This window comes from Streptomyces sp. NPDC021012 (genome assembly GCF_044333355.1).
In the GTDB taxonomy this organism is placed as follows: domain Bacteria; phylum Actinomycetota; class Actinomycetes; order Streptomycetales; family Streptomycetaceae; genus Streptomyces.
In genome coordinates, this window is record NZ_JBIRQU010000004.1 from 1 (window position 1) to 56,812 (window position 56,812).

47 protein-coding genes (1 of these 47 cut by a window edge) are annotated in these 56,812 nt (G+C 72.8%); 30 read left to right on the top strand and 17 right to left on the bottom strand.

The features are described from left to right. Window positions 1-293: 293 nt before the first annotated feature. The gene (locus ACH4TP_RS14215; RefSeq protein ID WP_398437861.1) at window positions 294-2,129 is read right to left on the bottom strand and encodes a glycoside hydrolase family 3 protein; all 1,836 of its coding nucleotides are present in this window, start codon (window positions 2,127-2,129) and stop codon (window positions 294-296) included. A gap of 109 nt (window positions 2,130-2,238) precedes the next feature. Next, complete coding sequence (locus tag ACH4TP_RS14220) at window positions 2,239-3,150, bottom strand: LysR substrate-binding domain-containing protein (RefSeq protein WP_398437862.1); 912 nt, start codon at window positions 3,148-3,150, stop codon at window positions 2,239-2,241. Between the two features lie 100 nt (window positions 3,151-3,250). Here ACH4TP_RS14220 and ACH4TP_RS14225 point away from each other — a divergent pair, with 100 nt between their 5' ends. Both ACH4TP_RS14225 and ACH4TP_RS14230 read left to right on the top strand, forming a co-directional pair. Beyond that, window positions 3,251-4,213, top strand: coding sequence for an EamA family transporter (locus ACH4TP_RS14225; protein ID WP_398437864.1), 963 nt, complete (start codon window positions 3,251-3,253; stop codon window positions 4,211-4,213). Continuing rightward, window positions 4,210-4,803, top strand: a complete 594-nt coding sequence (locus ACH4TP_RS14230; protein ID WP_389222138.1) for an AAA family ATPase — start codon at window positions 4,210-4,212, stop codon at window positions 4,801-4,803. The genes ACH4TP_RS14225 and ACH4TP_RS14230 overlap by 4 nt, the downstream gene beginning before the upstream one ends. Here the strand turns inward: ACH4TP_RS14230 and ACH4TP_RS14235 are convergent. Together ACH4TP_RS14235 and ACH4TP_RS14240 are read right to left on the bottom strand one after the other, a co-directional pair. After that, a complete protein-coding gene (locus ACH4TP_RS14235; RefSeq protein WP_398437866.1) occupies window positions 4,764-5,732 on the bottom strand; it encodes a linear amide C-N hydrolase in 969 nt (322 codons plus the stop codon). The two genes, ACH4TP_RS14230 and ACH4TP_RS14235, sit on opposite strands and share 40 nt — an antisense overlap. 88 nt (window positions 5,733-5,820) lie before the next feature. Beyond that, a complete protein-coding gene (locus ACH4TP_RS14240) occupies window positions 5,821-6,867 on the bottom strand; it encodes a LacI family DNA-binding transcriptional regulator (protein WP_398437868.1) in 1,047 nt (348 codons plus the stop codon). A 165-nt stretch (window positions 6,868-7,032) separates the two neighbouring features. Between ACH4TP_RS14240 and ACH4TP_RS14245 the strand changes: the two genes are divergently transcribed. Genes ACH4TP_RS14245 through ACH4TP_RS14255 form a run of 3 tightly spaced genes read left to right on the top strand, consistent with a single transcriptional unit; the run spans window position 7,033 to window position 10,135 of the window. Next, complete coding sequence (locus tag ACH4TP_RS14245) at window positions 7,033-8,184, top strand: Gfo/Idh/MocA family protein (protein ID WP_398437870.1); 1,152 nt, start codon at window positions 7,033-7,035, stop codon at window positions 8,182-8,184. Beyond that, window positions 8,181-9,335: a dihydrodipicolinate synthase family protein gene (locus ACH4TP_RS14250; protein WP_398437872.1), complete on the top strand. Its 1,155-nt coding sequence runs from the start codon at window positions 8,181-8,183 to the stop codon at window positions 9,333-9,335. Before ACH4TP_RS14245 ends, ACH4TP_RS14250 begins: the two co-directional genes overlap by 4 nt. Before the next feature lie 26 nt (window positions 9,336-9,361). Further along, window positions 9,362-10,135 carry a sugar phosphate isomerase/epimerase family protein gene (locus ACH4TP_RS14255; RefSeq protein ID WP_398438447.1) on the top strand — a complete coding sequence of 258 codons (774 nt, stop codon included), beginning with the start codon at window positions 9,362-9,364 and terminating at the stop codon, window positions 10,133-10,135. A gap of 57 nt (window positions 10,136-10,192) precedes the next feature. Here the strand turns inward: ACH4TP_RS14255 and ACH4TP_RS14260 are convergent, their stop codons facing one another. Then, window positions 10,193-10,666: a hypothetical protein gene (locus ACH4TP_RS14260; RefSeq protein ID WP_398437874.1), complete on the bottom strand. Its 474-nt coding sequence runs from the start codon at window positions 10,664-10,666 to the stop codon at window positions 10,193-10,195. A 282-nt stretch (window positions 10,667-10,948) separates the two neighbouring features. Here ACH4TP_RS14260 and ACH4TP_RS14265 point away from each other — a divergent pair, with 282 nt between their 5' ends. Continuing rightward, entirely contained in the window at window positions 10,949-13,180 is a 2,232-nt protein-coding gene (locus tag ACH4TP_RS14265; protein ID WP_398437876.1) for an ATP-dependent RecD-like DNA helicase, read from the top strand. Window positions 13,181-13,359: 179 nt separating this feature from the next. Further along, the gene (locus tag ACH4TP_RS14270) at window positions 13,360-14,649 is read left to right on the top strand and encodes a citrate synthase (RefSeq protein ID WP_093876000.1); all 1,290 of its coding nucleotides are present in this window, start codon (window positions 13,360-13,362) and stop codon (window positions 14,647-14,649) included. A 354-nt stretch (window positions 14,650-15,003) separates the two neighbouring features. Here ACH4TP_RS14270 and ACH4TP_RS14275 read toward each other — a convergent pair whose 3' ends face one another. Together ACH4TP_RS14275 and ACH4TP_RS14280 are read right to left on the bottom strand one after the other, a co-directional pair. Beyond that, window positions 15,004-17,214 carry a heavy metal translocating P-type ATPase gene (locus tag ACH4TP_RS14275; RefSeq protein WP_398437878.1) on the bottom strand — a complete coding sequence of 737 codons (2,211 nt, stop codon included), beginning with the start codon at window positions 17,212-17,214 and terminating at the stop codon, window positions 15,004-15,006. A gap of 70 nt (window positions 17,215-17,284) precedes the next feature. Continuing rightward, window positions 17,285-17,509 (bottom strand): heavy-metal-associated domain-containing protein, encoded by a 225-nt coding sequence (locus ACH4TP_RS14280; protein ID WP_389222120.1) that lies wholly within the window; start codon window positions 17,507-17,509, stop codon window positions 17,285-17,287. Between the two features lie 128 nt (window positions 17,510-17,637). Here ACH4TP_RS14280 and ACH4TP_RS14285 point away from each other — a divergent pair, with 128 nt between their 5' ends. Next, window positions 17,638-18,852, top strand: coding sequence for a cation:proton antiporter (locus ACH4TP_RS14285; RefSeq protein ID WP_398437880.1), 1,215 nt, complete (start codon window positions 17,638-17,640; stop codon window positions 18,850-18,852). Here the strand turns inward: ACH4TP_RS14285 and ACH4TP_RS14290 are convergent. Beyond that, entirely contained in the window at window positions 18,830-19,471 is a 642-nt protein-coding gene (locus tag ACH4TP_RS14290) for a TetR/AcrR family transcriptional regulator (protein WP_389222116.1), read from the bottom strand. The two genes, ACH4TP_RS14285 and ACH4TP_RS14290, sit on opposite strands and share 23 nt — an antisense overlap. A 167-nt stretch (window positions 19,472-19,638) precedes the next feature. On the opposite strand from ACH4TP_RS14290, the gene ACH4TP_RS14295 reads away from it, so the two are divergent. Beyond that, window positions 19,639-21,912: an MMPL family transporter gene (locus ACH4TP_RS14295; protein ID WP_398437883.1), complete on the top strand. Its 2,274-nt coding sequence runs from the start codon at window positions 19,639-19,641 to the stop codon at window positions 21,910-21,912. Window positions 21,913-21,933: 21 nt separating this feature from the next. Further along, on the top strand, window positions 21,934-23,244 hold the full coding sequence (locus ACH4TP_RS14300) for a tachylectin-related carbohydrate-binding protein (protein ID WP_398437885.1): 1,311 nt from the start codon (window positions 21,934-21,936) through the stop codon (window positions 23,242-23,244). Between the two features lie 81 nt (window positions 23,245-23,325). Here the strand turns inward: ACH4TP_RS14300 and ACH4TP_RS14305 are convergent, their stop codons facing one another. Both ACH4TP_RS14305 and ACH4TP_RS14310 read right to left on the bottom strand, forming a co-directional pair. Next, window positions 23,326-23,523: a helix-turn-helix transcriptional regulator gene (locus ACH4TP_RS14305; protein WP_389222108.1), complete on the bottom strand. Its 198-nt coding sequence runs from the start codon at window positions 23,521-23,523 to the stop codon at window positions 23,326-23,328. A 235-nt stretch (window positions 23,524-23,758) separates the two neighbouring features. Then, on the bottom strand, window positions 23,759-24,682 hold the full coding sequence (locus ACH4TP_RS14310) for a sugar phosphate isomerase/epimerase family protein (protein ID WP_398437887.1): 924 nt from the start codon (window positions 24,680-24,682) through the stop codon (window positions 23,759-23,761). 49 nt (window positions 24,683-24,731) lie between these two features. On the opposite strand from ACH4TP_RS14310, the gene iolC reads away from it, so the two are divergent. From iolC to ACH4TP_RS14340, 6 genes are all read left to right on the top strand, one after another. Next, a complete protein-coding gene (gene iolC, locus ACH4TP_RS14315; protein ID WP_398437889.1) occupies window positions 24,732-25,931 on the top strand; it encodes a 5-dehydro-2-deoxygluconokinase in 1,200 nt (399 codons plus the stop codon). A gap of 9 nt (window positions 25,932-25,940) precedes the next feature. Continuing rightward, window positions 25,941-26,753, top strand: a complete 813-nt coding sequence (iolB, locus tag ACH4TP_RS14320; protein WP_398188914.1) for a 5-deoxy-glucuronate isomerase — start codon at window positions 25,941-25,943, stop codon at window positions 26,751-26,753. Next, a complete protein-coding gene (gene iolD / locus ACH4TP_RS14325; RefSeq protein WP_398437891.1) occupies window positions 26,750-28,600 on the top strand; it encodes a 3D-(3,5/4)-trihydroxycyclohexane-1,2-dione acylhydrolase (decyclizing) in 1,851 nt (616 codons plus the stop codon). The genes iolB and iolD overlap by 4 nt, the downstream gene beginning before the upstream one ends. 14 nt (window positions 28,601-28,614) lie before the next feature. Continuing rightward, window positions 28,615-30,117 (top strand): CoA-acylating methylmalonate-semialdehyde dehydrogenase, encoded by a 1,503-nt coding sequence (gene mmsA, locus ACH4TP_RS14330; protein ID WP_398188920.1) that lies wholly within the window; start codon window positions 28,615-28,617, stop codon window positions 30,115-30,117. A 173-nt stretch (window positions 30,118-30,290) separates the two neighbouring features. After that, complete coding sequence (locus ACH4TP_RS14335) at window positions 30,291-32,927, top strand: alpha/beta fold hydrolase (RefSeq protein WP_398437893.1); 2,637 nt, start codon at window positions 30,291-30,293, stop codon at window positions 32,925-32,927. Then, window positions 32,924-33,787, top strand: a complete 864-nt coding sequence (locus ACH4TP_RS14340; protein ID WP_398188926.1) for an ABC transporter permease — start codon at window positions 32,924-32,926, stop codon at window positions 33,785-33,787. Before ACH4TP_RS14335 ends, ACH4TP_RS14340 begins: the two co-directional genes overlap by 4 nt. Window positions 33,788-33,793: 6 nt before the next feature. Here ACH4TP_RS14340 and ACH4TP_RS14345 read toward each other — a convergent pair whose 3' ends face one another. Then, a complete protein-coding gene (locus ACH4TP_RS14345; protein WP_398437895.1) occupies window positions 33,794-34,507 on the bottom strand; it encodes a DNA-binding response regulator in 714 nt (237 codons plus the stop codon). 183 nt (window positions 34,508-34,690) lie between these two features. On the opposite strand from ACH4TP_RS14345, the gene ACH4TP_RS14350 reads away from it, so the two are divergent. The 3 genes from ACH4TP_RS14350 to ACH4TP_RS14360 all read left to right on the top strand — a co-directional run bounded on the left by ACH4TP_RS14350 (window position 34,691) and on the right by ACH4TP_RS14360 (window position 38,644). Next, on the top strand, window positions 34,691-35,149 hold the full coding sequence (locus ACH4TP_RS14350; RefSeq protein ID WP_398437897.1) for a DUF1772 domain-containing protein: 459 nt from the start codon (window positions 34,691-34,693) through the stop codon (window positions 35,147-35,149). A 373-nt stretch (window positions 35,150-35,522) separates the two neighbouring features. Further along, window positions 35,523-36,449, top strand: a complete 927-nt coding sequence (locus ACH4TP_RS14355; RefSeq protein WP_389222089.1) for a BTAD domain-containing putative transcriptional regulator — start codon at window positions 35,523-35,525, stop codon at window positions 36,447-36,449. Window positions 36,450-36,616: 167 nt separating this feature from the next. Further along, the gene (locus ACH4TP_RS14360; RefSeq protein WP_398188932.1) at window positions 36,617-38,644 is read left to right on the top strand and encodes a helix-turn-helix domain-containing protein; all 2,028 of its coding nucleotides are present in this window, start codon (window positions 36,617-36,619) and stop codon (window positions 38,642-38,644) included. A gap of 14 nt (window positions 38,645-38,658) precedes the next feature. On the opposite strand, the gene ACH4TP_RS14365 is transcribed toward ACH4TP_RS14360, so the two are convergent. Continuing rightward, window positions 38,659-39,921: an IS701 family transposase gene (locus ACH4TP_RS14365; protein WP_389222085.1), complete on the bottom strand. Its 1,263-nt coding sequence runs from the start codon at window positions 39,919-39,921 to the stop codon at window positions 38,659-38,661. Between the two features lie 399 nt (window positions 39,922-40,320). Between ACH4TP_RS14365 and ACH4TP_RS14370 the strand changes: the two genes are divergently transcribed. Then, on the top strand, window positions 40,321-40,737 hold the full coding sequence (locus ACH4TP_RS14370; RefSeq protein ID WP_398188935.1) for a fluoride efflux transporter FluC: 417 nt from the start codon (window positions 40,321-40,323) through the stop codon (window positions 40,735-40,737). Then, the gene (gene crcB / locus ACH4TP_RS14375) at window positions 40,734-41,090 is read left to right on the top strand and encodes a fluoride efflux transporter CrcB (protein WP_398437900.1); all 357 of its coding nucleotides are present in this window, start codon (window positions 40,734-40,736) and stop codon (window positions 41,088-41,090) included. The genes ACH4TP_RS14370 and crcB overlap by 4 nt, the downstream gene beginning before the upstream one ends. A gap of 9 nt (window positions 41,091-41,099) precedes the next feature. Here the strand turns inward: crcB and pucL are convergent, their stop codons facing one another. Next, on the bottom strand, window positions 41,100-42,017 hold the full coding sequence (pucL, locus tag ACH4TP_RS14380) for a factor-independent urate hydroxylase (RefSeq protein ID WP_389222079.1): 918 nt from the start codon (window positions 42,015-42,017) through the stop codon (window positions 41,100-41,102). 274 nt (window positions 42,018-42,291) lie between these two features. Here pucL and ACH4TP_RS14385 point away from each other — a divergent pair, with 274 nt between their 5' ends. The 5 genes from ACH4TP_RS14385 to ACH4TP_RS14405 are packed head-to-tail and all read left to right on the top strand — an operon-like array spanning window position 42,292 to window position 46,973. Further along, on the top strand, window positions 42,292-42,447 hold the full coding sequence (locus ACH4TP_RS14385) for a hypothetical protein (RefSeq protein WP_389222077.1): 156 nt from the start codon (window positions 42,292-42,294) through the stop codon (window positions 42,445-42,447). Beyond that, a complete protein-coding gene (gene kdpF, locus ACH4TP_RS14390) occupies window positions 42,444-42,533 on the top strand; it encodes a K(+)-transporting ATPase subunit F (RefSeq protein WP_398437902.1) in 90 nt (29 codons plus the stop codon). The genes ACH4TP_RS14385 and kdpF overlap by 4 nt, the downstream gene beginning before the upstream one ends. Window positions 42,534-42,541: 8 nt before the next feature. After that, complete coding sequence (gene kdpA / locus ACH4TP_RS14395; protein ID WP_398437904.1) at window positions 42,542-44,206, top strand: potassium-transporting ATPase subunit KdpA; 1,665 nt, start codon at window positions 42,542-42,544, stop codon at window positions 44,204-44,206. Continuing rightward, window positions 44,203-46,317: a potassium-transporting ATPase subunit KdpB gene (gene kdpB, locus ACH4TP_RS14400; RefSeq protein ID WP_398437906.1), complete on the top strand. Its 2,115-nt coding sequence runs from the start codon at window positions 44,203-44,205 to the stop codon at window positions 46,315-46,317. Before kdpA ends, kdpB begins: the two co-directional genes overlap by 4 nt. A gap of 5 nt (window positions 46,318-46,322) precedes the next feature. Beyond that, window positions 46,323-46,973, top strand: coding sequence for a potassium-transporting ATPase subunit C (locus ACH4TP_RS14405; protein WP_398437908.1), 651 nt, complete (start codon window positions 46,323-46,325; stop codon window positions 46,971-46,973). Here ACH4TP_RS14405 and ACH4TP_RS14410 read toward each other — a convergent pair. Continuing rightward, window positions 46,967-48,112: a winged helix DNA-binding domain-containing protein gene (locus tag ACH4TP_RS14410; RefSeq protein ID WP_398437910.1), complete on the bottom strand. Its 1,146-nt coding sequence runs from the start codon at window positions 48,110-48,112 to the stop codon at window positions 46,967-46,969. The two genes, ACH4TP_RS14405 and ACH4TP_RS14410, sit on opposite strands and share 7 nt — an antisense overlap. Before the next feature lie 52 nt (window positions 48,113-48,164). On the opposite strand from ACH4TP_RS14410, the gene ACH4TP_RS14415 reads away from it, so the two are divergent. The 3 genes from ACH4TP_RS14415 to ACH4TP_RS14425 all read left to right on the top strand — a co-directional run bounded on the left by ACH4TP_RS14415 (window position 48,165) and on the right by ACH4TP_RS14425 (window position 52,238). Beyond that, window positions 48,165-49,772 carry a DUF2079 domain-containing protein gene (locus ACH4TP_RS14415; protein ID WP_398437911.1) on the top strand — a complete coding sequence of 536 codons (1,608 nt, stop codon included), beginning with the start codon at window positions 48,165-48,167 and terminating at the stop codon, window positions 49,770-49,772. Window positions 49,773-49,878: 106 nt separating this feature from the next. After that, on the top strand, window positions 49,879-50,745 hold the full coding sequence (locus ACH4TP_RS14420) for a hypothetical protein (RefSeq protein ID WP_398437913.1): 867 nt from the start codon (window positions 49,879-49,881) through the stop codon (window positions 50,743-50,745). 143 nt (window positions 50,746-50,888) lie between these two features. After that, the gene (locus ACH4TP_RS14425) at window positions 50,889-52,238 is read left to right on the top strand and encodes an esterase-like activity of phytase family protein (protein WP_389222061.1); all 1,350 of its coding nucleotides are present in this window, start codon (window positions 50,889-50,891) and stop codon (window positions 52,236-52,238) included. Window positions 52,239-52,247: 9 nt separating this feature from the next. On the opposite strand, the gene ACH4TP_RS14430 is transcribed toward ACH4TP_RS14425, so the two are convergent. Continuing rightward, a complete protein-coding gene (locus ACH4TP_RS14430; RefSeq protein WP_398437915.1) occupies window positions 52,248-53,921 on the bottom strand; it encodes an IucA/IucC family protein in 1,674 nt (557 codons plus the stop codon). Here ACH4TP_RS14430 and ACH4TP_RS14435 point away from each other — a divergent pair. Further along, window positions 53,920-55,644: an IucA/IucC family protein gene (locus ACH4TP_RS14435; protein ID WP_398437917.1), complete on the top strand. Its 1,725-nt coding sequence runs from the start codon at window positions 53,920-53,922 to the stop codon at window positions 55,642-55,644. The two genes, ACH4TP_RS14430 and ACH4TP_RS14435, sit on opposite strands and share 2 nt — an antisense overlap. Here ACH4TP_RS14435 and ACH4TP_RS14440 read toward each other — a convergent pair. Together ACH4TP_RS14440 and ACH4TP_RS14445 are read right to left on the bottom strand one after the other, a co-directional pair. Continuing rightward, window positions 55,610-56,557: a PhzF family phenazine biosynthesis protein gene (locus ACH4TP_RS14440; protein ID WP_398437919.1), complete on the bottom strand. Its 948-nt coding sequence runs from the start codon at window positions 56,555-56,557 to the stop codon at window positions 55,610-55,612. The two genes, ACH4TP_RS14435 and ACH4TP_RS14440, sit on opposite strands and share 35 nt — an antisense overlap. Beyond that, on the bottom strand, window positions 56,557-56,812 hold the final stretch of the coding sequence (locus tag ACH4TP_RS14445; protein ID WP_398188970.1) for a DUF4097 family beta strand repeat-containing protein. It continues 416 nt past the right edge of the window; 256 of the gene's 672 nt are visible here — the last part of the coding sequence; its start codon lies off the right edge, out of view; its stop codon occupies window positions 56,557-56,559. Before ACH4TP_RS14445 ends, ACH4TP_RS14440 begins: the two co-directional genes overlap by 1 nt.

A 56,812-nucleotide genomic window follows, 5' to 3' on the forward strand; every position in this document is an offset into this window, starting at 1 on the left:
CGTTGTGGGCAATCGTCCCGCAGGGCGGAACGGGTGGGCACAACGGACCCGCGCCCTGCCGGCGCCAGAGGCTTACGCGCCTGAACCCGCACCCCGTGCGAGCTGTGCACCGGGTGCGGGTTCAGGCGCGGAACGCGGAGGCGCCGCTAGAGGGCGCCGTCCCGTGTGCCCACCCGTTCCGCCCTGCGGGACGATTGCCCACACGGCGGGTGGCGGAGGGCACTGCCCCGCGGGGGGCGTGGGCGAAGCCCCGGGCGAAGCGCACCGCCCCGCGCGGGCGCGGGCCCCGTTCCTCAGGGCCCGTACGACAGCCCGTACCCCACCGGATAGAGGACCTTCGTGGGGTCGGCCGCGTCCTGGACCGGCACAGGGAGCCGTCCCCGGGGTCGCGCGAGGCCCGCCAGGACCCGCACCGCCGCCCGCAGTTCGACGTCCGTCCAGGAGTAGGCCGCGAGGGTCGCCCGCTGGCCGTCGAGGCGGGCGATGTCGTACGGGTTGCGGATCGAGACCGTCACCACGGGCACCCCGGTCGCGACGAGCCGCGCCACGAGCGTGCGCTGGGGGCTGGTCGCGGAGACGTTGTAGGTGCCGACGAGGACGACGTCCTTGCCGGCCGCCGCCGCCACCGCCTCCTCGATCTTCGCGGCCGTCGGGGTGATCCCGGTGGAGAGGGCCGTCGCGCGGAAGCCCAGCTCCGAGAGCGCCGTCGCGAGCGTGGTCGTCGGCGGGCCCGTCGTACCGGACGGAGAGGCGGGGTCCGCGCCGACGACGAGGACCGAGCCGTGGGAGTCGGGGCTCAGCGGCAGGAAGCCGTCCTCGTTCACCAGCAGCGTCGTCGTCGCCTCGGCGATGCGGTCGGCGTGGGCGAGGTGGGACTCGGTGCCGACGACCCGCTCGACGCCCGCCCGCGTGGCGTACGCCTGCCGGAAGAGCCCCAGCTTCGCCTTGAGCCGCAGGATCCGCAGGATCGATTCGTCGAGCCGGGCCTCCGTCAGTTCGCCCGCCCTGACCGCCGCCAGGACCGCGTTCCAGGCGACGTCGAGCTTCGGCGGGTTGAGCAGCTGGTCGACCCCGGCCTTGAGGGCGAGGACCGGGACGCGCTCGTCCCCGTACTTGGTGCGCACGCCCTCCATGCCGAGGGAGTCGGTGACCACCACGCCGTCGTAGCCGAGCTGCTCGCGCAGGATGCCGGTGACGATGGGCCGGGAGAGCGTCGCCGGGTCCTCGCCGGGGTCGAGCGCGGGGACCACGATGTGCGCGGTCATGATCGAGTCGATCCCGGCGTCGATCGCGGACCGGAACGGCGGCGCGTCGAGCTCCGCCCACTGCTCCCGGGTGTGGGTGATCGTCGGCAGGCCGAAGTGGCTGTCGACGGCGGTGTCGCCGTGGCCCGGGAAGTGCTTGGAGGTGGCCGCGACCCCGGCCTGCTGGTACCCCTTGACCTGGGCGGCGACGAGACCGGCGACGGCCTGCGGGTCGGAGCCGAAGGAGCGGACCCCGATGACGGGGTTGGCCGGGTTGACGTTCACGTCGGCGACCGGGGCGTAGTTCTGCCGGATGCCGACGGCGGCGAGCTCCTCGCCCGCGATCTGCGCGGCCTTGCGGGCGTCCGCGTGCGAACCCCCGGCGCCGAGGGCCATCGCCCCGGGCAGCAGGGTGGCGGGCTTGCCGACCCGGCAGACGATGCCGTGCTCCTGGTCGGTGGAGATGAGCACCGGGACCGGGGTGGACCGCGCGAGTGCGGCCTGCTGGATGCCGTTGGAGAGCTCGGCGATCTGCTGCGGGTCGCGGGTGTTGTGGGCCCAGGTGAAGTAGATGATCCCGCCGACGTGGTAGCGCTCGATGAGCTCGGCGGCGGTACGGACGCCGATCTCCTTGAGGTTGGCGTCGATGTCGGCCTGGTCGGGGGCGGTGGCGGAGTGGCCGTAGACCCGCATCACGAAGAGCTGGCCGACCTTCTCCTCCAGCGACATCCGGTCGATGATCCGCCGGAGCTTCAGGTCGTCGGCCCGGAGGTCGGTCTCCGCGTGGGCGGCGGGGGCGAGGGCGCCGGTGACGGCCGCCGCGGCGGCTGCGGCGGTCACCGTGAGGAGGGTGCGTCGGGAGGGGGCGGGGGCGCGGTGGTGCACTGATGCTCCTTCCGGCCGTGCAGGGTTGAAGGAAACTTCCAAGGTGTCACGGATAGCCCGAAAGTAACTGCCAGGTCAAGGACCCGCGCAGGAATCGCCCGCGGACGTCTCAGCCGGCCGAGGCGATCGAGGGCCAGAGCTCCTGGAGCGTACGGACCGTCTCCCGGATCGCCGGGCGCCGCGCCGCACCCGTCCGCCACATGGCGTGCAGCCGGCGCGTCGGCACCGGGTCGAGCCGTACCGCCACCACCTCCGGCGGCAGCGCCCCGCGCCCCAGGCGCGGGACGAGCGCGATCCCCAGACCGGCCGCCACCAGCGCCACCTGCGTGTGGTTCTCCTCGGCCTGATGGACGATCAGCGGCTCGTACCCCGTCGCCCGCAGCGTCCGCGTCAGCCAGTCGTGGCAGACCGTCCCGGGCGGCTGCGAGATCCACCGCTCCGCCGCCAGCTCCTCCCGGCGCACCGACTCCCGCGCCGCCAGCGGGTGGTCCCGGTGGACGAGGACGTCGCACCGGTCGTCGCCGATGACCGCCTGCTCGACCCCCGGCGGCGCGGGCAGCGGCGCGATGTCCCAGTCGTGCGCCACCGCCAGGTCGATCACGCCCCGCGCCACCAGGTCGACCGAGAGGTGCGGGTCCACCTCCGAGAGGCGGGCGTCGAGCTCCGGGTGGAGCCGGGCCAGCTCGGCGAGCACCCGGGGCATCAGACCGCGCGCCGCGCTCGCGAAGCAGGCGATCGTGAGCCGCCCGGCGGGCCGGCCGCGCCGCTCTTCGAGCCGCACCTCCGCCTCCTCGACGAGCGCCAGCAACTGGCGGGCGGTGGCGGCCAGTTGGTGGGCGTCGTCGGTGAGCCGGATGCCGCGCCCGCTGCGTTCGAGCAGGGTCGTGCGGGTCTCCCGCTCCAGCTTCGCGATCTGCTGCGAGACCGCCGACGGGGTGTAGCCGAGGGCGGTGGCGGCGGCGCCGACACTGCCGTGGACGGCGACGGCGTGCAGGGCGCGCAGACGGCCGAGGTCCAGCACGGGGCAGCTCCCGAAGGGTCGTGGATGTAGGGATTCTTCATCCCATCATGAAGAGACCTGTGCTGGTGCTACACGGTCGACGGCGGCCATCCTCGACGACATGAGCCCCGCCCACCCCGCCCCCGCTCCCGCACGCCTCGCCCCCTCCCACCTCGCCCTCGCCGTCCTGGTCGCCGCCGTCTGGGGAGTCAACTTCGTCGTCATCGAGATCGGTCTCGACCACTTCCCGCCGCTGCTCTTCTCCGCCCTCCGCTTCCTCGCCGCCGCCCTGCCGGCGGTGTTCCTCGTCGGCCCTCCGAAGGTCGCCTGGAAGTGGGTCGTGGGCGTCGGACTCGTCCTCGGCGTGGCCAAGTTCGGCCTGCTCTTCACCGGCATGGACCTCGGCGCCCCGGCCGGGCTCTCCTCCCTCGTCCTCCAGGTCCAGACCGTCTTCACCGCCCTCTTCGCCTTCGTCGCCCTCGGCGAACGCCCCCGCCGGCTCCAGGTGCTCGGGATGGCGGTCGCCCTCGCGGGCATCGGCGTCGCCGCCGTCGACGAGGGCGGCTCGGGCCCGCTCGCCGGCTTCGCCCTGGTGATCGCCGCGGCGGTCTGCTGGGGCGCCTCCAACGTCCTGACCCGCAAGGCCGCCCCGCCCGACGCCCTCAACTTCATGGTCTGGGCCAGTACGGTCCCGGTCCTGCCGCTGCTCGTCCTCTCGCTCCTCCTGGAGGGCCCCGAGCGGGACCTCGCGGCCCTGCGCGGGCTCGACGGGACGGGGATCGCCGTGATCGTCTACGTCGCCTGGATCACGACCGTCTTCGGCTTCGGCGCCTGGGGCTGGCTGCTCCGCCGCCACCCCGCCTCCTCCGTCGCCCCCTTCTCCCTCCTCGTCCCCGTCTTCGGCATGTCCTCGGCGGCCCTGTTCCTGGGCGAGTCGGTGAGCCCGCTCCGCTGGTGCGCGGCGGCGCTGCTCGTCGGGGGAGTGGCACTGACCTCGCTCGCGCCGCGCCGGAATCCCCTGGTGTCCACGGAACCCCCGGCCGTATCGTTCCCCCGTCCCACCGGCGAGGAAAGGCCCGCATGACCTTCGAGAACGTCACCGTCGACAGCCCCGAACCCGCCCCCGGCGCCCTCCTGCTGGCGGGGATCCCCGGAAGCGGCAAGAGCACCGTGGCGGCGGCCCTCGCGGGGCGCTTCGCCCGCGCCGCGCACATCGAGGTCGACCACCTCCAGGAGCTGATCGTCCGGGGCGGCCACTGGCCGAGCCCGGACGGCGACCCCGAGGCGGACCGGCAGATCCTGCTGCGCGCCCGCAACGGCTGCCTGCTCGCGGACAGCTTCGCCGCGGCGGGCTTCCTGCCGGTCCTCGACGACGTGGTCGTACGCCGCTCCCACCTGGACTTCTACCGCGCCCGTGCCCGGGCGGTCCCGCTCCACGTGGTGATCCTGGCCCCGGGCCCGGACAAGGCCTGGGAGCGCAACAACGCCCGCCACAAGAAGCTGACGACGAACTGGGCCTTCCTCGACGAGGCCATGCGCGCCGAACTCTCCGGCGAGGGCGTCTGGATCGACAACGCGGACCAGACGGTCGAGGAGACGGTCGACGCGGTCCTCGCGGCGACGGGCCTCACCGTCTACGCCGAAGCGAACTCGAACGGCTCCGTCGGCTCGTAGCGGTCGCTGACGTCCCCGAGCAGCCCCTCCACCGAGAGGTCGAGCCGCGCCGCCCGGCCGAAGTCGAGCGCGTCGAGCCCCGTCCAGACGATGTCGGGGGAGTACGAGGACTCGAAGGCGTACACCCCGTTCGTCAGGTCCGCGAGGGTGCGCCAGATCGTCGCCGAGATGTTCGGCCGGGCCGGGTCGGGCGTCCCGAACGGCTGGGCGGCGTTCCGCATGACGCTCAGGAGCGCCGCGTAGGCACGGGCCGGGGTCTCGGCCGGCGGCAGCCGGTCCAGGTAGTAGGCGGCCCGTACGAAGCGGTCGGCGGCCTCGGTGGTCCCCGGCAGCGGCAGCTCGCCGCCGAAGCCCCGGTACTTCCGCAGATGCGCCAACTGCTCGTCGAACGGCGGGGAGTTGGTCATCACCGTGTACGAGCGGTCGTGGTGGATCCGGGGCTTGCCGTCCAGGAACTCCACGACCGCCGAGTCACCGCCCGCGTCCTCGACCGCCAGGTGCACGGTGCTGAAGGTCCCCGCGTGCGCGTCGCCCTGCGGCCGCACCTGGAAGGGTTCCGCCTCCATCGAAGCGACCGCCTCCGCGACCGTCGCGAACCGGTCCAGGACGTACTGCGTCCACATCGACACGCTCACCGCGGGCAGCCGGGTGTCCCGCTCCCCGAAGTCCGCCTCGGCCAGCCACAGCAGGTGCGCCCCGAGCCCCCGCTCGTTGACCCCGTCTGTCGTGGCGCTGTCGTACGCGGTCGCCACCACGCTCCCGTACGCCGCCGTCCACCGCAGCGGCGCCGGATCGTCCCCCCGCACCCCGACCCGCTCGGCCCCCCTCGGCAGCACCCACAGGTTGGTGCCGAGCCCCTGCTTCCAGTCCATGTTCCGACCGACGACCACCGGCTGCCCTGCGGCCCGCCACATGACACGCGTACACATGCCGCCAGGCTAAACGGGCGAAACCCTCCCGAAGCGGTACGGCGCGTTCGGCTTTCGGGGCGCGGAAGCCGTTCGGCTCGGTGCCCCGCTACTCCCGCGGCCGCCCCGTCGACCCCCGTACCACCAGCTCCCCCGGCACCGTCTCCACGCCGCCCGCCGGAGGCTCCTCCGCGCGCATGGCGAGGCGGCCCGCGCGGACGCCCGTCTCGTGCAGCGGCAGTCGTACGGTCGTGAGGGCCGGGACCGCGTCCACCGAGAACGGGAGGTCGTCGAAGCCCGCGACGGAGACGTCGCCGGGGATGGACAGGCCCCGCTCGCGCAGGGCCGCGCAGACGCCGAGCGCCACCGTGTCGTTGGCCGCGACGACGGCCGTGAGGTGCGGGTCGCGGGCGAGGAGTTCGGCGGTCGCCCCGTATCCGGAGGCGCGGTCGTACGGGCCGTGGACCGTCGGGCCCTCGGGGACGCCGGCCGCGGCGAGGGCCTCCCGGTGGCCCTCCAGGCGGTGCCGGGTGGTGGTGCGGTCGGTCGGGCCCGCCACGTAACCGATCCGCCGGTGGCCGAGGCCGAGCAGGTGCTCGGTGAGGAGCCGTCCGCCGGTCCGGTTGTCGAAGACGAGGGCCGCCGCGCTCGCGTCGCCGGGTGCGGGAGGGCGCCCGCACAGCACGACCCGGGTCCCCGCCCCCGCCAGCTTGGTCAGCTTCCCGGCCGTCGCCGCGAGGTGCTCCGGGTCCTCCAGGGAGCCGCCCATGAGGATCACGGCCGCGGCCCGCTGCCGCTGGAGCAGGGTGAGGTAGGTCAGCTCGCGCTCGGGGGAGCCGCCCGTGTTGCAGACGACGGCGAGCTTCTCGCCCCCGCCGCGCCCGGTGGCGCTCTCCCCGATCGCGCTCTGCGCCGCGCTCGCCATGATCCCGAAGAAGGGGTCGGCGATGTCGTTGACGAGGACGCCGACCAGGTCGGAGGTGGCGGCGGCGAGGGAGCTCGCGGGGCCGTTGAGGACGTAGTCGAGCTCGTCCACCGCCCGCAGGACCCGCTCGCGGGTCGACGCGGCGACCGGGTAGTTGCCGTTCAGGACGCGGGAGACGGTGGCGGGGGAGACCCGTGCGCGGGCGGCCACGTCCGCCAGGGTGACGGTCATCGCGTGCGTACCTCCAGCATCGTGTGCGTACCTCCAGGCCCTTGTCGGCGGTGATGTCGGCAGGCTAGCGTCCTCCCCGACAGAAAGCGCTTTCTATCCGGACGGCCTTCTCTCCGGACGGCCGGACGGACCCAGGGCGCGGAGCACCGCGGAGAGGAACGTTTCGTGACACGCAGGGCAGTCCGCATCGCCATGAACGGCGTCACCGGCCGCATGGGCCACCGCCAGCACCTCGTCCGCTCGATCCTCGCCCTGCGCGACCAGGGCGGCCTCGACCTCGGCAACGGCGAGACCCTCTGGCCCGAACCCGTCCTCGTCGGCCGCCGCGAGCACGCCCTGCGCGCCCTCGCCGAGCGCCACGGCCTCACCGAGTGGTCCACCGACCTCGACGCCGTCCTCGCCGACGACACCGTCGACGTCTACTTCGACGCCCAGGTCACCTCGGCCCGCGTCGACGCGCTCACCCGGGCCATCGCCGCCGGCAAGCACGTCTACACCGAGAAGCCCACCGCCGCCGACCTCGCCGGCGCCCTCGGACTCGCCCGCCTCGCCGAGGCGAAGGGCGTCAAGCACGGCGTCGTCCAGGACAAGCTGTTCCTCCCCGGCCTGCTCAAGCTCAAGCGCCTCGTCGACGGCGGCTTCTTCGGCGAGATCCTGTCCGTGCGCGGCGAGTTCGGCTACTGGGTCTTCGAGGGCGACTGGCAGGACGCCCAGCGCCCCAGCTGGAACTACCGCGCGGAGGACGGCGGCGGCATCGTCGTCGACATGTTCCCGCACTGGGAGTACGTGCTCCACGAGCTCTTCGGCCGGGTCACGAGCGTCACCGCGCACGTCGCCACGCACGTCCCGCAGCGCTGGGACGAGCAGGGCAAGCCGTACGCCGCGACCGCCGACGACGCCGCGTACGGCATCTTCCAGCTGGAGGGCGGCGCCGTCGCCCAGATCAACTCCTCCTGGGCGGTCCGCGTCCACCGCGACGAGCTCGTCGAGTTCCAGGTCGACGGCACCCACGGCTCCGCCGTCGCCGGACTGCGCGACTGCCGCGTCCAGCACCGCTCGGCCACCCCCAAGCCGGTCTGGAACCCCGACCTCCCCGCCGCCCACTCCTTCCGCGACCAGTGGCAGGAGGTCCCCGACAACGCCGGGTTCGACAACGGCTTCAAGGCCCAGTGGGAGCTGTTCCTCCGGCACGTCGCGCTCGACGAGCCGTACCACTGGGACCTCCTCGCCGGCGCCCGCGGCGTCCAGCTCGCCGAACTGGGCCTGCGCTCGGCCGCCGAGGGCCGCCGTCTGGACGTCCCGGAGGTGACCCTGTGACGATCCGCCTCCCCGCCCCGGACGGCACCACGCGCGCGTACGCGCCCCGCACCGAACCGCTCGCGCTCTCCGCGACGGGCCCGCTGACCTCCCGTACGGTCTTCTCCGCCGCACACGTCGTCGCCGACCCGTACGCCGACACCACCCCCGACTCCCCGGCCGCCGTCGACTGGGACGCCACCCTCGCCTTCCGCCGCCACCTCTGGTCCCACGGCCTCGGGGTCGCCGAGGCCATGGACACCGCGCAGCGCGGGATGGGCCTGGACTGGGCGGGCGCGGCGGAGCTGATCCGCCGCTCGGCGGCCGAGGCGCGGTCGGTCGGCGGCCGCATCGCCTGCGGCGTCGGCACGGACCAGCTGACCGGCCCGGCGACGCTCGCGGAGATCCGTACCGCCTACGAGGAACAGCTCGCGGTCGTCGAGGAGTCGGGCGCGCGGGCCGTCCTCATGGCCTCCCGTGCCCTCGCGGCCGCCGCGAAGGGACCCGAGGACTACCTCGACCTCTACGGCCACCTGCTCCGGCAGGCGGGCGATCCGGTCATCCTGCACTGGCTGGGCCCCATGTTCGACCCGGCGCTCGACGGCTACTGGGGCTCGCCCGACCTCGACGCGGCCACCGAGACCTTCCTCGACGTGATCGCGGCCCACCCCGACAAGGTCGACGGCATCAAGGTCTCCCTCCTCGACGCCCGCCGCGAGGTCGCACTGCGCCGCCGCCTCCCGGTGGGGGTCCGCTGCTACACGGGCGACGACTTCCACTACCCGGAGCTGATCGCGGGCGACGAGCAGGGCTTCAGCCACGCCCTCCTCGGCGTCTTCGACCCGCTGGGCCCGCTGGCGGCCGAGGCGGTGCGCACCCTGGACACCGGTGACACCGAGGGCTTCCGCGAGATCCTCGACCCCACCGTCGCCCTCTCCCGGCACCTCTTCCAGCCCCCCACCCGCTTCTACAAGACGGGCGTGGTGTTCCTCGCCTGGCTGGCCGGCCACCAGGACCACTTCACGATGGTCGGCGGCCTCCAGTCCGCGCGCTCGCTGCCGCACCTGGCCCGCGCGTACGAACTGGCCGACGGCCTCGGCCTGTTCCCGGACCCGGCCCGCGCGGAGTCCCGCATGCGCTCGCTCCTCACGGTGTACGGAGTCCCGCAGTGAACCTCGACCGCTTCAGCATCAACCAGATGACGGTGAAGCAGCTGCCCCTGCCCGAACTGGTCGCCCACTGCCTCCGCCTGGGCGTCCCGGGCATCGGCCTGTGGCGCGAACCGGTGCGGGAGTACGGGGTGGAGGCGGCCGCCGACCTGCTCCGGGACGCGGGCCTCACCGTCACCACCCTCTGCCGGGGCGGCTTCTTCACGTCGGACGGCTGGGAGGCGGAGAACCGCGCGGCGATCGACGAGGCGGTGACCCTCGGCACCGACACCCTCGTCCTGGTCTCCGGCGGCCTCACCCCGTCCTGCCCCGACCTCCCGTCCGCCCGGGCCCGCGTCACGGAAGCGATCGGCGCCCTGGCGCCCTACGCGGGCGAACGCGGAATCCGCCTGGCCATCGAGCCCCTCCACCCCATGTACGCCTCCGACCGCTGCGCGGTCTCGACCCTCGACCAGGCCCTGGAGATCGCCGAACGCTTCCCCGCCTCCCACGTCGGCGTCACGGTCGACACGTACCACCTCTGGTGGGACGACCGCGCCCCGGCGGCGGTGGAACGCGCGGGCGCGTCCGGCCGCATCCACTCCTTCCAGCTCGCCGACTGGACGACCCCCCTCCCGGCGGGCGTCCTCAACGGCCGCGGCCAACTGGGCACGGGCTCCATCGACCTCCCCGCCTGGGCGGCCCTGCTGGAGAAGGCCGGCTACACGGGCCCGGTCGAGGTGGAGCTCTTCAACGACGCGCTGTGGGCGCGGGACGGGGTCGAGGTCCTGGAGGAGACGCTGGAGGCCTTCGGGGCGGTCTGACGCGCGGCCGGTGCTCCGCCCCCACCGACGCGGGGGCGGAGCACCGGCCGCCAAGGCTCAGCAGGGGCGGATGTGCCACACCGGCGACCACGAGGCCGTCCCGCTCTGCGGGGCCGTGCTGGTCCACCTGAGGCTGCCGTCCTGGTTGTAGAACCTCGCGACCGTGCCCGCGGTCTGGTTGTTGTTGAAGTACCCGTCACCGACCCCGTAGAAGTCGTAGTAGCCGCAGTAGTAGTAGTCCCAGGTGCTGCCGTTGCCGTCCTGGATGCACAGGTGCCCGTAGCTACAGCTGATGGCGGCCGCCTCGGCGCTCCCCGGGGCCGAGAAGGTGACGGACCCCCCGGGCATGGTCGCCTTGTCCTCGCCGATCCGCCGTTCACCGGGATGGCCCGCCAGATAGGCCTCGACCTGCCCCCGGACCCCGTCCGCCCCACCGTCCACCGGAGCGGCCGACGCACTGCCCGCCAGCAGCTGCCCGGCGGCCAGCGTCACGGCCGCCCCCGTCATGACCAGGCTCTTGATCCACTTCATGCCCTTGCTTCCCCTCACCTCGATGACCTCACCGGCACGCCCATCGTTCCGGGGACGGAGGGGTCCTTTGAAGGGTCAATTCAGGCAATGACGTGGCAAGTCCGGCTATCTTGACGAACACCTCGCACACGCATTTTCCGGATACCGCCAGCGTATGCGCGCGCCGGCCACCACCGGCGCGACGATCAAGCACGCCACCTGGCGAAAAAACGCCACCCTGCGCGGTTCCCGGGAATCGTCCCCAGCCCCCGCGATGTCAGCGCCCTTCGCTACGGTCGAGGTATGTCCAACGAGGGTCAGCCATACCGCCCCGCCGTCGTCGAAGGGGTGCTGGAGCGGATCACGTACGCCAACGAGGAGAGCGGGTACACGGTCGCGCGGGTCGACACCGGGCGGGGGGCCGGGGATCTGCTCACGGTCGTGGGGGCGCTGCTGGGGGCGCAGCCGGGGGAGTCGCTGCGGATGGAGGGGCGGTGGGGGTCGCATCCGCAGTACGGGAAGCAGTTCACCGTCGACAACTACACGACCCTGCTGCCCGCGACGATCCAGGGCATCCGCCGCTACCTCGGCTCCGGCCTCGTGAAGGGCATCGGGCCGATCTTCGCGGACCGGATCACGCAGCACTTCGGGCTGGACACGCTCGACATCCTCGAAACGGCGCCCGCCCGGCTGATCGAGGTCCCGGGCCTGGGGCCCAAGCGGACGAAGAAGATCAGCGAGGCCTGGGAGGAGCAGAAGGCGATCAAGGAGGTGATGGTCTTCCTCCAGGGGGTGGGGGTGTCGACGTCCATCGCCGTGCGGATCTACAAGAAGTACGGGGACGCCTCCATCTCCGTCGTGCGGAATCAGCCCTACCGGCTCGCGGCCGACGTGTGGGGTATCGGTTTCCTCACGGCGGACAAGATCGCGCAGTCCGTCGGGATCCCGCACGACAGCCCCGATCGGGTGAAGGCGGGGATGCAGTACGCGCTGTCGCAGTCCAGCGACCAGGGGCACTGCTTCCTGCCCGAGGAGCGGCTCATCTCCGATGCCGTGAAGCTCCTCCAGGTCGACACGGGGCTCGTCATCGAGTGCCTGGCCGAGCTCGCGGAGGACCCCGAGGGGGTCGTGCGGGAGACCGTGCCCGGCCCCGAGGGGACGTCCCTCACCGCCGTGTACCTGATCCCCTTCCACCGGGCCGAGCTGTCGCTCGCGGGGCAGCTGCGGCGGCTGCTGCGGGCCGAGGAGGACCGGATGCCGGCCTTCCGGGACGTGCCCTGGGACAAGGCGCTGGCGTGGCTCGCGGACCGCACGGGGGCCTCGCTCGCGCCGGAGCAGGAGGAGGCGGTGCGGCTGGCCCTGACCCGGAAGGTGGCCGTGCTCACCGGCGGGCCGGGCTGCGGAAAGTCGTTCACGGTCCGCTCGATCGTGGAGCTGGCCCGGGCCAAGAAGGCGAAGGTCGTGCTCGCCGCCCCGACCGGCCGGGCCGCGAAGCGGCTCGCCGAGCTGACCGGGGCGGAGGCCTCCACGGTGCACCGGCTCCTGGAGCTGAAGCCGGGCGGGGACGCGGCCTATGACCGGGACCGGCCGCTGGACGCCGATCTGATCGTCGTCGACGAGGCCTCGATGCTCGACCTGCTGCTCGCGAACAAGCTGGTCAAGGCGGTGGCACCGGGGGCCCATCTGCTGCTGGTGGGGGATGTGGACCAGCTGCCGTCCGTGGGGGCCGGCGAGGTCCTCGGCGACCTCCTCGCCCCCGGCAGTCCCGTGCCGTCCGTGCGGCTGACGCGGATCTTCCGGCAGGCCCAGCAGTCCGGGGTGGTCACCAACGCGCACCGGATCAACGCCGGGACCCCGCCGCTCACCCAGGGGCTCCCGGACTTCTTCCTCTTCGTCGAGGAGGAGACCGAGGACGCGGCCCGGGTCGCCGTGGACGTCGCCTCCCGGCGGATTCCGGCCAAGTTCGGGCTCGACCCGCGCCGGGACGTCCAGGTCCTGGCCCCGATGCACCGGGGCCCGGCCGGCGCGGGCTCGCTGAACGGCCTGCTCCAGCAGGCGATCACCCCCGCGCGGCCCGACCTGCCGGAGAAGCGGTTCGGCGGGCGGGTCTTCCGGGTCGGTGACAAGGTGACCCAGATTCGGAACAACTATGAGAAGGGGGCCAACGGGGTCTTCAACGGTACGGTCGGCGTCGTCACGGCGCTCGACCCCGTCGAGCAGCGGCTGACCGTGCGGACGGACGAGGACGAGGAGGTGCCGTACGACTTCGACGAGCTGGACGAACTCGCGCACGCGTACGCGGTCACCATCCACCGCTCGCAGGGCAGCGAGTACCCGGCGGTGGTCATCCCGGTCACGATGAGCGCCTGGATGATGCTCCAGCGGAACCTGCTCTACACGGCCGTGACCCGGGCCCGGAAGCTGGTCGTCCTGGTCGGCTCCCGGCGGGCGATCGCCCAGGCGGTCCGTACGGTCTCGGCGGGCAGGCGCTTTACCGCACTCGCGCACCGGCTCACAGGGGAACCCCTCGTGTGAAAGATCACGGAGGGCTACCGGAACCGGGGCGAAGGGGGCAGGATATGAAGGTTGGCGGCACTGAGTGCCGCCGAATGGCCCAATGAGCGACCCCGAGTGCACTCTCCTGAGCCAAATGGGGGATGGTAGAGACAGTCAGGGCACCTCGAAGAAGAGGCACTACGTCGGTGAGGGATGACGTGAGCGACAACTCTGTAGTACTGCGGTACGCGGACGGTGAATACACCTACCCGGTGGTCGAGAGCACCGTCGGCGACCAGGGCTTCGACATCGGGAAACTCCGAGCCCAGACCGGGCTGGTCACCCTGGACAGCGGATACGGCAACACGGCCGCCTATAAATCCGCGATCACCTACCTCGACGGTGAGCAGGGCATCCTGCGGTACCGCGGCTACCCCATCGAGCAGCTGGCCGAGCGCTCCACCTTCCTTGAGGTGGCGTACCTGCTGATCAACGGTGAGCTGCCGAAGGTCGACGAGCTGTCGACCTTCAAGAACGAGATCACGCAGCACACGCTCGTCCACGAGGACGTCAAGAACTTCTTCCGCGGTTTCCCGCGGGACGCCCACCCGATGGCGATGCTGTCCTCGGTGGTCTCCGCGCTGTCCACCTTCTACCAGGACAGCCACAACCCGTTCGACGAGCAGCAGCGCCACCTCTCCACGATCCGGCTGCTCGCCAAGCTGCCGACGATCGCGGCGTACGCGTACAAGAAGTCGATCGGCCACCCGTTCGTCTACCCGCGCAACGACCTCGGGTACGTCGAGAACTTCCTGCGCATGACCTTCTCGGTCCCCGCGCAGGAGTACGACCTGGACCCGGTCGTCGTCTCCGCGCTCGACAAGCTGCTGATCCTGCACGCGGACCACGAGCAGAACTGCTCGACCTCCACCGTGCGCCTGGTCGGCTCCTCGCAGGCGAACATGTTCGCCTCGATCTCCGCCGGCATCTCGGCCCTGTGGGGCCCCCTGCACGGTGGCGCCAACCAGTCGGTCCTGGAGATGCTGGAAGGCATCCAGGCCAACGGCGGCGATGTCGACTCCTTCATCCGCAAGGTGAAGAACAAGGAGGACGGCGTCCGCCTGATGGGCTTCGGCCACCGGGTGTACAAGTCCTTCGACCCGCGCGCCAAGATCATCAAGGCGGCGGCGCACGATGTCCTCTCGGCCCTCGGCAAGTCCGACGAGCTGCTCGACATCGCGCTCAAGCTGGAGGAGCACGCGCTCTCCGACGAGTACTTCGTCTCGCGCAACCTCTACCCGAACGTGGACTTCTACACGGGTCTGATCTACCGGGCCATGGGCTTCCCGACCGAGATGTTCACGGTCCTCTTCGCCCTCGGCCGCCTTCCGGGCTGGATCGCCCAGTGGCACGAGATGATCAAGGAGCCGGGTTCCCGCATCGGCCGCCCGCGCCAGATCTACACGGGTGAGGTCCTCCGCGACTTCGTCCCGGTCGAGGCCCGCTGACGGCACTGACCCGCACGGTCACCGAAGCGAAAAGCGCCCCGCCGCCGATCCCCCCACGGGTCGACGAGCGGGGCGCTTTCCATGTCCCGGTGCGGATTCCCCCCACGGGATCCGGGCCGGGCGTCTGGTGCGCGGTCTGCCGGGGTACGTACGGGAGGGCCGCTCAAAGCTCCCCGGTGCACGTGCCCCGGCCGCGCTTGCCCAGGGACGTCCCCCAAGACATCCCAGTGAACGTCCCCCAAGACGTTCTTTGGCATCGCCCACTTAGACTCGCGAACAGCCCAGATGGTTACCCCCCAATATCTGTGATCTAGATCTCTTTGTGAAGGTCCTGTGCGTCACGCGTAAGTGAATTCACGAGAACCGCCGCAGTCGCAGGCTGTTGGATACGACGAAGACGGACGAAAAGGCCATGGCCAGGCCCGCGATCATCGGGTTGAGGAGTCCGGCCGCCGCGAGGGGGAGCGCGGCGACGTTGTAGCCGAAGGCCCAGCCCAGGTTCCCCCGGATCGTCGCCAGGGTCCGCCGGGCCAGCCGGATGGCGTCCGCCGCGACCCGCAGGTCGCCCCGGACCAGGGTCAGGTCGCTCGCCTCGATGGCCGCGTCGGTGCCCGTGCCCATCGCGAGCCCGAGGTCGGCCGTGGCGAGCGCGGCGGCGTCGTTGACCCCGTCGCCGACCATCGCGACCGTACGGCCCTCGGCCCGCAGTCGCCGGACCACCTCGGCCTTCTCCTCGGGCAGCACCTCCGCGATCACCTCGTCGATGCCCACCTCGGCCGCCACGGCCTCCGCGACCGCCCGGTGGTCCCCGGTGAGCAGCACCGGCCGAAGCCCCAGGGCGCGCAGCCGGGCGACCGCCTCGGCGCTGGTGTCCTTGACGGTGTCGGCGACGGTCAGGGTGCCCCGGGCGACCCCGTCCCAGGCGACGTGGACGGCGCCGGGCTCGGTCGTCGCGGGGGCCTCGATCCCTTCGGCTTCGAGGAGGGCGGCGCGCCCGACGAGGACGAGCCGGCCGTCGACGGAGCCGCGCACGCCGAGTCCGGGCACGTTCTCGAAGGTCTTCGGGGTGGGGAGCCCTCCGCAGCGCTCGGCGGCGCCGGCGGCGATCGCGCGGGCGACGGGGTGCTCGGAGGAGTGCTCCAGGGCGCCCGCGAGGCGCAGCAGCTCGGTCTCGTCGGCGGAGTCCGTGCCGTACCGCCCGCCGTGCACGTGGACGCCGGTCAGCCGCATGCGGCCGGTGGTGACCGTGCCGGTCTTGTCGAGGACGACGGTGTCGACGCGGCGGGTGGACTCCAGGACCTCGGGGCCCTTGATGAGGATGCCGAGCTGGGCGCCGCGCCCGGTGCCGACCATGAGGGCGGTCGGGGTGGCCAGGCCGAGGGCGCAGGGGCAGGCGATGATCAGGACGGCGACGGCGGCGGTGAAGGAGGCGGTGACGTCGTCGGTCAGGAGGAGCCAGGTGACGAGGGTGCCGAGGGCGATGAGGAGCACCACGGGGACGAAGACGGCGGAGATCCGGTCGGCGAGCCGCTGCACCTCGGCCTTGCCGCTCTGGGCGTCCTCGACGAGCTTCGCGATCCTGGCCAGCTGGGTGTCGGCGCCGACGCGGGTGGCCTCGACGAGGAGGCGTCCGGAGACGTTGACGCAGCCGCCGGTGACGGCGGAGCCGGGGGTGACGTCCAGGGGCAGCGACTCGCCGGTGAGCAGGGAGGCGTCGACGGCCGAGGAGCCTTCGGCGACGGTGCCGTCGGTGGCGATCTTCTCCCCGGGGCGTACGACGAAGAGGTCGCCGGTACGGAGCTCGCCGACCGGGACGCGTACCTCCCTGCCGTCCCTGAGCACCGCCACATCCTTGGCACCGAGCTCCATCAGGGCCCGCAGCGCGGCGCCCGCCTTCCGCTTGGCGCGGGCCTCCAGGTAGCGGCCGAGGAGGATGAAGGTGACGACGCCGGCGGCGACCTCCAGGTAGATCGCGGAGGAGGCGTGGGCGCGGTCGGCGGTGAGGTCGAAGCCGTGGCGCATGCCGGGCATGCCGGCGTCCCCGAGGAAGAGGGCCCAGAGGGACCAGCCGTAGGCGGCGAGGGTGCCGACCGAGACGAGGGTGTCCATGGTGGCGGCGCCGTGCCGGAGGTTGGTCCAGGCGGCCCGGTGGAAGGGCAGCCCGCCCCAGACGACGACGGGCGAGGCGAGGGTGAGCGAGAGCCACTGCCAGTCGTCGAACTGGAGCGAGGGGACCATGGCGAGCAGGACCACGGGCGCCGAGAGGAGCGCGGAGACGGTGAGCCGCTGCCGGAGGGAGGCGAGCTCGGGGTCCTCCTCGGCCTCCTCCGGTTCCTCCGGCTCGGGCGGCAGCGGCTCCTCGGCGGTGTAGCCGGTCTTCACGACGGTGGCGATCAGCGCGTCGACGCCGACGTCCGGCGCGTGCTCGACGCGCGCCTTCTCCGTGGCGTAGTTGACGGTGGCGGTGACGCCGTCCATCCGGTTGAGCTTCTTCTCGATGCGGGCGGCGCAGGAGGCGCAGGTCATCCCGCCGATCGTCAGCTCGGTGACGGTGGTGCTGGGCATGTGCGGTTCCAAACGGGAGCAGGGCCGTACCCGTAACGGTACGGCCCTGCGGTGAGGCTGCGGAGGCGGGTCAGACCAGCTCGTAGCCGGCCTCGTCGACGGCGGCGGCGACGGCCTCGCGGTCGAGGGGGGCGGCGGAGACGACGGTGACCTCGCCGGTCTTGGCGACGGCGGTGACCGAGGAGACGCCGGGGATCTCGGAGATCTCGCCGGAGACCGCGCCCTCGCAGTGGCCGCAGGTCATGCCCTTGACCTGGTAGACGGTGGTGAGTTCGGTCTTCGTCTCTGCGGACATGGTGTCTCTCCTCTTGGGGTTCAGCGTCCTACGATGACGAGATTATACCCCTGGGGGGTATAAGTCCAACGCCCATCGACGCGCGGTACGACCCGGCGGGCCGCCGGGGCCTATGGTAAATACCCGATATGTCGCATTCGGGGAGCACGCTCGTCCTGATCATGGCGATCGCCGTCCTGGCGCCGCTGCTGGCCTACTGGGTGGGGCGCAGACTCCCCGTCCCCCTCGTCATCTTCGAGATCCTGCTCGGCATCCTCATCGGCCCCGACGTCCTCGACTGGGCCCGCCCCGACCCGCTGATCGACGGGCTCTCGCAGCTCGGCCTCACCATGCTGATCTTCCTCGCCGGATACGAGATCGAGTTCGGCAAGGTGCGCGGCGACACCCTCAGGCGCTCCGTGTGGGCCTGGGTGATCGCCCTCGGCCTCGGACTCGGCACCGGCGTCCTGCTCGGCGGCGGCTACACCAAGGGCGTCTTCATCGGCGTCGCCCTGACCAGCACCGCGCTCGGCACCGTCCTGCCGGTGCTGCGGGACGCCGGCGACCTCCACGGGCGGTTCGGCTCGGTCGTCATGGCCTTCGGCGCGGTCGGCGAGTTCGGCCCGATCATCGCGATGGCGCTGCTGCTCAGCGGGCGGGGCGCCGCCGAGTCCACCGCCCTCCTCGCCGTCTTCGCCGCGCTCACGGCCGGGGCCGTCGTCTGGGCGCTGCGGCCCCGCCCGCCGTGGTTCTCGAAGGTCATCGCCAGGACCCTGCACAGCAGCGGCCAGTTCGCGGTCCGCTTCGTCTTCCTGCTGCTCGCCGTGATGCTCGGGGCGTCCACGGCGCTCGGGCTCGACGTGCTGCTCGGCGCCTTCGCGGCCGGGCTCATCACCCGGCTCGTGCTGACCGGGGCCGCGCCCGAATCCGGGCCGCAGATCCTGGAGAAGGTCGAGGGCGTCGGCTTCGGCTTCCTCGTCCCCGTCTTCTTCGTCGTCACCGGGATCGAGTTCGACCTCGACTCGCTCCTCGACGGGGGCAGGACCCTGCTCCTGCTGCCGGTCTTCCTGCTGCTCTTCCTGGCCGTGCGCGGCGGGCCGATCTGGTTCCTCGCCCCGCGCGACCTCGGCCGCCGGGACCGGGGCGGGCTCGTCCTGTACGGCTCCACGGCGCTGCCGCTCGTCGTCGCGATCACCACCATCGGCGTGGACGACCAGGAGCTGACGGCCGGCGAGGCGGCGGCGCTCGTCGGGGCCGGGATGCTCTCCGTACTGGTCTTCCCGCTGCTCGCCCTGAAGCTGCGGGCGCGGAAGGGGAGCACGGTGCCCTCCCCGGAGTCGGTCAGCGGAGCGGAGTCGTGGTGACCGCTCCGTCGACCAGCGGGGAGAGGTAGCGGAGCAGGACCGTCTTCAGCTCGGCGATCGTCGCGTCCCGCTCGGCGCCCTCGGGGGCGGCCAGGACGAGCCCCAGGCCGCCCTTGAAGATCGCGAAGGTCATGTCGGCGATCCGGGCGCGCTCCTCGGCCGACAGGGCGGGCGCGAAGTGCGCGATCACGTCCCGTACCGAGGTCAGCAGGTTGGCATGCAGGGCGTCGTGCTCCTCGGCGATCCGGCCGGGTATCTCGGAGCCGTGCATCAGGGCCAGGAAGACCGGGTTCTCGCAGTTGAACTCGATCATCGGGTCGACGACGACGTCGAGCAGCTCGGGCAGCGGCAGGGTGAGGTTCGCCGGGGTGAACGCCTGGCCGTGGGCCGTGCGCATCTCGTGCAGGAGGCGCTCGCCGAGCTCGATCGCGATGGCCTCCTTGTTCGGGAAGTACTGGTAGAGCGTGCCGGGCGAGACGCTCGCCTCCCGGGCGATCGCGTTGGTGCTGGTCGCCGTGTACCCGTACGCGCAGAAGACGTTCGCGGCGGCCTGGAGCAGCTGCGCGATGCGGCGCTCGCCGCGTGCCTGGCGGCGGCGCGGTTTCGTTTCTTCGGACATGGCTGTCCCCAGGTCTCCTCGACACACGTTTGACAAACACGAGAGGCCGCTCGCATTCTTGAGAAACGCGAGTGATCACTCGTGTTTGCCAGTCTATGGCAATGGGTGACCCATGCGACCTGCCGGGAAGCGTGTGCGCACGGGTCAGGTGAAGGGGACACCGGGGCATGGCCGAAGTCAAGAAATCAGCGTCCGGCGGGTCAGGCGGGGGATGGACGCGGTTCGTGACCGCCCGCCCGCGCCTCACCCTCCTGGTGGCCCTCGTGCTCACCGCGCTCGCCGTCCTCGCGGGCGGCGGCGTCGCGGACCACATGGGCAGCGGCGGCTGGGAGGACCCCGCCGCCGAGTCCACGTACGCCACCAAGGCCCTGGAGAAGCAGTTCCCCGGCTCCCAGCCGAACGTGCTGCTCCTCGTCGACGCCGGGAAGGGCGGGGGCGCCGGAGCCGGCGGCACCGCCCGCGTCGACGACCCCGCCGTCGCCGCCGAGGCCCGGCGGCTCGCCGAGCGGCTCGACGCCGAACCGGGCGTCGACGGCGTCGGCTCCTACTGGTCCACCGGCTCGCCCGCCCTGCGCTCGAAGGACGGCCGCCAGGCCGTGATCGCCGCCCGGATCGCCGGCGACGAGAAGGACGCCTCCGCCGTCCTCGACCGCATCGCCCCCGCCTACCGGGGCGTCCACGGCCCCGTCGAGGTCTCCCTCGGCGGCGGGCTCGCCGTCCGGCACGAGATGCAGACGGTCGTCCAGGAGGACCTCCTGCGGGCCGAGCTCATCGCCCTGCCCCTCACCCTGATCCTGCTCGTCGTGGTCTTCGGCAGCGCCGTCGCCGCCCTGCTGCCGCTCGGCGTCGGCATCGTCGCCATCCTCGGGACCAACGCCGTCCTGCGTGGCATCACCGAGTTCACCGACGTCTCCGTCTTCGCGCAGAACCTGACGACCGCCCTCGGGCTCGGACTCGCCATCGACTACGCCCTGTTCGTCGTCCGCCGCTACCGCGAGGAGCTCGCGGCCGGCGCCGACACGTACACCGCCGTCCGCGCCACGCTGCGCACGGCCGGGCGGACCGTGCTCTTCTCCGCCCTGACCGTCGCCGTCTCGCTCGCCGCGATGCTGGTCTTCCCGCAGTACTTCCTGCGCTCCTTCGCGTACGCCGGGATCGCCGTCGTCCTGCTCGCCGCCACCGCCGCGCTCACCCTCCTCCCGGCCGCCCTCGTGCTGCTCGGCGACCGGGTCAACGCCCTCGACCTGCGGCGCCTCCTGCGGCGCGGCCGGGCGGCCGGTGCGGGCCGGAGCGAGGCCACCGGCGCCGGCTGGGCGCGGGCCGCCGCCCTGGTGATGCGCCGGGCACCCGTCTTCGCCATCGTCACCACCGCCGGACTCGTCCTCCTCGGGACACCCTTCCTCGGTGTCAGGTTCGGCACCGCCGACGACCGCCAGCTCCCCGCCACCACCTCCTCCCGGGTCGTCCAGGACCGGCTGAGGGACGGCTTCCCGGGCAACCCCGGCGGCGCCGTCACCGTCCTCGCCGAAGGGACGACCACCCCCGCGCGGTACGCCGACTACCGCGAGCGGATCGCCGCCCTCGACGGCGTCGTCCGGGTCGAGGGACCCGTCACCGCCGGCGGCGGCACCGCCTACTTCACCGTGGTCCCCGAGGGCGAGACCGTCGGCCCCGACGCCCAGCGCGTCGTCGGGGAACTGCGCGCGACCGAAGCGCCGTTCGCGACCTCCGTCACCGGACCGGCCGCCGTCCTCGTCGACTCCAAGGACGCCATCGGCGAGCGGCTGCCCTGGGCGGCGGGCATCATCGTCCTCGTCACCCTGCTCCTCGTCTTCCTCCTCACCGGCAGCGTCCTCGTCCCGGTCCAGGCCGTCCTCCTCAACGCCCTCAGCCTCACCGCGATGTTCGGCGCCGTCGTCTGGGTCTTCCAGGAGGGCCACCTCTCCGGCCTCCTCGGCTTCACCGCCACCGGGGACATCGAGACCACCCTGCCCGTGCTCATGTTCTGCGTGGCCTTCGGACTCTCCATGGACTACGGGGTGTTCCTGCTCTCCCGCATCAGGGAGGAGTACGACGCCACCGGCGACCACGAGCACTCCGTCCGCTTCGGACTGCGCCACACCGGCGGCCTGATCACCGCCGCCGCCGTGATCCTCGCCGTCGTCATGGTCGCCATCGGCACCTCCCGCGTCACCAACACCAAGATGCTCGGACTCGGCGTCGCCCTCGCCGTCCTCATGGACGCGACGGTGGTCCGCAGCCTCCTCGTCCCCGCCGTGATGAAGCTGACCGGCCGCCTCACCTGGTGGGCACCGGCACCGCTGCGCCGCTTCCACGACCGCTTCGGCATCAGCGAGACGGACGGGCACAACCTTTCACCGACCCCGGGTGTCGAAGAGGTGTCCGGAAGGTGGAGGGAGACCACCTCGCCGCGCGGTTGAGAGGCACCCCCGGGGGGATTCGTGACACGTATACGCACGGCGCTGGTTCTGGCGGCGGCCCTGTTCGCCGGGGTCGCGCCGGCGGGGCTCGGGGGAGTGGCGGTGGCCGCTCCTCCCGCCCCGGCGGTGGCCGAGGTGGGCACGGTCGTCCAGGAGGGGGGCCGGCTGACGGTTCCGGCGGGCGGCGAGGGGCCGGTGACGCTGCGGCTCAAGGCCACGCTGCCGGCCGGGGTCACCGGTCCGGTGAACGCGGACATCGGTCTGCCCGTCGTGAACTACCCGCCCGCAGGGCCCAACCCGCGCCGGCTGGCCGTCGCGCTGCACTCCACCTGCTCGGTGAACGGCGGGGCCTTCGCGGTCTGCGAGTGGGACGCGCCGCAGGCCGACGGCATCGACTACCCGTACTCGGTACGGCTCGTGCTCCCGGTCGCCCGGGCGGCGGCCACGCTCACCTACGCGGTCACGATCGACACCTCCTCGCAGCAGAGCTGGGTCGGCTCCCTCGACGCGCCCGTCACGCTGCGGGACTCCGCGGGCGCCGTCGTCGCCCAGGGCGGGGCCGGGCTCGACTTCGTCCCCGGAGTCCTGCCGGACCCGGAGACCATGGGGGTCGTCCACGCCCGGGACAAGGCGGGCGTCCTCTGGCGGTACGAGGGCACGAGCCGCGTCGACCGGCCCTTCCGGCCGCGCAAGAAGATCGGCGGCGGCTGGAACGCGTACACCGCGATCGTCCCGCTCGGCCACGCCACCGCGGCCGGGCAGGGCGACCTCGTGGCCCGCGACAAGGCCGGGATCCTCTGGTACTACAAGGGCACCGGAAACCCCGACGCCCCCTTCGCCCCCCGCGTCCGCCTCGGCGGCGGCTGGAACGTCTACACGGCCCTCACCGTGAGCCCCCGGGGAGAACTCGTGGGCCGCGACAAGGCCGGTGTCCTCTGGTTCCACGCCTGGAACCGGGAGAGCGAGCCCTTCTCCATCGACTCGCGCCTGCGCGAAGGCGCCGGCTGGAACATCTACACCACCCTGAACCAGTTCGGCTGGGGCGCCCTCGCCCGCGACACGAGCGGCGTGCTGTGGAAGTACGACGCCGCCATCGCCGAGCCGACCCGGATCTACCAGCGGCGCGTACGAGTGGGCGCCGGCTGGAACGCGTACACCTCGATCACCACCATGCGCGACGTCGGCGGGGACCGCGAGCCGGACCTCGTCGCCCGCGACAGGACGGGCAAGCTCTGGCTCTACCAGAGCGTGATCAAGAACGGCGTCCAGGTCCCCTCGCCGACCCGCACACCGGTCGGCCTCGGCTGGAACATCTACGACCTGATGTTCTGAGCCTCCTTCAGGTCCCCCACGGCAGGACGCCGGGCCCCGGAGCGTTCCGGGGCCCGGCGTCCTCGTCCGGGGCCGGGCCCGTCAGTCGCGGCGGGCCCGGTTGCCCGGGCGGCTGGCGACCCAGGCGCGGATCGTGTCCGCGTACCAGTAGGGCTTGCCGGACTCCACGTGGTCGGGGGCCGGAAGAAGCCCGTGCTTCCGGTAGGAGCGGACCGTGTCGGGCTGCACGCGGATGTGTGCGGCGATGTCCTTGTACGTCCAGAGCCTTCTGTCCGTCATGCCTGGTACCTCCCTGCGCGCCGCGCAGCGGCGGCGGGGGTGCCGTTCGGGGGCGCTGCGGGCGGGCGGTTGATCAGCCTGTGCCCGGTGCAACGCCCCTTCCGACAGGAGGGGAGCGGCTGTTGAACGCCTGTGACGCAAAGCCCGCGTAACGGAGACAAGCGTGACGGAAACGGCACAGCCGCCCACCGGTGTGCCCGCGTGCGTCACCGCTGCTCAGGGCGGTATGCGCCGCTCACACCCCGCACGAGCGGAGGAAGTGCCGGGTGCGCAGGGCGATCGGGTACGGGACGTCCGGCTCGCACGGGTACATGTCCTGCTCGACGATCGCGAACAGGTCCGCGTCCAGCGCCGACGCGGCGGCGAGCACCGGTTCCAGCGCGGGCACCCCCGACGGCGGCTCGCACATCACGCCCCGCGCCACCGCAGGACCGAACGGCACCCCCTCGGCCACCACCCCGGCCAGGACCTCCGGGTCGACCTGCTTGAGGTGCAGGTAGCCGATCCGCTCCCCGTACGTCTCGATCAGCTTGACGCTGTCCCCGCCGGCGTACGCGTAGTGCCCGGTGTCCAGGCAGAGCGCGACCGCGTCCGGGTCGGTGGCGTCGAGGAAGCGCGTCACGCTCTCCTCGCCGTCGAGGTGGGTGTCGGCATGCGGATGGACCACGATCCGCAGCCCGTACCGCTCGCGCACCTCCCGGCCCAGACGCTCCGTCAGACCCGTCAGGTCCCGCCACTGCCCGGCGGTGAGCGTCGCGTCCTCCAGGACCTCGCCCGTCCGGTCGTCCCGCCAGAACGACGGGATGACGACGAGGTGCTCCGCGCCCATGGCCTGGGCGAGGGCGGCGTTCTCCGCGACGTGCGCCCAGGTCCGGTCCCAGACGTCCGGTCCTCGGTGGAGCCCCGTGAAGACCGTCCCCGCCGAGACCCGCAGGCCGCGCCGCGCGGTCTCCTCCGCGAGGACCCCCGGATCGGTGGGCAGATAGCCGTACGGACCGAGCTCGATCCACTCGTAGCCGGCCCCCGAGACCTCGTCGAGGAACCGCTGCCACGGCACCTGCCGGGGATCGTCGGGGAACCACACCCCCCAGGAGTCCGGGGCGGAGCCGATCCGGATGCGGGACCGCGGGGACGAGGGCTGCGGCGACGACTTCGTCATGCCTGCCACCTTGACCGGGGTCCGAGAGCAGCGTCAAGCAGTCGTCCGAATGTCCGGACATATCGTTGACACGCCTCCCGGCGGACGACTAGACCTGAGGGACGGAGCCGCCGGACAGGCCCCGACCGAGAGGTGGCGCGTGGAGACGGAGCCGTACGACCTGATCGCCATGGGGCGCCTCGGCGTGGACCTGTACCCGCTCCAGACCGGCGTCGGGCTCGACCGGGTCGAGACCTTCCGCAAGTTCCTCGGCGGCTCCCCGGCCAACGTGGCCGTCGCCGCCGCCCGCCTCGGCCGCCGCACCGCGCTGGTCTCCCGCACCGGTGCCGACCCCTTCGGCGGCTATCTGCGCCGCGAGCTCAAGGGCTTCGACGTGGACGGCCGCTGGGTGACCGAGGTCGACGCGTACCCCACCCCCGTCACCTTCTGCGCGCTCTTCCCGCCCGACGACTTCCCGCTCTACTTCTACCGCCGCCCGAAGGCCCCCGACCTGGAGATCCGGCCGGACGAGCTCGACCTCGACGCGATCCGCGCCGCCCGGGTCTTCTGGGCGACCGGCACCGGCCTGTGCGCCGAACCCAGCCGCACCGCCACCCTGGAGGCCCTGCGGGCCCGCTCCGGCCGGGAGACGACCGTCCTCGACCTGGACTGGCGGCCGATGTTCTGGGCGGACCCGGCGGCGGCCCGCCCGTACTACGCCGAGGCGCTGCGGTACGCGACCGTCGCCGTCGGCAACCTCGACGAGTGCGAGGTCGCCACCGGGGAGCGGGAGCCGGAGGCCGCCGCCCGCGCCCTCCTCGCGACCGGCGCGGTCCGGCTCGCCGTCGTCAAACAGGGCCCCGCGGGCGTCCTCGCGCTCGCCGCCGACGGCACCCGCGCCGAGGTGCCGCCGCTGCCGGTCGAGGTCGTCAACGGTCTCGGCGCGGGCGACGCGTTCGGCGGGTCCCTCGTCGACGGCCTCCTCTCCGGCCGGGACCTCACCACCGTCCTGCGCCACGCCAACGCCGCCGGCGCCATCGTCGCGGGCCGCCTCGCCTGCTCCGCCGCCATGCCGGACGCCACGGAGATCGCCACGGCCCTGGCAACGGGCAGCGGCACCCTGCCGGACGCCTCAGAGGCCGGCGGCGGTGCCTCGCCGGGAGCCCCCGAGCCGGGCGGCGGGCCTCTCCCGGAAGCCTCCGCGGCCGGCAGCGGTGCCTCGCCGGGCGCTCCCGAGCCGGGCAGCGGCACCCTGCCGGAACCGGGGTAGGGATCCGTCATGCAGACGAGCCTCCACCTTCCCGCCGGGACCGCCGCCCGCGGCCCGTACGCCGTCGACATCGACCCCGAGCGGGCCGGATGGACGTACTCCGCGCTGCGGGTCCTCGCCCTCGGACCGGGGGAGGAGCACTCCTTCGAGAGCGGGGATCGTGAATGGGTCGTGCTTCCCCTCGCCGGTGCCTGTAGCGTGCGCGTCGACGGCGAGATCCTCGAACTCCTGGGCCGCGCGAGCGTGTTCGACGGAGTGACCGACTTCGCCTATGTACCGCGCGACACCCACGCCCAGATCGCCTCCGGCGCGGGGGGCCGCTTCGCTTTGGCAGGAGCGAAGTGCGAGCGACGACTCCCCGCCCGCTACGGCCCCGCGCCGGAGGTTCCCGTCGAGACCAGGGGCAGCGGCAACCGCGCCCGCACCGTGCGGAACTTCGCCTCGGCGGACGCCTTCGACTGCGACCGGCTCATCGCCGTCGAGGTGGTCACGCCCGGCGGGAACTGGTCCTCCTACCCGCCGCACAAGCACGACGAGCACCGGCCCGGCGCCGAATCCGTCCTGGAGGAGATCTACTACTACGAGGTCCGGGGCCCCCACGGCTACGGATACCAGCGGATCTCGCCCTCCCGGCCCGGCGGCGCCGACCTCCTCGCCGAGGTGCGGGGCGGCGACGCCGTCCTCGTCCCCGACGGCTGGCACGGGCCCTCGATCGCCCAGCCGGGGCACGACCTCTACTACCTCAACGTCATGGCGGGCCCCGGCCCCGAAAGGGAGTGGAAGATCTGCTTCCACCCGGACCACACGGAGGGGTACGCATGAGGCTCACCGTCGCGCAGGCCCTCGTCCGCTTCCTCGCCGCCCAGTACACCGAGCGCGACGGCGTCCGGCAGCGGCTCATCACCGCCACCTGGGGCATCTTCGGCCACGGCAACGTCGCCGGCATCGGCCAGGCACTGGTCGAGGAGGAGGGCATGCCCTTCCACCAGGGCCGCAACGAACAGGCCATGGTGCACGCCGCCGTCGGCTACGCCCGCCAGGAGAACCGGCTCTCCGCGCACGCCGTCACCACCTCCATCGGCCCCGGCGCCACCAACCTCGTCACCGGCGCCGCCCTCGCCACGATCAACCACCTCCCGGTCCTCCTGCTGCCCGGCGACACCTTCGCCGGCCGCCCCGCCGACCCCGTCCTCCAGCAGCTCCAGGTCCCGTACGCGGGCGACGTGTCCGTCAACGACTGCCTGCGCCCGGTGTCGAAGTACTTCGACCGGGTCACCCGGCCCGAGGCCCTGATCCCGGCCGCCCTCGCCGCCGCCCGCGTCCTCGCCGACCCCGTCGAGACCGGCGCCGTGACCCTCGCCCTGCCCCAGGACGTGCAGGCCGAGGCGTACGACTGGCCGGAGGGGTTCTTCGCCGAGCGGATCTGGCCCGTCCGCCGCCCCCGCCCCGCCACGGAGGAGCTCGACGCCGCCGTCCGGGCCGTGAAGGCCGCGAAACGACCGCTGGTCATCGCGGGCGGCGGCGTGAAGCACAGCCGCGCCGAGGACGCGCTGCGCGAGCTGGCCGAGCGCACCGGCCTCCCCGTCGCCAGTACCCAGGCCGGCAAGGGCGTCCTCCCGTACGACCACCACTGCGACGTCGGCGGCATCGGCCACACCGGCACCGACATCGCGAACGTCCTCGCCCGCACCGCCGACCTGGTCATCGGCGTCGGCACCCGCTTCACCGACTTCACCACCGCGTCCGGCACCCTCTTCCGTCCCGACACGCCGTTCCTCAACCTCAACATCGCCGCGTTCGACGCCCACAAACAGGCCGCGCTGCCCCTCGTCGCCGACGCCCGCGAGGGCCTCGCCGCCCTCACCGAGGCGCTCGGCGGACACCGGCGGAGCAGGGCCGAGTGGCACCGCTCGAAGGCCGCCTGGCAGCAGCGGACCGACACCGCGTACGCCGTCCCCGACGAGGACGCCCGCCCCACCCAGACCCAGGTCCTCGGCGTACTCGACACTCTGGTCGACGGCAGCGACATCCTGATCAACGCCGCCGGCTCGCTCCCCGGCGACCTCCACAAGCTCTGGCGGACCCGCTCCCCGGACCAGTACCACGTCGAGTACGGCTACTCCTGCATGGGATACGAGATCCCCGCCGCGATCGGCGTCCTGCTCGCCGCGCCCGGCCGGCCCGTCTGGGCCCTCGTCGGCGACGGTACATACTTGATGAATCCCACCGAAATCGTCACCGCCGTCCAGGAGGGGCTGCCGCTGAAGCTGGTGATCCTGCAGAACCACGGGTACGCCTCCATCGGCGGTCTCTCCGAGGCCGTCGGCGCCGAGCGGTACGGCACCGACTACCGCCATCGCGCGGACGACGGCAGCTTCACCGGCCCCCCGCTCCCCGTCGACCTCGGCGCCAACGCCGCCTCCCTCGGGATGCGGGTCCTGCGCCCCCGCACCGTCCGTGACCTGCGGGAAGCCCTTGCGGACGCCCGGACGGCCACGGATCCCACATGTGTCTACGTCGAGACCGAAACGGCAGACAGTGTGTCGGGCCCGCCCCCGGCCCAGGCGTGGTGGGATGTGCCCGTGGCCGAGACGTCGACCCGCCCGTCGGCGGTCAAGGCCCGCGAGGAGTACGACCGGCACGTCACCGCCCGACGCCGCCATCTCTGAAGGAGTAACTCGTCATGACGAAGAGCGTCCACCACTGGATCGGTGGCAAGACCGTCGAGGGCACGTCGGGCAACTGGGGCCCGGTCACCGACCCGGCCACCGGTGCCGTCACCACCCAGGTCGCCCTCGCCTCGGTGGAGGAGGTCGACGCGGCCGTCGCCGCCGCGAAGGACGCCTTCGCCACCTGGGGCACCTCCTCGCTCGCCCAGCGCACCACGATCCTCTTCAAGTTCCGCGCGCTGCTCGACGCCAACCGCGACGCGATCGCCGAGCTGATCGTCGCCGAGCACGGCAAGGTCCACTCCGACGCCCTCGGCGAGGTCGCCCGCGGCCTGGAGATCGTCGACCTGGCCTGCGGCATCACCACCCAGCTCAAGGGCGAGCTGTCCACCCAGGTCTCCAACCGCGTGGACGTGGCCTCGATCCGTCAGCCCGTCGGCGTCGTCGCCGGCATCACGCCCTTCAACTTCCCGGCCATGGTGCCGATGTGGATGTTCCCGATCGCCATCGCGACCGGCAACACCTTCATCCTCAAGCCCAGCGAGAAGGACCCGTCCCCGTCCCTGAAGATCGCCGAGCTGCTCGCCGAGGCGGGCCTGCCGGACGGCGTCTTCAACGTCGTCCACGGCGACAAGGTGGCCGTCGACCGCCTCCTAGAGCACCCGGACGTCTCCGCGGTCTCCTTCGTCGGCTCGACCCCGATCGCCCGCTACATCCACACCACCGCCTCCGCCAACGGCAAGCGCGTCCAGGCGCTCGGCGGCGCGAAGAACCACATGCTGGTCCTCCCGGACGCCGACCTCGACGCGGCGGCCGACGCGGCCGTCTCCGCGGCCTACGGCTCGGCCGGCGAGCGCTGCATGGCGATCTCCGCGGTCGTGGCCGTCGGCTCCATCGGCGACACCCTCGTCGAGAAGATCCGCGAGCGCGCCGAGAAGATCAAGATCGGCCCCGGCACCGACCCCACCTCCGAGATGGGCCCGCTCATCACGGCCGTCCACCGCGACAAGGTCGCCTCCTACGTGAAGGGCGCGGCGGACGAGGGCTGCGAGGTCGTCCTCGACGGCACCGGCTACACGGTCGAGGGCCACGAGAACGGCCACTGGATCGGCCTGTCCCTCCTGGACCACGTCCCGACCACGGCCAAGGCCTACCAGGACGAGATCTTCGGCCCGGTCCTCTGCGTGCTGCGCGCCGACACGTACGAGGAGGGCCTCGCCCTCATCAACGCCTCGCCGTTCGGCAACGGCACCGCGATCTTCACCCGTGACGGCGGCGCCGCCCGCCGCTTCCAGCTGGAGGTCGAGGCCGGCATGGTCGGCGTGAACGTGCCGATCCCGGTGCCGGTGGGCTACCACTCCTTCGGTGGCTGGAAGGACTCGCTCTTCGGCGACCACCACATCTACGGCAACGACGGCATCCACTTCTACACCCGCGGCAAGGTCGTCACCACCCGCTGGCCCGACCCGTCCGACGCCCCCGCCGGCGTCGACCTGGGCTTCCCGCGCAACCACTGATCCACCGACGGCCGACGGCCCCCGGGGTGCTGGACAGCACGCCCCGGGGGCCGTCGGTCCTTCCCGTACCGCGCCCGCTGTACGGGAACGGTGCCGTGTACGACCTGAGAAGGCCGCCGATCTCCGTCCGTGGTCAGCCGTGCCCCGAGGTCCCGCCCCCTAGGCTCGACGCCATGCGACTCCGACTTCCCCGGTGGGCCGCGGTCACCGCGGCGCTCGCCGTTCTCGCGGGCGCCGGCACGTGGACCGCCGTCGCCCAGGACGATCCACCGCCCGTCACGCGCGCGGACCGGATGCTCGACGTCGACGGGGTACGGCTCGACACCTCGTACTTCACCGGCCCCGGCGACGGCAGACGCCCCGCCGTCCTCCTCGGCCACGGCTTCGGCGGCTCCAAGGACGACGTCCGCGCCCAGGCCGAGGGCCTCGCCCGCGACGGCTACGCCGTCCTCACCTGGTCCGCCCGCGGCTTCGGCGCCTCCACCGGGCGGATCGGCCTCAACGACCCCGACCACGAGGTCAAGGACGTCTCGAAGCTGATCGACTGGCTCGCCGCCCGTCCCGAGGTCCTCCTCGACAAGCCCGGCGACCCGCGCGTCGGCATCACCGGCGCCTCGTACGGCGGCGCGATCTCCCTGCTCGCCGCGGGACACGACCCGCGCGTCGACGCGATCGCCCCCCAGATCACCTACTGGAACCTCGCCGACGCCCTCTTCCCCAACGGCGTCTTCAAGAAGCTCTGGGCCGGGATCTTCTTCTCTGCGGGCCAGCCGGCCCCGGGCCGGGGGAGCGACTCCTGCGGCCGGTTCACCGCCGAACTCTGCTCGCTCTACCAGCGCGTCGCCGTCTCCGGGAAGCCCGACGCCGCCGCCCGCGCCCTCCTCGAAGCCCGCAGCCCCTCCGCCGTCGGCGCGCGCGTCAAGGTGCCCGCGCTCCTCGTCCAGGGCCAGTCCGACTCGCTCTTCACCCTCGCCCAGTCCGACGCCATGGCCCGTGCCCTCACGGCCAACGGCGCCCCCGTCGCCGTCGACTGGATCGCCGGCGGCCACGACGGCGGAGACCGCGAGACCGAGCGCGTCGAACGCCGCATCAGCACCTGGTTCGACCGCTGGCTGAAGCACGACGCCTCCGCCGACACCGGCCCCGCCTTCCGCGTCAGCCGCACCGGCGGCGTCGACTCCACCGACGGGCGGGCCACCCTGCGCGCCGCGACCGCCGACCGCTACCCGGGCCTCACCTCCGGCACCACGGACCTCGCCCTCGGCGGGCCGCCGCAGACCTTCACCAACCCCGCGGGCGCCGCACCGCCCGCCGTGTCGGCCGTCCCCGGCCTCGGCGGCGGACTCTCCGGACTCTCCTCCCTCGGCGTCGGCCTCTCCCTCGACTTCCCCGGCCAGTACGCCCGGTTCGAGGCGAAGCCGCAGACCCGGGCCCTGCGGATCACCGGCACGCCGACCGTCCGCGTCAGGGTCGCCTCCACCGCCGCCGACGGTTCCGCCGTCCTCTTCGCCAAGGTGTACGACGTGGGGCCCGACGGCCGGCAGCAGGTGCTGCCCGCCCAGCTCGTCGCCCCCGTCCGCGTCGACGGCGCCAAGGCCGGGAAGAGCCTCACGCTGACCCTGCCCGCGATCGACCACGAGGTGGAGGCCGGGCACCGGCTGCGGCTCGTCGTCGCCGCCACCGACCTCGGCTACGCCTCCCCGGCGGTCCCCGCCGGCTACACCGTCGCCGTCGAGGGCCCGCTCACCGTGCCCACCGCGCCCGGCCTCTCCACCCAGGCCGCCGCCCTGCCCTGGTGGGTCTGGGGCCTGCCGCTCCTCGGCCTCGCCGGAGCCGCCGCCCTCCTGCTCACCGCCCGCCGGAAGACGGCCGCCCCCGCACCCGACCCCGAACTCGCCGCCGTACCGCTCCAGATCACGGGCCTGTCGAAGAAGTACAAGGGCGGTGACCGGTACAGCGTCCGGGACCTGTCCTTCCGCGTCGAACAGGGCCAGGTCCTCGGCCTGCTCGGGCCGAACGGCGCGGGCAAGACCACCACCCTGCGCATGCTGATGGGCCTCATCACCCCCGACGAGGGCGAGATCCGGGTCTTCGGCCAGGCCATCAGGCCGGGCGCCCCGGTCCTCTCCCGCGTCGGCGCCTTCGTCGAGGGCGCCGGCTTCCTGCCGCACCTGTCGGGCCGGGAGAACCTGGACCTGTACTGGAAGGCCACCGGTCGCCCCGCCGAGGACGCCCACGTCGACGAGGCCCTGCGGATCGCGAACCTGGGCGGCGCCCTCGAACGGGCCGTCCGCACCTACTCGCAGGGCATGCGGCAGCGCCTCGCCCTCGCCCAGGCCATGCTGGGCCTGCCCGACCTGCTGATCCTCGACGAGCCGACCAACGGACTCGACCCGCCGCAGATCCGCGAGATGCGCGAGGTGATGATCCGGTACGCGGCCGGGGGCCGGACCGTCATCGTCTCCAGCCACCTCCTCGCCGAGGTCGAGCAGTCCTGCACCCATCTGGTCGTCATGGACCGGGGGCAGCTCGTGCAGGCCGGACCGGTCGCCGAGATCACCGGCAACGGCGACACCCTCCTGGTGAGCCTGGCCGGGGAGATCGACGACGCCCTCGTCGCGAAGGTCGACGCCCTGACCGGCGTCGGCGCGGCGACCCGCGCCGACGAAGGACTCCTGGTCCGGCTCGACGGCATCGACCCGACCGCCCTCATCGGCGAACTCGTCCGCCTGGACGTGCCGCTGACCGGCGTCGGCCCCCACCGGCGTCTGGAGGACGCCTTCCTGACCCTGATCGGAGGAGCCGCGTGACCACCGCGTCCGTGCCCACGAGTGCCCCCGGCTACCGGCCCGGACGCACCCTGCCCCTGCGCGTCGAGGCCCTCCGCCAGTGGAAGCGCCGGCGCACCCTGGTCATGGGCGGCATCCTCGTCGCCCTGCCCTTCGTCCTCATCGTGGCCTTCGCGATCGGCGGCCCCGGGGACGGCGACAACAACGGCCGCATCACCCTGATGGACACGGCGACGGCCTCCGGCGCCAACTTCGCCGCGACCTGCCTGTTCGTCTCGGCCGGTTTCCTCCTCGTCATCCCGGTGGCGCTGTTCTGCGGGGACACCATCGCCTCCGAGGCGAGCTGGTCCTCCCTGCGGTACCTGCTCGCCGCGCCCGTCCCGCGCTCCCGGCTCCTCGCCTCCAAGCTGGCGGTCGCCCTCGCCTACAGCGCGGCCGCGATGCTCCTCCTGCCGCTCGTGGCCCTGGTGGCGGGCACGGTCGCCTACGGCTGGGGTCCGCTCCAGCTGCCGACGGGCGGCTCCGTCCCGGCCGGGGACGCCCTGCTCAGGCTCGCCGTCGCCGTCGCCTTCGTCTTCGCCTCCCAACTGGTCACCGCGGGACTCGCCTTCTGGCTGTCCACCCGCACCGACGCCCCGCTGGGCGCGGTGGGCGGCGCCGTCGGCCTGACGATCGTCGGCAACGTCCTGGACGCCGTCACGGCGCTCGGCGACTGGCGCGACTTCCTGCCCGCGCACTGGCAGTTCGCCTGGATCGACGCGCTCCAGCCCCAGCTGGAGTGGGGCGGCATGGTGAAGGGAACGGCGATCTCCCTGACGTACGCCCTGGTCCTCTTCGCGCTCGCCTTCCGCGGCTTCGCCCGCAAGGACATCGTGTCGTAGCAGCTCCTACAACCACCCCCTCCGAGCCGCTTCCGCGCCCGCGCGGAAGCGGCTCGTCGTGCCGAGGGCCGCCATCAGATCGCCCACCCTGCGGCTGTACGTCCGCGCGGACATGCCGAGCCGGGCGGCCGCCGTCTCGTCCGTGACCCCCGACAGGAGGGCGTCGAGCACCGGGCGCAGCTGGGGCGGCAGATCGCGGGGCGGGGGCGGCGGCGCGTACGTCAGGTCCTCGGCCGCCGCCCAGCAGGCGTGATGGGCCCGGACGAGGGCCTGGACCACGACCGGGTCCCGGATCAGCAGCAGCCCGTTGTACAGCAGCTCCAGATCGAGCGGGAGGGCGGCGACCATCCGGTCGACGACGATCATCTTGAACGGGATGGCGTCCGCGAGGCGGGCCCGGCCGGGGAGCCGGACCCCCTCTTCGAGCCGGGGCAGGGCATGACGCGGCACGATCCGTCTGACCTCCTCGGCCCGCTCCGCCGCGGCCCGCATGCACGCCCCCGCCAACTGCAGGAACGGCTCGGGGATCGCGCGGCCCGCGGACGCGACCGGGTCGTCGAAGGTCAGCAACTCGTGCCGGGCGGAGGCGGCCAGCCCGGCGAGTGCGGCGCTGATGCGCCGCGCGCCCCGGACCGGCCGCCCGGCGGGCCGCTGTCCCTCGGTCGCGGCCCGGTTCATCGCCGAACGGGCGAGCATCACGGAGCCCGCGCTCTCTGCCACCGCTGACCACCCCCGCCCGATCGATGTCCACTCCATGTACGCACGCGACTGCACACGGTGACAACCCCTGCTGGGAAGGATGGCGAATCCATGCCACCGGGGTTCACCCCTGTCGCGGTCGCCGCACCGGGATCCTTCCGCAACTCCCCCGACCGCTCCGGGTGTCCGGGACAGAATGACCGCATGGCCACCCTGCTGCTCGCCCTCGCCGTCGGAAGCACCGGGCTCTACGCCGGCTTCCTGCTGATCTTCCAGACCGGGATCATGCCCGCGCTGGCCCGTCTGACGGACCCGGAGTTCGTCACGGCGATGCGCCGGATCAACGAGTACGTGCCGAGGGCCGTGTTCCTCACGGTCTTCCTCGGCGTGATCGCCTTCCCCGCCGCCGCGTTCCTCGTCCCCCAGGACGGGCGGACGGACGCGCAGAAGTGGCTCGTCCTCGCGGGCCTCGTGTCCGCGGCCCTCAACCACCTGGTGACCATAGGGGGGAACGTCCCGCTCAACACGGCGCTGGCCGCCTCGGAGGACGAGCCCGCGGCGGTCCGGGCCGCCTTCGAGAAGCGCTGGAACGGCTTCCACCGCGTGCGGACGGCCCTGATCGTCCTCGCGTTCGGCCTCCTCGCCGCCGCCGCCGTGCTCTAGCGGCACCCGAAAGCGCCCGAAAGCACCGGAGGAGCGCTGGAGGAGCGCTGGAGGGTCGCCGGAGCGGTGCCGGAGGAACCGACCCGGCGGCCGGTTTATGGCGTGATCTCGCGCGTGTCGGCCGCCCCCGCATCCGCAAGGGGGTCGCGAAACCGTACCCCCGAGTCCTGAAACAGTCCTTCCACCGACGTGAGATCTCCACAGTGACGAAAACCTGACGCCCCAAAATCATGACAAAGGGGGTGAATCACCTCGATATCCGAGAGAGTCATTCCGTACCCTCCGGTTTCTTATTGACATGCCTACGGGGGTCTTTTCTAATCAACAGGAGTCATCCCGCGCACAGGCACCGCACAGGCACTGAGGGGGCAAGGTGGACGTCCGGATTCTGGGGGGACTGTCGGTCCGTGAGAACGGGGTGTCGATCACCCCGACGGCGGCCGCGCCCCGGCAGCTGCTCGCCCTGCTCACGGCCAGCGCCGACCAGGTCGTGCCCGTGACGGTCCTGACCGAGGAACTGTGGCCGTCCGGCCCGCCGCGCGGCGCCCGCGCCGAACTTCAGGCACACATAGCGGAGTTGCGGACGCTCATCGAGAGCGCCCTGCGCGACGCCGACCCGGCCGAGCCGCGGCCCGGCTGGTCGGACCGGCGCGGCGCCGACGGGATCCTCGTCTCCCAGCCCGGCGGCTACCGCCTCGACACCGGCGGCGGCCCCAACGACGTCCGGCAGTTCGAGCGCGCGGCCGGCGCCGGCTACCGCGCCATGGAGGCCGGCGACCTCTCCCGCGCCGCGCTCCGCCTCGGCGAGGCCCTCGCCCTGTGGCGCGGCGAACCCTACGCGGGCGTCGCCGCGGGCCCCCGGCTCCGCAGGGAGATCGAGCGCCTCGAAACCTCCCGGCTCAGCGTCCTCGACCAGTGGGTGGAAGCACAGCTGGGCCTCGGCCGGCACGCCGAACTCGTCTCCGAGCTCACCGGACTCGTCGCCCGCTACCGCGCCAACGAGCCCCTCCACGCCCACCTCATGGTCGCCCTGCTGCGCTGCGGACAGCCCGACGAGGCACTCATCGTGTACGAGCGGCTGCGCGTGAACCTCAAGAGCGAGAGCGGCATGGAACCCTCGGCCCGCCTGCGCCGGCTCCAGCGCTCGGTCCTCACCGCACGGGACGCCACCGGCGCTCCCCCGTACGGCCTCCGGATCCCCACGCAGCACATCCCGGGCCGGCAGCTCCCCGCCCCGTACGCCACCGCGCGGTACGGCCCCGCGCGCGGCCGGCTCGTCCCGGCGGGCTCCGTCGGCTGACCCCGCCACGGCCACACGGCCGCCACCCGGCGGAGTGATCACCCGCCACGGGGAATGAAGTGCGGCAACTCACCGTTGACCGACTCCCGAAGCCGAATTATTTTCGGCGGGCAGTACGGGTTTCCTCCCAGGTGCCCGATTTCGCTCGACCACGGGGGTAAGGGCACATGACACGGGACGGCGCGGACGCAGCCGGTGGTGCCGACGCGCTGCTCACGGTCCTCGAACTGCTCGCCCGGCAGGCGTCACCCGCCCGCTTCGACACCCTCCTCGACGAGGCCCGCCGGACCGGCCTCGCCGACGGCGAACTCCACCGCCTGGAACGGGCCGTCGAACTCGCCGGCGAGATCCACGCCGCACGCGCGCGCGAAACCCGCCACGAGGACGGACTCGCCGCCCTCACCGAGACCGCCCGCGACCTCACCCTCTCCTACGACCTCGACAGCCTGCTCCGCGTCATCACCCGCCGCGCCCGCCGGCTCCTCGGCCTCGACCTCGCGTACGTGACCCTGCGCGACCCGCACGGCGCCAGCCACGTCCACACCACCGAAGGCTCCCGCACCCCGCCCGGCCCCGGACCCCGCCTCGCCCCCGGACTCCGCATCGCCGACGGGTACGGACTCGGCGGCGCCGTCCACCTCCACGGCGAGCCCGTCTGGACCGCCGACTACCTCGCCGACGAACGCTTCGCCCCCTCCGGCTCCCTCGACGCCGGCGTCCACGCCCCCGCCTTCGACGAGGACGCCGAATCCGCCCTGCGCGCCGAAGGACTCCACGCGATCGTGGCCGCGCCGCTGCGCAGCGGCGACACCGTCATAGGAGCCCTGCACGGCGCGGACCGGCGCGTCCGGCACCACACGGGGCAGGAGATCGCGCTCCTCACCGCCCTCGCCGACCTCGCCGCCCTCGCCGTCGAGAAGGCCGGACTCCTCGACCACACCCGCGCCGAGGTCTCCGAACTGGAACGGGACAGCGCCCGGGTCCGCACCCGGCTCACCCGCATGCGGCACGTCAGCGAGGCCCACGGCCGCATCATGAACCTCGTCCTCGCCGGCGGCGACCTGTGCCACGTCGCCAAGGCGGCCTCCGACGCCCTCGACGCGACCGTCCTGATCCGCGACCCCGGCGGCCGCCCCCTCGCCGGCGCCGGGGACATCCCCGGCCTCGACGAGGAGGCCATCGCCAAGGCCTCCCTCGACGCCCACGCCCGCCGCCGCCCGGTCCCCGCCGCCGACGACACCTGGGTCGCGCCGGTCATCGCCGGCTCCGAGGACCTCGGCGGCCTCGTCATCCGCGCCGCCGGCGGACTCACCGGCGAGGACGAACGCCTCCTCGAACTCGCCGCCCAGTCCGTCGCCTTCCTCCTCCTGATGCGCCGCTCCACCGCCGTCGCCGAAGGACCCGTCCGCGACGAACTCCTCGACGACCTCATCGCCGACCCGCCGCACGCCCCGCAGCAGATCGCCCAGCGGGCCCGCCGCCTCGGCGTCGACCTGCGCCGCCCGCACGTCCTCGTGCTCGCCCGGCCCGAAGGCGGCGAACAGGGCAGGGCGGTGGTGTGGGCGTCCTCGTACGCGTACCGCCTCTCCGGCCTCAAGACCGTGCAGGGCGGCCGCATCGTGCTGCTGCTCCCCGGCATCGACGCCTCGGCCGCCGCCAAGGCCGTCGCCGCCGAACTGACCCCGCTGCTCGGACACCCCGTCTCCGTCGCCGCCGCCGGACCCGCCCAGAGCCCGGACGGCATCGGCCGCATCCACCAGGAGGCCGGCCGCTGCCTGGACGCGATGAGCGCCCTCGGCGGCACCGGCTCCGCCGCCTCCGTGCAGGACCTCGGCTTCCTCGGGCTGCTGCTCTCCGACGACAACGACGTCGACGGCTTCGTCGAATCGGCGATCGGCCCCGTCCTGGACTACGACGCCGAGCGGTTCACCGACCTCACCCACACCCTGGAGGCCTACTTCGCCTCCGGCGGCAGCCCCACGAACGCGGCCGAGGCGCTCCACGTCCACCCCAACACGGTCTCCCGCCGCCTGGAACGCATCGGCGAACTCCTCGGCCCCGAATGGCAGAAGCCCGGCCAGGTCCTGGAGGTCCAGCTGGCACTGCGCCTCCAGCGCACCCGCGAACTCCTCACCCGCGGCCGCGCGGCGGCGGACCCGGCCCGGCAGGCGGGCCCGCCGGAGCGCAGCACCTGAGGGAACGGGACCTCTCAGCTCGCCGAGCGCCGCGAGACGTATCCCGTGTCGTACGCCGCGTCCCAGCCGCCGGCCATGACCGTCGCCGCGTGCGCCGCCGAGGCCAGCGTGATGTGACGGTGCCAGCCACGGTACGAGCGGCCCACGAAGTCCCGCAGCCCCGCCCCCTCGCCGACCTCCGCGAAGTCCCGCTCCACCCGGCGGCCCAGCTTCGTGATCCGCACCAGCGAGCCGACCGGGGAGTTCGTCAGATCGCTGATCCACACCCGGGCCGGCGCCCTGCGCGGGTCGTCCCACTCGCCGAGCAGCACCAGCGGACGCATCCGCTCCCCGCCCGGCGTCGGCAGCGCGACCCGCACGGCCGTCGCGAGCGAGGTCCGCGAGGTCCGCGCCCCCGCCACCGTGTCCACCCAGCTCACCGGCCTGCGCAGCCCCTTGAGCGACTCCAGGATCTGCACGGCCGACAGCGGGCCCGCCCCGAAGCCCGGCAGCGAACGGTCGGCGATCGCCAGCCGCGAACCCGGGTTGATCCGCGCCACCACCGGCACGCCCGCCCCGGCGAGCCGCGTCAGGGCGGCCCGCCCCGCACCGCCCCGGATGTCGAGCAGCACCGGCTTGCGGGTGACGTCGGACCAGCGGGCGGTGTCCAGCGCCGCCGTGACCGCGCACTCCTCCAGGGTCTCCTCGCCGGCCTCCTGGGGGACCTCCGCGCGGTCACGCCGCGTACGGTCCTTCACCCAGGGGTCCGGCAGGAACAGCCGCCAGTTGACCGGCACGCTCAGCTCGTCGCTCGCGAACCACACCCCGAACGCCTGCTGCCCGTGGAAGACCTGCCCGCGCTCCGGGTCGAACCGGCGGTCCACGCCCACCGAGTGCTCCCCGGCCTTCGGGATCGGCATCGGCCGCACCACCCACGCCTGCGGGCAGGCGTTCCGCTCCAGGTACTTGGCGAGCGAGGCCCGCATGGGCTGCCAGTCCCAGGTGGAGCTGGACACGAAGTGGTGCAGGCTCTGCTCGGCCGCCGGCCCGCCGATCTGGGCGGCGATGTTCCGTATCGACTTGCGGCCCTGCGCCGTGAGCAGACCGTGCAGGTACTGCTCGGCCTTCAGCCGCTGGTCGCGGCGCGGGAAGCCGGAGAACAGCGCGGCGCACAGCTCGGCGTAGACGTCCCCGCGCGAGTCGGCCGCGCCGCCGGAGGACCTGACGACGCCCAGGGGCACGGCCGGGGCGACGGCCCCGGTGACGGTCCTGCGCTTGGTTGCGACGGATGTACTCACGACACTCCTGCCCGAAGGTTGCGCAGCTCCCTCCCGCTGCTCCACCACCCTCGCCCGCCCCCGCCCGCCGGGACGAGGTGTACCCGGCACCCGAATCGGCCGCCGGATGGTGGCCCGGCCACCTCCCCCCACGTCCCCGCAGGTCAGAGCCCCGCCGCCACCCCCTCCCGGACCCCTGCGGCAGGCCTCCGGAATACCCCGAGGGGATCTGACAGACTCGACGCCCCCGCTTTGACCCGTCGCAGTCGGTGGCCGGACCATCGCAGAGCGAGGCGGCACGGGCCGGACCCGGTTAATGCCCCAGGCCGGGGACCGAGCCCGTGCATGCCTCGCCTCGACCGCCGACCCCGGGGCCGCCCCGGCCCCGTCGCCTCGCGGGGCTCTCGTAACCTTGGGCCCATGGGGCTGCGCAAGGAACTGCCGGTCGTCGCGGTGGTCGCCGCCGGCGGCGCCCTCGGCGCGGCCGCGCGCTACGGCGCCACGCTCGCCTGGCCCACCCCCGACAGCGCCTTCCCCTGGACGGTCCTCACGGTCAACGCGACCGGCTGCGCGGTGCTCGGCGCCCTCATGGTCCTCCTCACCGAGACCACGACCGCCCCGCACCCGCTGCTCCGGCCCTTCCTCGGCACCGGCATCTGCGGCGGGTTCACCACCTTCTCGACGTACGCCCTCGACACCCAGCGCCTGCTGAGCGCGGGCGATCCGGCGCGCGGCCTGCTCTACCTGGGCGGGACCCTGCTCACCGCCCTCGCCGCCGTCGCGGCGGGCGTCACCGCCGCCCGCGCGGTCGTACGGGCCCGGGGGAGGCACGCGTGAACTGGCTGCTCGTCATCGCGGGAGCCGCCGTCGGCGCACCCCTGCGCTACCTCACCGACCGCGCGGTGCAGGCACGCCACGGCTCGGTCTTCCCGTGGGGCACGTTCACCGTCAACGTCGTCGGCTCGTTCGTCCTCGGACTCCTGACCGGAGTCTCCTCGGCCCAGGCCCACCTGCTGCTCGGCACGGGCCTGTGCGGCGCCCTCACCACGTACTCCACCTTCTCGTACGAGACGTTCCGGCTGTACGAGAACGGGGCGAAGGGCTACGCGGCGCTGAACGCGGCCGGGAGCCTGGCCGCCGGACTCGGAGCCGTATGGCTGGGAGTCGAGACGGCGGCCGGGCTCGGCTGACCCACCGGGTCAGGCGGTGATCCAGTCGCTGGTCGCGATCACCGGCTGGACGCCGTCACGGTGGATGGTGCCCTCGATCAGGCCGTACATCCGGTCGGCCGCGAAGTACACCTCGTTGTCGTTCTTCAGGCCGAACGGCTCCAGATCCACCAGGAAGTGGTGCTTGTTCGGCAGGTTCAGCCGGACCTCGTTCACCGTGGAGACGTGGTCCAGGACCCGGTCCGCCATCGCATGCAGCGTCTGCTGGAGCGAGTAGCTGTACGTCTCCGCGAACGCCTCCAGCATGTGGCGCCGCACCTTCGCGTACGAGGCGTCCCAGTCGTGCTCCGGGTTCGCCGCCGCCGAGGCCGAGTTCGCCCAGCGGGCGGTCACCTTGGTGGCCAGGATGCGGTCGTACGCCTCCTGGAGCGTCGTGTACTCGTCCTTGATGAAGCCGTGGAACTCGGAGTTGGTCGAGTTCATCACCGTCAGCTCCTTGAGGCCCGACAGGACCTGGAGCCCGGTGTTCTCCGAGTACGTGATCTGCGCCGTGCGGACCTCCTGCCCCTTGCGAGCGAAGGAGTGCTGCTCCTTGCGGCTCGGCACGGAGATCCGCTCCCAGGCGAACTCCTCGATCCGGATCTGGGCCTCGTGGATCACGGACTGGGAGCCCACGAAGTGCTTCGCCAGAAGGATGCCGAAGGCCTCGGGGGAGTCGACGCCGTGCTCCTTGGCGAAGGCGTAGACCGTGTTCTTCGTGGTGTCGGTCGGCAGGCAGTTGCCGTTGTCCCCGGTCAGATGCACTTCGCGGAACTCGCCGCGCAGCGCCACCGACACGTTCAGGTCGCGGATCTCGTGCCACGCGCCGTCGTTCCCCTTGCGGGTGACCGTGACGATGCGGTTCTCGGCCTTGCCGTACTGGTTCTGGGCCAGGACGTGCTTGCTCATGTGCTGCTCAGCTCCTGCGGGTACGTGGATACGGATATCCCGTACGCCCGGCGTCCAGCGCCCTCCGTCGTCCTGGAGGTGCGCTCCCCGCCGTCCGGCCCGTGAACGGCGGACCGCCCCGGGACTGACGAGCATCCCGGTCCGTAGGTGTCGGCTCGAAGATATGTCCGTTCCGGATGGCTGGCAATGGGGAGGACTTCGCGCAGCGGAAGCGTAGAGGAAGCGTCAAGACGGGCATTAACGGCGTTAGGGGCACGTCAACGAGAGCCGACCCGTGGCCGAAAGGCGGTTTTCTCGTCTCGTCCGAGAATCCGTTCTTCCTTCTTCCTGCATCCGGGAGCTCACGATGGCCGACGTGGCCTTCGTCGTCACCACGGTCGCGGTCTTCGCGCTGGTGGCCTTCATCGCCAAGGGGGTGGCCAAGCTGTGAGCGTCGAGAACATCGTCGGTCTACTGGTCGCCGTCGCTCTGCTGGGCTATCTCGTCCTCGCCCTCGTCAAGCCGGAGAGGTTCTGAGGTCCCTGATGAGTCCCGTCCTCGCTGGAGTCCTCCAGCTCCTGGCGCTGGTGGTCGCACTCGGCCTTTCCTACCGGCCGCTGGGCGACCACATGGCACGCGTCTACTCCTCGGAGCAGCACTACAAGCCCGAGAAGTGGATCTACAAGGCGATCGGTGCGAACCCGGATGTGGAGATGCGCTGGCCCGCCTACCTGCGCGGGGTGCTGGCCTTCTCCGCGGTGAGCGTGCTGTTCCTGTATCTGCTGCAGCGGATGCAGGGGTCGCTGCCCGGCTCGCTGGGGTTCGTCTCCATCGATGCGGACCAGGCGTTCAACACGGCGGCGTCGTTCGTGGCGAACACGAACTGGCAGTCGTACTACGGCGAGCAGGCCATGGGCCATGTGGTGCAGACCGGTGGTCTGGCGGTGCAGAACTTCGTCTCGGCCGCCGTGGGGATCGCCGTGGCGGTTGCGCTGGTACGCGGCTTCGCCCGTTCGCGGACCGGTGAGCTGGGCAATTTCTGGGCCGATCTGGTGCGGGGTGTGGTCCGCATCCTGCTGCCGATCTCGGTGATCGGCGCCCTGGTGCTGGTGGCGTGCGGGGCGATCCAGAACTTTGCCGGGATCCACCAGGTGGGGCAGTTCGCGGGCGGCAGCCAGCAGTGGAACGGCGGGGCGGTGGCCTCGCAGGAGGTCATCAAGGAGCTGGGCACCAACGGCGGCGGTTACTTCAACGCCAACTCGGCCCACCCCTTCGAGAACCCCAACGGGCTGTCGAACCTGTTCGAGATCTACCTGATCCTGGTGATCCCCTTCGCGCTGACCCGCACGTTCGGCCGGATGGTCGGATCCTTGAAGCAGGGTTACGCGATCCTCGGCACGATGGCCACCATCTGGCTCGGGTTCACCGCGCTGATGATGTGGACCGAGTTCGCCCACCACGGCCCGGCGTTCGACCTGGCCGGCGGGGCGATGGAGGGCAAGGAGACCCGGTTCGGCATCGGCGGCTCATCGCTCTTCGCGGTGGCGACCACGCTGACCTCGACGGGTGCGGTGAACTCCTTCCACTCCTCGTACACCGGGTTCGGTGGCGGGATCGCGATGCTGGGGATGCAGCTGGGCGAGATCGCGCCCGGCGGTGTGGGATCGGGCCTGTACGGGATGCTGGTGATGGCGATCATCGCGGTGTTCCTGGCGGGTCTGATGGTCGGCCGCACCCCGGAGTACCTGGGCAAGAAGATCGGCACCCGGGAGATCAAGTTCGCCGCGCTGTACATCCTCATCACCCCCGCCCTGGTGCTGTGCTTCACGGCGGCCTCGTTCGTCCTGGACACCCCGGCCCACTCGATGACCAACAGTGGTGCGCACGGTTTCTCCGAGATCCTCTACGCCTACACCTCCGGCGCCAACAACAACGGCTCCGCGTTCGCGGGCCTGAACGCCGACACCCAGTGGTTCAACACCACGATCGGCCTGGCGATGCTCCTTGGCCGGTTCCTGCCCATGGTGTTCGTGCTGGCGCTGGCGGGTTCGCTGGCCGAGCAGTCGCCGGTGCCGGAGACGGCGGGCACGCTGCGCACCGAGAAGCCGCTGTTCACCGGCCTGCTGGTCGGCACGATCATGATCGTCACCGGTCTCACCTACTTCCCGGCCCTGGCCCTGGGACCGCTCGCCGAAGGACTCGCCGCATGAGCAGCATCCTCACTCCCACCCGGGCACCCCACCCGGACGTACCCACGGGGCACAAGCCCGAGGCCGACCGTGTCGGCGGCGGCCTGTTCGACCCGGCCCAGCTGGTCAGGTCGCTGCCGGACGCGGTCCGCAAGCTCGACCCGCGCGTGATGGTCAAGTCACCCGTGATGTTCGTGGTGCTCGTCGGGTCGGTGGTCACCACCGTCCTCGCCGTCAAGAATCCGGGGGACTGGTTCGGCTGGGCGATCACCGCCTGGCTGTGGCTCACCACGATCTTCGCCAACCTGGCCGAGGCCGTCGCCGAGGGCCGGGGCAAGGCGCAGGCCGACACCCTGCGCAAGGCCAAGACCGACACCGTCGCCCGCCGTCTCACGAAGGACGGCACGGGCGAGGAGCAGGTGCCCGGCACCGCACTGACGATCGGTGATCTGGTGGTCTGCGAGGCCGGCGACGTCATCCCCGGCGACGGTGACGTCGTCGAGGGTGTGGCCTCGGTGGACGAGTCCGCGATCACCGGCGAGTCCGCCCCCGTCATCCGGGAGTCCGGCGGCGACCGGTGCGCGGTCACCGGCGGTACGAAGGTGCTGTCGGACCGGGTCGTCATCAAGATCACGACGAAGCCCGGTGAGACGTTCATCGACCGGATGATCAACCTGGTCGAGGGCGCCGCCCGGCAGAAGACCCCCAACGAGATCGCCCTCAACATCCTGCTGGCGTCCCTCACGATCGTCTTCCTGCTCGCGGTCGTCACGCTGAAGCCGTTCGCCATCTACGCGGGCGCCGACAAGCAGACCTCGATGATCGTCCTCACGGCGCTCCTCGTCTGCCTGATCCCGACGACCATCGGGGCGCTGCTGTCCGCGATCGGCATCGCCGGCATGGACCGCCTGGTCCAGCGCAACGTCCTCGCCATGTCCGGCCGCGCCGTAGAGGCCGCCGGCGACGTGTCGACGCTGCTCCTCGACAAGACCGGCACCATCACGCTGGGCAACCGGCAGGCCTCCGAGTTCGTCCCGGTCGCCGGGACGACGGCCGCCGAGCTGGCGGACGCCGCCCAGCTGTCCTCCCTCGCCGACGAGACCCCCGAGGGCCGCTCCATCGTGGTCCTGGCCAAGGAGAAGTACGGCCTGCGCGAGCGCCACCAGGGCGAACTCGCCCACGCCACCTGGATCGAGTTCACCGCCCAGACCCGCATGTCGGGCGTGGACGTCGACGGGCGCAAGGTCCGCAAGGGCGCCACCGGCTCGGTCGTGGCCTGGGTGCAGGAGCGCGGTGGCCAGGTCGCCGAGGACGCCCAGCAGCTCACCGACGCCATTGCGCAGGCTGGTGGCACGCCGCTCCTTGTGGCTGTGGAGGACGCGGACGGGGCTCGGGTCCTGGGTGTCATCCACCTCAAGGACGTGGTGAAGGAGGGGATGCGGGAGCGGTTCGACGAGCTGCGCCGGATGGGCATCAAGACGGTCATGATCACCGGCGACAACCCGCTGACCGCGAAGGCCATCGCCGAGGAGGCCGGGGTCGACGACTTCCTCGCCGAGGCCACTCCCGAGGACAAGATGGCCCTCATCAAACGCGAGCAGGCCGGCGGCAAGCTGGTCGCGATGACCGGCGACGGCACCAACGACGCCCCCGCCCTGGCGCAGGCCGATGTCGGCGTGGCGATGAACACCGGCACGTCGGCCGCCAAGGAGGCCGGCAACATGGTCGACCTCGACTCCAACCCGACCAAACTCATCGAGATCGTCGAGATCGGCAAACAGCTCCTGATCACCCGGGGCGCGCTGACCACCTTCTCCATCGCCAACGACGTCGCGAAGTACTTCGCGATCATCCCCGCGATGTTCGCCGTCGCCTACCCGAGCCTCGACAGGCTCAACATCATGGGCCTGGCCTCCCCCCAGTCCGCGATCCTGTCCGCCGTCATCTTCAACGCCCTGATCATCGTCGCCCTGGTCCCCCTCGCCCTCAAGGGCGTGCGCTACCGCCCCTCCAGCGCCGACTCGATGCTGCGCCGCAACCTCGGCATCTACGGCCTGGGCGGCCTGGTCGCCCCGTTCATCGGCATCAAGCTCATCGACCTGCTCCTCTCCCTCATCCCCGGAATCGGCTGAAGACCATGAACAACTCGGTAGGCAGTACCGGTCGGGTGCTCTGGGCGGGCCTGCGCGCCCTGCTCGTCCTGACCGTGCTCTGCGGTGTTCTCTACCCGCTCGCCGTCACCGGCATCGCCCAGGCCGCCTTCCCCGGCCAGGCCAACGGCTCCGAGGTCAAGGACGCCAGCGGCAGGGCCGTCGGCTCCGCACTCATCGGCCAGACCTACCTGACCGGCGACAAGCCCGACCTCCGCTGGTTCCAGCCCCGCCCCTCCAACGGCCTGGGCACCAACACCGTCAACACCCAGTACCGGCTGATCCTCTCCGGCGCCACCAACCGCTCCGGCGACAACCCCGACCTCATCCAGTGGGTCAAGGACGCCAAGGCCGCCGTCGTCAAGGACAACTCCGTCCCCGGCCACCCGGTCAGGCCCTCCGACGTCCCCGCCGACGCCGTCACCTCCTCCGGCTCCGGCCTCGACCCGCACATCTCCCCCCGGTACGCCCGGCTCCAGGTCCACCGCGTCGCCGCGAGGAACCACCTCACCGTCGCCCAGGTCGACCGGCTCGTCGCCGACCACACCGACGGCCGGATCCTCGGCTTCATCGGCGAACCCCGCGTCAACGTCCTCCGACTCAACGTCGCACTCAAGGAACTGACTGAACGTCAATAAGGAAGTACCCGGGTCTCGACCGCCGGGAGGCCCTTGGCCCACCAGTGGTCGTAGCGCCCGTACACCCGTGGATCGCGGCCGGTGAGCAGTGTCCCCAAGGACGCCGCCTCGGCCGCGAGCCCGTTCCAGTCGCCGGCCGTCAGCGGGTGGAAGGCGGAGGCCTCGATCCCGCCGTCGACCGGTCGCCAGACCCCGGCCACGTATCCGTCGACGAGGAGTGTCGGGAGGGTGTCGCCGTTCACGCGGATGACCTGCTTGCGGTACTCGGGCGGGATGATCCGGCTGCGGTCCGCGTAGGCGAGGAGGACGCTGTCCCACATCGCCATCAGCCGGGGCGGCGCCGGGACGTCCTCGCCCGGCCGGTCCGCTCCCGGTACGTCGTACAGCACCGTCCCGTCGGGCCCCTCCAGGCGCTCCAGCTCATCTCCCAGGGCCTTCACCGCCTCCCGTACGAGCCCGCGCGGGGCCGTCGTGAACTGCGCCATGTCCGGTATGGAGGCGGGCCCGAAGCCCTCCAGGTAGCGGCGGAGCAGGACGGCGAGACCGGCGGCGGAGGCCTCCGGATCGCGGAGGGCCGGCAGTTCGGTCGCCGTGACGAAGGCCTGTGCGGTGCCGAAGGACCACGGCGGGCCCGTCGGCGCGTGCCACAGCGGTGCGTACTGCCGGATCATCCGCCAGACCACGTTCTCCACCGGGCCGCCCCGGCCCGCTTCGAGGCGCTCCTTCATCTCGGCTCCGGTCCGCGCGCTCCCGGCGTACGCCAGGAGGTCGGGGAGCAGCGCGTCGGCGTCGGCGGCCGTGAATCCCGCCTTCGTGAACCGGGGATCGTGCAGTCGCGAACCGCGCAGTGTCGGCTCCATGCCCTCGCGGAAGGCCCGGTAGTCCTTGGCGTGGACGAGGTGCAGCGTGAGCCGCATCAGGGTCGACCTGACCAACTCGTAGCCGTTCACGGCCTTGTCGAGGTGGTCCGGGTCGAAGTCCGTGATCCGGTTCCACAGCGCCACGTAGGGCGAGCCGGGGTGCTGTGCCTGGAGGCCCACCACCCTCCGTACCGCTTCCGCGACGCCGAGCGGGGCCCGCTCCAGGAGCAACTGCCGGTGGAGGGTCGAGCGGTTGAGGGCGCGCGCGGTGATCACCATGGCGTGATTCTCCCTCCCCGCACTGACAACGACGCACCGTAATGTCGTGGCCATGAGGAACGCGTTGCCGTACATACCGACCCGCCCGCTGCCGTCCGTCGCGAGGGACGCGGCGGCGACGACCGGATCACGGGGGACGGAACGGGGGCGCCGGGGCCTCGCCCTCACCGCCCTCTGCTTCCTCGTCTGCGCCGCCCTCGGCCTCCAGTCCTGGACGGCCCTGCGGGCCACGGGCTTCGACCTGGGGATCTTCGACCAGGCCGTGCGGGCGTACGCACACCTCGAACTGCCCAGGTCGCCGATCAAGAACGTCCACCACGAGTTCCCGCCCGGCTTCTCGCTCCTCGGCGACCACTTCACCCCGGCGCTCGCGCTCCTCGCCCCGCTCTACTGGCTGTGGGACGACCCGCGGACGCTGATCCTCGCGCAGGCGGCGCTGTTCGCGGCGGGCGTGCCGGTGGTCCGCCGCATCGCCCGGCACGCCTTCACGGGCGCCGAACCCCTCGTCGTACGCCGGGCCGCCGACCTCGCCGGACTCGTGTACGCGCTGGGCTGGCCGCTCCTCGACTCCTCCTACAACGGCTTCCACGAGGTCGCCTTCGCGGTGCCGTTCACCCTCCTCATGCTGGAGCGGGGGATCGCCCACCGGTACGGCGCGGCCGCCGTATGGGCCGCGCTGCTGTGCACGGCCAAGGAGGACATGGGCCTGGTCGTCGGCGCGTACGGCCTCGTCCTCGCGGTCCGCGCCCACCGCGCCGGCCACCGGACGGGCCGCGCCACGGGCCTCGTGCTGGCCCTGGCGGGACCGCTCGTCTCCGCCGTCGTGATCGGCTGGTTCATCCCCGCGATGGGCGGCCCCGAGGGCTACTACTGGTCGTACGGGAGCCTCGGCGCCGACCCGGGGGACGCCCTGGTCCACGTCCTCACCGCCCCCTGGATCCTGCTCCAGGCCGCCGTCACCCCCTCCGTCAAGCTCGCGATGCTCGCCTGGATCCTGGGCAGCCTCGCCCTGCTCCCGCTCGGCTCCCCGACCTTCCTGCTCGCCGTCCCCCTCCTCGCGGAACGCGTATTCTCCGACAACCCCAACCACTGGCCGGTCATCAACCACTACGACGCCTTCCTGTGGCCGATCCTGCTCACGGCGGCCCTGGAGACCCTGGGGAGGCTGCGCGACCGACGGCTCGTACGCCGCTGGGCGATCACCGCGCTCGCCCTCTCCTCCGCGGCGGCCCTCGTCCTCGGCCTCAACCTCCTCGTCCGCCCGGACTTCTGGCTCCCCTCCCCGGACAAGCGCCCCCTCGCCACGGCGGCGGAACTCGTCCCGGACGGCGCGACGGTGGAGGCCGACAACACCGTCGCGCCCCGCCTGACCGCCCGTACGGACGTGGTCATCGCCGACGGCACCCCGCGCGGCGCCGACTGGGTCCTCCTCCGGACGGACGACCGGACCTTCCCCTTCGCCTCCGTCGAGGAACAGCGGCAGCGGGTCGAACTCCTCCTCGCCCACGGCTACACGGAGGCGTGGCGCGCGGACGGAACGGTCCTGCTCCACCGTACGGATCCCGTCCCGATCCCCGGCGCCCACCGCCCCGGCCCGGACAGCACCCCGGTGCGGGAGGCCGTCCCGGAGGACGTGGGCGTGAACCTGCTGCTGCGGTAGGCCCCGCCCAGTCCCGCCCCGTCCAGTCCCGTTCCGTCCCGCCCGGTTCACCGGGGGAACGTCCCGGGGTCACGTGGTCCTCACCCGCGCTCGTGAGCATCGGCGCATGACCTTCCTGCCCCGTGCCACGCGCCCGGCCGCCGTCGGTTCGGCCGTCGCCCTCGCCGTCGCCGCCGCCCTCCTCGCCCCGACCTCGCCGGCGTACGCGGCGGCCAACGCCGTCCCGACGTACGAGGTGAAGATCAACCTCACGGCGGCGGCGCTCGACGCGAGCTTCGCGCCGAGCGCCGCGGTCAAGTCGGCCTTCGGGATCACCGGTTCGGCCAAGGCCCGCTCGTACAGCTACTACGACACGGACGCGCTCGCGCTCGACGCCCAGGGCTGGAGCGTCCGCCTGCGGCACAAGAGCGGCTCGTCGTTCGAGGAGACGTACAAGAAGCGGTTCCCCGTGACGAACGGCGACATCGACGCCGCGCTCACCACGGCCAACGCCGCCGGCTTCGACAGCTCCGACACCAACTACGACGCCGAGGTCGACTGGGGCTACGCCAAACAGACCCTCAGCTTCTCCAACGAGAAGTCCCACAGCTCCAGCGGCTACTCGGGCACCGCGATGCCCACGAGCACCACCGGCCGCACCTGGCTCGTCAACGACATCCCCGGCAAGCTGGAGAACTGGAACGCCACCGGCTGGGGCAAGACCACCCTCCAGGCCTCCCGCGCCCACGGACCGGTCACCGCCAAGGTGTACGGGGGCGCCTGGGGCCCCTCCGACGACGCCAGCATCGAGGTGCTGCCGGTCGTCGGCGCGAACGGGACGGGCACCGAGTACGTCGTCGAGCTGTCCTTCAAGACCTCCTCGTACGCCGACGCGGCCACGCTGCACGCGGACGCCGTCGACGTCGCCGAGTCCCACGGCTGGCTGTACCACGGGGACATCCTCAAGACGCAGCTGATCCTCGACCGGTACTAGGACGCACGAGGGCGGACGCGCGGACACGCGCGTTCACCCAGGGCTCACCCGGGCGTCGCGAACGCGCCGCCCGGAATTGAGCGAAGGACTGGACCATGAGGCCGCCCTCACCGGCGACTTTCCATGTACTCCAGGGAGTTCAGATGAATCCGCTGAGCGCGCGTCTCCTGCGCCGGCCCGCCCTCGTCGTCCTGCCGTTCTCCGCCGTGCTCGCATGCTCGGTGGTCGTCGGGACGGCCGACGCCGCGCCGGCGCACCACGGCGAGCCCGCCGGCCGGGTCGTCTCCACCTCGACCCTGCCCGACATCCCGCTGGCCGGCTTCAGCAACGGCCTGCTGCCGGGCAGCGTCGCCGACGACCGGGGCGTCGACCTCGGCGGCATCGGCAGCGACCTGTACCCGGCCGGGCGGCGCGGCGAGTACTGGACCGTCACCGACCGGGGCCCCAACGGGCAGATAGCCGTCGGCAAGGACAAGCGGCGCACCTTCCCCGTGCCCGGCTTCGACCCGGCCATCGTGAAGGTCCGGGCCGAGGGCGACCGGCTCCGGGTCCTCACGTCCATCCCGCTGACCACGGCATCGGGCGCGCCCGTGACCGGGCTGCCCAACCAGGCCGGCCGCGACGAGGCCCCGTACACGTACGACGCCTCCACCCCGCTCGCGTACGACCCGAACGGCCTCGACACCGAGGGCCTCGTCCGCGACCGGGACGGCAGCTTCTGGCTGGTCGACGAGTACGGCCCCTCGCTCGTCCACGTCTCCGCCACCGGCCGGGTGCTCGCCCGCCACGTCCCCAAGGGCCTCGGCCTGACCGGCACCGACTACCCGGTCGTCGAGTCCCTGCCGTCGATCTTCCTCCAGCGCAAGGTCAACCGCGGCTTCGAGGGCCTCGCGCTGCTCCCCGACGGCGACCTCGTCCTCGGCCTCCAGAGCCCCCTGCTCAACCCCGACAAGGCCTCCGGCGAGAACTCCCGCACCACCCGCCTGCTGCGCTTCTCGCCCGAGGAGAACCGGGTCACCGCCGAGTACGCCTACCGCTTCGACGCCGTCGACGCCGTCGAGCCCGGCCAGACCAAGACCTCCGAGCTGAAGCTCTCCGCCCTCGTCGCCCTCGGCGGCGACCGCCTCCTCGTCCAGGAGCGCACCGACAAGGCCGCCCGCCTCTACGAGGTCCGCCTCCGCCGCGGCTCCGACATCCTCGGCACCACCTGGGACACGGCGGCGACCCCCACCCTGGAGCAGCTCGACGACACGACCGCCGCCCAGGCGCCGATCCTCGACAAGCGCCTCGTCATCGACCTCAACACCGTCGAGGGCGTCCCCGGCAAGATCGAGGGCGTCGCCGTCGAGGGCCCCTCGACCCTCGTCCTCCTCAACGACAACGACTTCGGCATGACGGACGGCCCGGCCGCCTTCGACGCCAACGGCCGCCTCGTCGACAGCGGCGTGGAGACCACCCTCGTACGGGTGAGGCTGGACCGCCCGATCCGCTGACGGCCGTCCTCAGTACAGCGGATTGGCCGTGGGTACGTAGCGGGCGTCGGCCCCGTCCACGTCGAGCCAGCGCAGCAGCAGGTTCGTCTTGGCCGGGACGTGCGGAGATCCGAGCAGGGCCCGGATCTCCGCCGGACCGCCGTGCTCCGCCGCGTACCCCGCGAACACCGCCCGCGCCCGGGGCCAGAGCTCACCGGCGAGCTCCGGGTGGCGGTCGGCGAGGGCGCCGGCGATCTCGGAGAGGTTGTTCGTCACCAGGCAGTACGCGAGCCGCTCCCAGCCGTGCGCCTCGTCCAGGACCGGGGCGGGCCCCCGGGACGCGTACCGGTCCAGGAGCGCGCGGTGCCGCTCGGCGACGATCCGTACGCCCTCGTGGTCGCGGAAGACCACCCGCTCCGGGAGACCGGCGCCGTCCACGCCGACGAGGACGTTCTGCAGGTGGCACTCCAGGACCAGGCCGTGCGCCCGCCAGGCGTGCAGCACCGGTGGCACGAGGTGGTCGAGGTAGCGCTGCCACCAGTCGAGCGCCCGCTCCGGGGTCAGCCCGTCGAGCGGGTTGCCGGGGAAGCCCTCGGCGATGCCCGCCGCGAGCAGCGGCGTCACCCCGGGCGGCAGGTGCGGCCGCAGCCCCTCGCGGGCGATCACCGCGAAGCCCTCGTAGGCGTGCTGCCCGCCGAGGTCGGCGGTGCGGTAGCCCCGGTCGGCGAGGAAGCCCGCCGTGGGGAGGGGCGCGAAGGCGGGCGCGAGGAGCTCGCCGACCGTCCGCAGCCACAGCAGGTCGCGCAGCTCCAGGCGCCGGTTCCCGTTGGTGATCCGCACGTCCAGGCTGAGCTTGCAGAAGAGGTCGGCCTCCGGCAGGTACACCGTCCGCACGGAGGAGGTCGCCACGGCCCGCCCCGCCCCGGGCGCGGCGGGACCGAGCCGCAGCAGCCGCCCGTCGCGGAACGCGGGCAGCCCGTCCGCGTGGAGCAGGTCCAGCTCCCAGGGGTGGATGGGGAGCGGTACGTAGCCCTCGGGGGCGGCCCCGTCGGTGAGCGCGTCGAGCGACGACAGGTCGCCGTCCTCCGCGACCACGTCGGCCCGGACCCCGAGGAGCTCCAGCGGGAACCGGGCGTACGCCTCCGGCGCGTACGGCAGCCAGCTCTCCGGGGCGCCCGTGCCGCGCGCCTTGGGCGCCGGGTGGTACCGGTGCCCGGCGAGCAGCGCCTGCTCCGACCGCAGGTACGGGTCCTCCGGCGGGCTCGCGGACGCCCGCGCCTCCTGGAGCGCCGCGATGACGTCCCGGCTGGCGGTCATCTCGCCGACTACGGTCCTGTTCGTGACGCCGGTGCGCCGGGCGAGCTCGTCGGCGGCCAGCGCCACGAGGGCCTCGAAGGTCAGCGGGAGCCAGCCGCCACCGGTACGGACACAGGGCTCGGAGGGCCGCCGGCCGGCCCGTACCCGCAGCAGCCGACCGGTCTCGGGGAGGCGGTGGACGACGTGATCCGCGTCCGCGTTCGTGTCCGCGTTCGTGTCCGTGCCGGGTTCGGGCTGGGCGACCTCCCGGATCAGGCAGTTCAGGAGGGCGGTGGCCGACAGGGCGTCGGCCCGGTCCTTGGCTTCACTCACGACAGCGCCTTCCACCCGTGCCCCGGCGGGTCGTCCACCGGTAGGGACATCTTGCGCCGGGTAGTGAGCCTTCATGCACTTCGCTCCGGATCACCACACGGGCGTACGCGACGCGGCGCGCGCCCCTGAGGCGGCCTTCGCCGCCCAGCTGGCGGATGTGGCCCCCGGGCTCCTCGCCGCCTACCACCGCGAACTGCCCCCGGCGCGGGCGGCCGTCCTCGCCCGGCTGTGGCGCGCCCTCCTCCACGAACCGCTCCCGGGCATCACGGCGCGCGACGCCGACACCGGCCGCGTGGAACTCGCCGACGGCCGGCTCCTGAACGGCCCGCCCCGGCTCCCGTACGACCTGGTGATCCCCGGCGAGGACACGACCGTACGGCTCGACGACCGCGCCCATGACCATCCGGCCGCTCTTCTTGCCGCACTCGGCCTTCCGGGCGCCGACGCCCTCGTCGCCGAACTCGGCGACAGCGTGGCGTCGCTGGCGTTGTCACGGGCAGGGGCGGGGGCAGGGGCAGGGGCAGGGGCGGGGGCAGGGGCGGGTTCCGGTTCGGGCCCCGCCGACCCTCTCGCGTACGTCGAGCAGGGCGTCGTCGACGGGCACCCGTACCACCCCTGCTGCCGCAGCCGCCCCGGCCTCTCGGTGGCCGAGCAGCTGGCGTACGCGCCGGAGCACCGCCCGGTCGTCGGCCTCGACCTGGTGGCGGTCCCGGCCGACCGGTGCCGGGTCGCGGGGGAGTGGCCGGACCGGCTGCGGGAGGGCGACCGGCTGCTGCTGCCCGTGCACCCCTGGCAGAGCGCGCACGTCCTGCCGGAGCTCGGACACCGGCCGTACGCCACCGGCGCGATCCCCGCCCGGCCGCTGATGAGCGTACGGACCCTCGCCCCGCTCGACGGGGGCCCGCACCTCAAGACGGCGCTGACCACGCGGATGACCAGCGCGATCCGCGACATCTCGGCGAGCGGCGTCGAGAACAGCGCACCGCTCTCGGCCCTGCTGGCGCACGTCGTCGCCGACCTCTCCGGAAGCCTCCGGATCACCCGCAACCTCGCCGGCGCCTCCGCGCTCGTACGCGGCGAACCCAGCGGCGACCTGGCCGTCCTGTTCCGCGAGTCACCGTCCGCCGCCGCGCGCCCGGGGCCGGGGGAGAGGGTCCTGCCGGTGGCGGCGCTCGCCGCCCGCCCCGCCGGCGACGGGCCGCCCCTGATCCGGGCGCTCCTGGCCGCGGCCGGTGCCCCGGACGCGGGTGCCGACTGGCTGGCCGCCTTCGCCGGCCTCGCGGTGCCGCCGCTCGTCCGCCTCCTGAGCCGGGGCGTCGCGCCCGCCGCCCACGGGCAGAACCTCCTGGTCGTGCTCGACGCGCACGCCCGCCCCCGGCGGCTGGTCTACCGCGACCTCGCCGACGTCCGGCTGAGCCCGAGCCGCCTCGCCCGGCACGGCTTCGACGCCGCCGCCGTCGGCGGGCGGGTGATCGACGACGATCCGGCCGTGCTCCGGACGATGCTCTTCGGGCACCTCTTCGGCACCACCTTCGGGACCCTGGTCTCCGCCCTGGCCGACCGGGACCGGACGGCGGGGGCCCGGCTCTGGTCGATCGTCGCGGCCGCTGCCCACCGCGCGTACGACGACCTCCCCGCGACCCCCGGGAACCGGGCCGACCGCGCGGCCCTCTTCGCCCCGGAACTCCGCGTCAAGGCCCTCACCCTGATGCGCCTGCGCGGCGTGGACCACGACGCCTGGATCCCGGTCCCGAATCCCCTGGTCAGGGAAGAGCACCCGGGGCAGCCGGGCGCGTGACCAGCACGTCTCCGCCCAGCCGGACGGCCGTCCCGCCCCTGGTGGAGGCCCTGATGGTGGCGGGGCTGCCGAGGGAGTCCCCCATGTCGACCGCGATGCGCCCGATGCCCCGGTCGGCGAGATGGGCGGCGAGGCAGGCCGTGCTGTTGGCGTTGGCGATGTCCTCGGGGACGCCGATCGACGGGGCGAACATCCGGGCCGCGACCCGCCCCGAGCGCGACGGCGCGGAGTACACGTAACAGCCCAGCAGACCGAGGCGGTCGCAGGCGTCCCGGAGCCGCTCCATGTCCGGGGCGAGGGCGGCGAGCACGGACCGCGAGGCCACCGGGACGAGCAGCCGCGGCCGCCCGACGGAGGCGATCCGCAGCCCCTCCCCGAGCGCGTCCGGGGCAATGCCCAGCGCGGGCAGGACAAGCCCGGACTCGCCACCGCCCGGTTCGCGCAGCTCCACGGCCCCGTACGCGAAGCCGACCCGGGCGTACGGCCCCTTCCGTACGCCCCAGCCGTCGAACGTACGCCCCGCCACCCGCAGCGAGACCCGGTACGCCTCGCCCCCGGCCCGTTCGGCGAGATAGCCCAGGGCGGCGATGGTGCCGTGCCCGCAGGAGGGCAGCTCTCCCTCGGAGGTGAAGAACCGGAGGGAGACGACGGGACGCGAATCCCGCCTGTCAGACCCCGCGTCGGTCTCGGTCCCGGCCTCGGTCCCGGTCTCGGTTTCGGCCTCGGTTTCGGCCTCGGTTTCGGTCCGACTGGAGACGAAGACGGCGTGCGAGGCCCCCACCGCCCCGGGCAGCCGCCGCCGCTCCTCCTCCCCGAACGGCCCGTCGTCCACCACGGCCGTCGGACTGCCGCCTCCGCCGTCGCGCAGACACGCGCGGACGACCGTCACGGGCGGCACGAGCGACGAGGGCATCAGAGGCTCCGGGCCGTGATGTCGCCGTAGGAGGTGGTGGCCCGGATGGTGAGTCCGGCGGTGGCACCCCCTTCGTTCCGGAGGGAGTTGCGGATCCGGCCGTAGGCGGTGCCGGCGTCGAGGGAGGCGGAGACGCCGCGGGCGGCGCCGACGTTGATCTCACCGGCCTCGGTGCGGAGCACGACGGTGCCGCGCATGGCCTCGTCGATCCGGAGCTCACCCTTCCGGGTCCTGATGTCGGCGTCGCCGCCGAGG

What these genes read in the sequence shown, in the direction of transcription:
- ACH4TP_RS14350 (WP_398437897.1), top strand. Translation starts at nt 34,691, where the DNA reads ATGGCCACCCTGCTGCTCGCCCTCGCCGTCGGAAGCACCGGGCTCTAC.
- ACH4TP_RS14230 (WP_389222138.1), top strand. Translation starts at nt 4,210, where the DNA reads ATGACCTTCGAGAACGTCACCGTCGACAGCCCCGAACCCGCCCCCGGC.
- ACH4TP_RS14420 (WP_398437913.1), top strand. Translation starts at nt 49,879, where the DNA reads ATGACCTTCCTGCCCCGTGCCACGCGCCCGGCCGCCGTCGGTTCGGCC.
- ACH4TP_RS14260 (WP_398437874.1), bottom strand. Translation starts at nt 10,666, where the DNA reads ATGAAGTGGATCAAGAGCCTGGTCATGACGGGGGCGGCCGTGACGCTG.
- ACH4TP_RS14280 (WP_389222120.1), bottom strand. Translation starts at nt 17,509, where the DNA reads ATGTCCGCAGAGACGAAGACCGAACTCACCACCGTCTACCAGGTCAAG.
- ACH4TP_RS14275 (WP_398437878.1), bottom strand. Translation starts at nt 17,214, where the DNA reads ATGCCCAGCACCACCGTCACCGAGCTGACGATCGGCGGGATGACCTGC.
- ACH4TP_RS14225 (WP_398437864.1), top strand. Translation starts at nt 3,251, where the DNA reads ATGAGCCCCGCCCACCCCGCCCCCGCTCCCGCACGCCTCGCCCCCTCC.
- ACH4TP_RS14235 (WP_398437866.1), bottom strand. Translation starts at nt 5,732, where the DNA reads ATGTGTACGCGTGTCATGTGGCGGGCCGCAGGGCAGCCGGTGGTCGTC.
- mmsA (WP_398188920.1), top strand. Translation starts at nt 28,615, where the DNA reads ATGACGAAGAGCGTCCACCACTGGATCGGTGGCAAGACCGTCGAGGGC.
- ACH4TP_RS14265 (WP_398437876.1), top strand. Translation starts at nt 10,949, where the DNA reads ATGTCCAACGAGGGTCAGCCATACCGCCCCGCCGTCGTCGAAGGGGTG.
- ACH4TP_RS14410 (WP_398437910.1), bottom strand. Translation starts at nt 48,112, where the DNA reads ATGGTGATCACCGCGCGCGCCCTCAACCGCTCGACCCTCCACCGGCAG.
- ACH4TP_RS14415 (WP_398437911.1), top strand. Translation starts at nt 48,165, where the DNA reads ATGAGGAACGCGTTGCCGTACATACCGACCCGCCCGCTGCCGTCCGTC.
- ACH4TP_RS14310 (WP_398437887.1), bottom strand. Translation starts at nt 24,682, where the DNA reads ATGACGAAGTCGTCGCCGCAGCCCTCGTCCCCGCGGTCCCGCATCCGG.
- ACH4TP_RS14405 (WP_398437908.1), top strand. Translation starts at nt 46,323, where the DNA reads ATGAACAACTCGGTAGGCAGTACCGGTCGGGTGCTCTGGGCGGGCCTG.
- ACH4TP_RS14295 (WP_398437883.1), top strand. Translation starts at nt 19,639, where the DNA reads ATGGCCGAAGTCAAGAAATCAGCGTCCGGCGGGTCAGGCGGGGGATGG.
- ACH4TP_RS14440 (WP_398437919.1), bottom strand. Translation starts at nt 56,557, where the DNA reads ATGCCCTCGTCGCTCGTGCCGCCCGTGACGGTCGTCCGCGCGTGTCTG.
- iolD (WP_398437891.1), top strand. Translation starts at nt 26,750, where the DNA reads ATGAGGCTCACCGTCGCGCAGGCCCTCGTCCGCTTCCTCGCCGCCCAG.
- ACH4TP_RS14360 (WP_398188932.1), top strand. Translation starts at nt 36,617, where the DNA reads ATGACACGGGACGGCGCGGACGCAGCCGGTGGTGCCGACGCGCTGCTC.
- kdpA (WP_398437904.1), top strand. Translation starts at nt 42,542, where the DNA reads ATGAGTCCCGTCCTCGCTGGAGTCCTCCAGCTCCTGGCGCTGGTGGTC.
- ACH4TP_RS14370 (WP_398188935.1), top strand. Translation starts at nt 40,321, where the DNA reads ATGGGGCTGCGCAAGGAACTGCCGGTCGTCGCGGTGGTCGCCGCCGGC.
- ACH4TP_RS14430 (WP_398437915.1), bottom strand. Translation starts at nt 53,921, where the DNA reads ATGAAGGCTCACTACCCGGCGCAAGATGTCCCTACCGGTGGACGACCC.
- ACH4TP_RS14290 (WP_389222116.1), bottom strand. Translation starts at nt 19,471, where the DNA reads ATGTCCGAAGAAACGAAACCGCGCCGCCGCCAGGCACGCGGCGAGCGC.
- iolB (WP_398188914.1), top strand. Translation starts at nt 25,941, where the DNA reads ATGCAGACGAGCCTCCACCTTCCCGCCGGGACCGCCGCCCGCGGCCCG.
- ACH4TP_RS14435 (WP_398437917.1), top strand. Translation starts at nt 53,920, where the DNA reads ATGCACTTCGCTCCGGATCACCACACGGGCGTACGCGACGCGGCGCGC.
- ACH4TP_RS14240 (WP_398437868.1), bottom strand. Translation starts at nt 6,867, where the DNA reads ATGACCGTCACCCTGGCGGACGTGGCCGCCCGCGCACGGGTCTCCCCC.
- pucL (WP_389222079.1), bottom strand. Translation starts at nt 42,017, where the DNA reads ATGAGCAAGCACGTCCTGGCCCAGAACCAGTACGGCAAGGCCGAGAAC.
- kdpB (WP_398437906.1), top strand. Translation starts at nt 44,203, where the DNA reads ATGAGCAGCATCCTCACTCCCACCCGGGCACCCCACCCGGACGTACCC.
- ACH4TP_RS14285 (WP_398437880.1), top strand. Translation starts at nt 17,638, where the DNA reads ATGTCGCATTCGGGGAGCACGCTCGTCCTGATCATGGCGATCGCCGTC.
- ACH4TP_RS14255 (WP_398438447.1), top strand. Translation starts at nt 9,362, where the DNA reads ATGACGGTGAAGCAGCTGCCCCTGCCCGAACTGGTCGCCCACTGCCTC.
- ACH4TP_RS14335 (WP_398437893.1), top strand. Translation starts at nt 30,291, where the DNA reads ATGCGACTCCGACTTCCCCGGTGGGCCGCGGTCACCGCGGCGCTCGCC.
- iolC (WP_398437889.1), top strand. Translation starts at nt 24,732, where the DNA reads ATGTCCGGACATATCGTTGACACGCCTCCCGGCGGACGACTAGACCTG.
- ACH4TP_RS14425 (WP_389222061.1), top strand. Translation starts at nt 50,889, where the DNA reads ATGAATCCGCTGAGCGCGCGTCTCCTGCGCCGGCCCGCCCTCGTCGTC.
- ACH4TP_RS14305 (WP_389222108.1), bottom strand. Translation starts at nt 23,523, where the DNA reads ATGACGGACAGAAGGCTCTGGACGTACAAGGACATCGCCGCACACATC.